This window comes from Halorussus litoreus (genome assembly GCF_003382685.1).
Taxonomy (GTDB): Archaea; Halobacteriota; Halobacteria; order Halobacteriales; family Haladaptataceae; genus Halorussus; species Halorussus litoreus.
In genome coordinates this window covers 1-53,426 of record NZ_QLVG01000033.1, presented here as the reverse complement: position 1 = coordinate 53,426, position 53,426 = coordinate 1, and the positions used below count along the sequence as shown (strand labels likewise).

Below are 53,426 nucleotides of genomic sequence, written 5' to 3'. Positions count from 1 at the left end.
ACCTCCTCGTGGAAGACGGTGACCTGAACGACGTCGCGCTCATCCCGGGCGACCCCGGCCGGGTCGACCGCATCGCGAACCTCTGTGACAGCTCCGAGGTCGTCGCGCAGAACCGCGAGTACAAGGTCGTCAACGCCACCTACGAGGGCACGGACCTCACCATCTGCTCGACCGGCATCGGCTGTCCCTCCGCCGCAATCGCAATAGAGGAACTCCACAACGTCGGCGTCGAGACCGTCATCCGGGTCGGGACCACCGGCGCGCTCCAGTCGGACATCGAGATCGGCGACATGATCGTCGCGACCGGCGCGGCAAAGAACGAGGGGACGAGCAAGCGCTACGAATCGGTCGAGTACCCCGCCGTGCCGGACTACGGCGTGCTCTCGGCCTTGGTCGATTCGGCGGAAGCGAATGACGAAGATGTGCACGTCGGCCCCATCGCCAGCGACGACGCGTTCTACGCCGAGACCGACGAGTACGTCGCCGCGTGGGAGGAAGCGAACATCCTCTCGGTCGAGATGGAGGCCGCGGCGGTCTTCTCGCTGACCCGCCGCCGGGACATGCGCGCGGGAGCCATCTGCACGGTGGACGGCAACCTCGTGGAGGGCACCCAGAAGGGCGAAACTGAAGACGACGAACTCCCGGAGAAGGCCAAGAACAACGTCGAGCGCGCCATCCGCATCACGCTCGACGCCGTGGTCGAACTGGCGGAGTAAGGGCGTCAGGACGGCGTGGTGGCGTCCTCCACGCTGACCGTGCGCTCGGTGGAGACGTGGCCCCGGACCGACAGCGTCACCGATTCGTCCTCGTACGTCGTGTAGCGGGTGTCGATGTCCAGCGACGCCGTCACGTCGTCGCCGGCCGCGACCGTCCGGTCGACGACGTGCGATTCGTCGTCGTCGGCTATCTGCTTGGTCGGCCAGTAGACGGCCGCGAGGAACCGGCCGTCGGTCTCGGAGCCGTTCGTGACTGTCAGCGACACCGACAGCGTCTCCCCTTGCGCGATCTCGTCCAGTACCTCCAGCGAATCGAGTTCGAATCGCGGTGCCGGCGCTTCGAGGCGCTCGCGCTGACTGGCGTCGAGCGGCCACTCGGTCGCGTCCGACCCCGCGAGTCGAATCCGCGGGTTCGACGCCGACAGCGGGGAGGGTACTGTGAACGCCAGATACGAGCGACCGTCTCCGCCGCCGAGGCGTCGACCGATAGGACCGCCGTCGCGGCCCGCGACCGAGCGGTTGATGGCCCCCGCTGTTTCGGGGAGTCCGGGCGTCCACGAGTCCGAATCGGTGACAAACGAGAAATCGGACTCCGAGAGTTCGCGGTCGGCACGGACCGACGCGACGACGTACTGTTGGCCGTCCCCGGCGAGGACGCCGCCAGAGCCCATCGTCGATTTGTAGGTGATCGCTTTCCGGACGACGATATTCTCGACGGTGACGCCGTCTTTCGTGGCGGACTCGTCGCGCTCTCGGGTGGTCGTCTCGCCGGTTTCGTCATTCGATGGGTCGCCTGTCGAGGCGTTCGTCCGAGTTTCGGTCGGTTCCTCCGTCGGCTCGTCGGTCTCGTTGGTCGGCTGCCCGGGCAACCGGGAGAGACAGCCCGCGCTACCGGAGAGACAGAGTCCACAGAGTGCGAGCACACGGCGGCGGTTCATACACTCCAGTTCACTATCCGGGGTAAAGTGCTTTCAGTAGGCTCAAAGAAGCGTTTGAACTATCGCCTCGATCCATGTCGTCTGACTCGCTACGGCGGGTTCTTGCGACGCGTCGAAATCACTGTATCGGCAGTGGCCGAGTGGATAGACATTTGACGCTCGGGCGGTGACGTGATACCAATGCTGGACGACCTCCGGGCGCGCTATCACGCCGTCCTCCGGCGGCTGCGTCGTATCGAGCGCCGCGAGGTCCGAGAGTTCCGGCGGTGGGTCGAGCACACCGCGAACCTCATCCACCTCTCGATACTCCTGTTCGTCCCGCTGCTCATCGCTGCGGTGACCGCGATCTCGAACTCGGTGGAACTGCTCCCGTTCGTGTTGTTCCCGCCGCTCGCGTCGGGCACGTTCACCCTGTTCGCCGACCCGGAGGGGCCGTACGCGTCGCCGACCACGTTCGTCGGCGGTCTGACCGCCGGTGCGGTCTGCGGGACGGCGGCCGTCTGGCTCGGGCTCCTGACGGGACTCCGGAACCCGCTCGGGTCGGCCGTCTTCGTCGTCTCGCCGACCGAAGCCGCGCTGGCCGTCTTCCTCACGGGCACGGTCACGTGGCTGCTCGACTTCGAGGAACCGGCGGCGTTCTCGACCGCGCTGCTCGCGCTCATCGCACCTGCCTTCAGCGACACCACCACGGTTCGGACGTTCTTCGTCCAGTACGTCGGCTCCGTGTTCGTCGCCAGCAGCCTCGTCGCCGCGGCGTTCCACCTCTGGCGACGAGAGTTCTACGAGCGCAGGTCGCAGTTCCTCTACGAGTCCACGAACGGCGACGACCACGTGCTGGTGCCGATGCGGGGCGACTGCGCGAGCGCGACGGCCACCTTCGGCGCGCGGCTCGCGGCGGCCCACGACGCGGGCAAGGTCGTCCTGCTCGACGTGGTCGAGGCGGCGTCGGCCGAGACCGAAGACGGCGAAGCGACCGACGAGTCGGTCGACCGACTCGAATCCGAGGCCGACCGCATCGAGACCGACGTCGGCGTCCCGTGCGAGGTGGTCGTCGCGGGCGACGGGACGGACCTCTCGGGAACGGTACTCCGAACGGCGCGCGAGACCAACTGCGACCTGATCGTCGCACCCTACGAGCAGACGGACGGGGCCCTCTCGTCGTTCGTCCACGGCCTGTTCCGGGGCGACGTGGACACCATCGCGTTCCGGTCCAGCCCGGAGAAGGAGGTCCGCGAGCGCTGGAAGCGAGTGCTCGTCCCCGTGCGCAGACCCGGCGACACCGCCCACCAGATGATCGACTTCGCGCGGCGGCTCACCGGCGAGTCAGGGAGCGTCAGCGTCTGCACCTGCATCGACCGCGAGGCCGAGCGCCGGTCGGCCGAGACGACGCTGGCCAACCTCGTGGAGACCTTCGAGGGAGCGTTCGAGACGAGGGTGTCGCGGTCGTCCATCGAGTCGTTCCTCGACGCCAACGACGCCCACTACGACCTCACCGTCGTGGGCGCGAGCACGGACCGGTCGGCGGCCTCCCGGTTCGTCTCGCCGCCGACGTTCGAGCGCTTGCACGAACTGGAGTGCGACGTGGCCATCGTCCACCGGGGATAGCTCCCTCTCGGCCCTCACGGACCGGGGGTACTCCCCCTCGGCCCTCACGGCTCCAGCACGACCTTGATGCAATCGTCGTCCTTCTCGCGGAACGTCCGGTACATCTCCGGCCCCTTCTCCAGCGGTTCTTGGTGCGTGATGACGAACGAGGGGTCGATATCGCCGTCCTCGATGCGCTCTAACAGCGGGTCGAGATAGCGCTGCATGTGAGTCTGGCCCGTCTTCACCGTCAGAGCCTTGTTCATCATCGGGCCGGCAGGGAAGGTGTCCACGTGCCCGAGGTAGACGCCCGGCACCGAGAGCGTCCCGCCCTTCCGACAGCACCGGATGGCCTGCCGGAGGACGTGCGGTCGGTCGGCTTCGAGCTTCGCCTCCTGTTTGAGCTTGTCCGCGTAGCCCATCAGTCCCGTACCGTGGGCCTCCGACCCGACCGCGTCGATGCAACTGTCGGGGCCGCGCCCGCCGGTCATCGCCATCAGGTGGTCGTACACATCCTCCGCCTCGAAGTCGATGGTCTCGGCGTCGCCGTGTTCGCGGGCCATCCCCAGCCGCTCGGGCACGCGGTCGATGGCGACCACCCGACCAGCGCCGAGCAGCCACGCGCTCTGGATGGCGAACTGGCCGACCGGTCCACACCCCCAGACCGCGACGGTGTCGCCGTCGTCGATGTCGGCGTTCTCGGCGGCCATGTAGCCGGTCGGGAACACGTCCGAGAGGAACAGCACCTGCTCGTCCGGCAGGTCCGAATCGACCTTGACCGGCCCCACGTCGGCGTACGGCACTCGCAGATACTCGGCCTGTCCGCCGGCGTAGCCGCCCAGCATGTGCGAGTAGCCGAACAGCCCGGCCGGCGACTGGCCCATCATCTTGCGGGCTATCTCCGCGTTCGGGTTCGAGTTGTCACAGAGCGAGTAGAGGTCCTCCTCGCAGAACCAGCACGAGCCACAGCTGATGGTAAACGGGACGACCACGCGGTCGCCCGCTTCGAGGGTCTCGACCGCGCTCCCGGTCTCGACCACCTCGCCCATCGGTTCGTGGCCCAGCACGTCGCCCTCGCGCATCGTGGGCACGTAGCCGTCGTAGAGGTGGAGGTCCGACCCGCAGATCGCAGTGGCGGTGATCTCGACGATGGCGTCGTGGGGGTTGACGATCTCCGGGTCCGGGACCTCCTCGACGCGCACGTCCTCCTTGCCGTGCCACGTGAGCGCTCTCATCGATTCCCCCTCCCCGTTTCCGGCTTCCGCCGCATTTCCGAGTCGTCCTTCCCCGTTTCCGTGTCATCTCTCCCCACGTTCGGGCTACCACTCGCCGTGTGCAGGAGCACTGTGTTCTCCATGGTGTGAACCGTCCCCGATGACCACAGATGCTTCATTAAAATTGGTGGCTGAATCGGTAGTCGCGGCTTGCGATGCTCGCACAGACGCCAGAGGACGACCCCCGACCTCCGCGGCCGCGCTCGCGTTTGCGCTCGCCCGGCGAGCGCAAACGCGAGCGCGGTCGCCGTGCAGGCTGAACGCGAGCGCCACCGCCGTGCAGCACAAACCCGTCGCGTCCGCGGCGGACGGACAGCCAGAGAAACAGGTAGTTGGTCAGTCGAGCGCGGCGATAGCGGCCCCGCCGAGCGCGCCGAAGACGACGGGATAGACGAGTCCGGCCAGCAGGACGGCGGTCACCGGGTCGAGCGCAATGGTCGGCCCGGACCCCCCGATGGCGTGCTCGGTCAGGAACCCGGTCGCAACCGAGAGCGGGAGGTAGCCGAGCGCGACCGCTGCGCCCGCCGTCACCGCCGAGCGAAGCCCGGAGTCGCGACCGCCCGCAGCACCGCTACGCGGAGCGGAGCCACTGCGTCGCGCCCACGCCGCCAGCGCGCCCGCCGCGAGGAGGACGACCGGCGGGAGCGCGAGCAGGAGGCCCGACCCCTCGCCGGTCACCGCGTTGAACGTCTCGGTTCCGAGCATCGGCGCGGACAGTCGAGCGTCGACGAAGTGCGCGTTCGCGAACAGCCACGCGACGCCCTTCCACGCGGGGATGGCGTCGCCGCCGAGTACCTCCGAGACGAAGCCGACGCCGCGGAGCGCCTCCGAGACGGCGTCGGCCCGCGCGACGTAGACGACGAGATAGCCCGCCAGCCACGCGCAGATTCCCGCGAGAGCGCCCCGGCCGAGGACGCTCCGCGCACCGGCTCGTTCGTTCTCGGGAACGGAGTTGTCGATGGTAGACACGTGCGGGAACTTCCACCGACGGAGGGAGTATCTTGTGGCTGGGGACTCGTCACGTCGAGCGGTCGACCAACGCGGGGTCGCCGTCCGAGAGATTCAAACCATCGGAACGAAAAGTTTCCACAGATGATTATTCGGGACGCTCGCGTGATAGACGGGACGGGTGCGGTCCACGAGGACGCCGCGGTCCGGGTCGACCCCGACTCGGGCCGCGTCGAGGCAGTCGGCGACGCGGAGCCTCGCGGCGACGAACCGGCGTACGACCTCGACGGGAAGACGGTGATGCCGGGGCTGGTCGACGCTCACGTCCACTACTCGCTGTCGGGCGAGGCCAGCGTCGTGTCCGTGGCGGCGATGAGCGACGCCGAACTCGCGCTAACGGAGGCCGAGAACGCCCGGACGACCCTCGAATCCGGCGTCACGGGCGTCCGCGCGATGGGCGCGCGGGACCTCGACGTGGTGCTGGCCGACCGCATCGCGCGGGGCAACCTGCCCGGCCCGCGGACGGTCGCCAACTGCCGGTCGATCACCATCACCGGCGGCCACGGCCACCACCTCGGCCGCGAAGTCGACGGGCCGACCGAGTGCCGGAAGGCGGTCCGCGAGCAGATCAAGCAGGGCGCGCAGTTCGTCAAGTTCATGGCGACCGGCGGGGTGACCACGCCCGGCACGGACCCGAACTCGCCCGCCTTCACCGACGCGGAGATGGACGCCCTCGTCGACGAGGCGCACCGCCGGGGCGTCCACGCGGCCGCGCACGCCCACGGCGCGGCTGGCGCGCGAGCGGCCGTCCGAGCGGGCGTGGACACGCTCGAACACGGTACGTTCCTCGACGAGGAGACCGTCGACCTGCTGGTCGCCGAGGACGTGACGCTCGTGCCCACGCTCTCCGCGCCCCACCACATCGTCCGCAACGCCGACAGCGCGACCGACGAGAGCCTCCGGAAGACCAACGACGTGTACGAGCGCCACGTCGAATCGTTCCGACTGGCGGTCGAGGCGGGCGTCGACGTGGCTAGCGGCACGGACGCCGGAACCCCGTTCAACTACCACGGAACGAACGCCGCGGAGATCTCCTTCATGGTCGAGTACGCGATGGAGCCGATGGACGCCATCGTCGCGATGACCGGCCGGTCCGCCGAGGTGATCGGCCTCGACGACGCCGGCACGCTCGAATCCGGAAGCCACGCCGACTTCCTCGTGCTCGACGACGACCCGCTGGACGACGTGGCCGCCATCGGCGATCCGCGGACGGTGGTCAAGGGCGGCGAGGTCGTCGCCGGCGACGGGTTCGGTTCGGGCGGCGTGGGCGAACGCGTCGAGTGAGAACGCTTGGAGGCTGACGCTGTTGGGCGATTCCGCGACGGGGCGATCAACTGGCAGTTTCGGCCGGTGAGACAGCCGCCAGTAGCGCCCGGTGTCACAGCCGCCAGTAGCGCCCGGTGAGACAGCCACCAGTGGCGCTCCGTGCTACATCTGCGGTCCTGGCGGATGAAAGGGCGAGGCGCGCTCGCGCATCGCTTGGTCGTCTCCACGGGATATCCGTCGGTCGGGTCGGTGCGGAGACCGACGGATATCCCGTGGAGACGACCGCGAGCGCGCCGAGGGCTTTCGGCCTAACCCTAGTCCGAACTATTTCTCCGACCACTCCAGACGAACAACCTAGTGCGTGAACACCAGAATCCGCCCTTCTTCCCGAACAACGCAGAACCGGCCGCCGGGCGGATTGAAGCTGTTTTCCCTGCGCTCGGAGATCAGCAGTTCGTCGAACTGTTCCTCGCAGGCCGGACAGTCGAGGTTCTCGCGGTTCTCCCAGAGTTCGGTGTCGCCCGCGTCCTTCCGAAGTTTCAGGGCGTGGCGGTGGTCGTGAACGTCGAATCGGTCGTCGGTCATGGTCGAGTTCGGTCGTCGGTCGTGGCCGCGTTCGGTCGTCGTAGCTCGGGCTTGGACTCACTCGTCCTTCGTCGCTTCGGTGTCCGTCGTCTCCACGCGCTCGCGGAGCCAGTCGATGGCGGCCCCGACTTCGACGGGATCGGTTCCGGTGACCTTCAGCCGCCCCGGCGTCGATCCAGCGCCGGGGTAGCTCCCGACCGTGGCGTCGAATCGCTCGCGCACGGCGTCGAGCCGACTCACGAGCGCACCCTCCGGTTCGGGTGTGTAGACCACTTCCGAGACCACGTCGCCGCCGAACTCGTCGGCGACCGTCTCGAACATCGCCTCCATCTCGTCGGGGACGCCGGGCAGCACGTAGACGTTCCCGACCGCACAGCCCGGTGCCCATCCGACCTCGGTGGTCAACGGACGGCCGCCCTCGGGGAGCGACGTCGCGGCGTCGAGGTCCATGTCGATGTCGTACTGCTCGGCCATCTCCGGATGCTCCTCGCGGAACTGGCGGGCCTTCTCCGCGAGGCGGGCGCGCTGGTGGGGGTCCACCACGAGGCCGCGGTCGAGGCCGTCGGCGACCGCCTCCATCGTCACGTCGTCGGGCGTTCCGCCGATGCCGCCCGTGACGAGCACCGCGTCGAACGCCTCGGTCCACTCACGGACCGTCTCGGCAATCATCTCGCGGTCGTCGGGCACCGTGAGGATGCGCCGGACGCGACCGCCCCGGTCGTCGATGCGGTCGGCCAGCCACGCGGCGTTGGTGTTCACGGTGTCGCCCGCGAGGAGTTCGTCGCCGACCGACAGCACTGCCACGTTCATGGTGGGCGTCTGGGGAGTGGCGGACTTAGCCGTGTCGGCAGAGGTATCGACCGCATCGAGGTTCTCCGCAACCACTAAACGCCGTTCGCACCTACCCGTTCCCAATGACCGACTGGACCGAGAAATATCGGCCCACCACTCTCTCCGAGCTGCGCGGGAACAACAAGGCCCGCGACCAGTTGCAGGAGTGGGCCGAGACGTGGGACGACCACCGGGAGGCTGCCATCCTGCACGGCAGCCCCGGCGTCGGCAAGACCTCCGCGGCCCACGCGCTCGCCAACGACATGGGGTGGCCGACCATCGAGTTGAACGCCAGCGACACCCGGACCGCCGACGTGGTCGACCAGATCGCGGGCGAGGCCGCCAAGAGCGGGACGCTGACCCAGCAGGCGCAGGGCGAGATCGGCCGCCGACTCGTCGTCATGGACGAGGCCGACAACCTCCACGGCAACGTCGACCGGGGCGGCTCGCGAGCCATCACCGGCGTCGTCAAGGACGCCGGGCAGCCGATGGTGCTCATCGCCAACGAGTTCTACGACATGTCGAACACGCTCCGGAACGCCTGCCAGGAGATCGAGTTCCGGGACGTGTCGGCCCGCTCCATCGTGCCCGCGCTCCGGCACATCTGCAAGCAGGAGGGCATCGAATACGAGAAGGATGCCCTCCAGGCCATCGCGGAGAAGAACGACGGCGACCTCCGGTCGGCGGTCAACGACCTGCAGGCCATCGCCGAGACCAGCGAGCGACTCACTGCCGCGGACGTGGAGGTCACCGGCGAGCGCGACCGGACCAGCGGCGTGTTCGACTTCCTCGACGCGGTGTTCAAGGAGGAAGACGCTCAAGGCGCGCTTCAGGAGTCCTACGACGTGGACGAGACGCCCGACGACCTGCTCAACTGGGTCGAGGACAACGTGCCGAAGGACTACGAAGGGAGGGAACTGGCGACCGCCTACGAGTTCCTCTCGAACGCCGACAAGTGGCTCGGCCGGGTGCGGGCAACCCAGGACTACTCGTACTGGCGCTACGCGGGCGACAACGTCGCCGCCGGGGTCGCGGCGGCCCGCGACGGCCAGAAGGGCGGCTGGACCCGGTACGGCCCGCCGAGCTACTGGCGGAAGCTCGGGAGTTCGCGCGCGAGCCGGAACAAGCGCGACTACGTGGCTCGGAAGATCGCCGAGTCCGACGGCGTGAGCATGTCGACCGCGCGCCGGGAGATCGTCCCGTTCCTCGCGTCGATGACCCACCACTGCAAGAACCGGGAACTGACGGTCGCCATGACCGCGGTGTACGATCTCGACGCCGAGCACGTCTCGTTCGTCACGGGGTCGGGCGAGGACACGAACAAGGTCCAGCGTATCGTCGAGGACGCAGAACAGCTCCGCGAGGAGGCGGCCGTCGAGCACTCCGGCGGCGCGTTCGAGGGAGCGGTCCGCGACGCGTCGGGTGCGTCGGACGCCGACGCGTCGGCGTCCGACGCACCCGACGAGGACGACGACTCGGGCGGTGGCGACGGAGGTGACGGGTCGGCTGGAAGCGACGACTCGGACGACGAGGCCCAATCCGGGCTGACCGACTTCGCTTGAGCGTCGGTCTTCGGAACCTGCCGAGCCCATCGCGGCCGCTGGCGAGCGACCCGTGGGTCACTCGCCAGCGGCCGCGCGGGCTGTCACTTACGAGCAGGGCCACACCGGAATCACGAGCAGGGCCACACCAGTATCTCGCCGTCTCCTCGGACGGTCACGTCGTGGCCCTCGTACTGGAACGTGATCGAGGTCTCGGTCTCGCGGTCGCGCATGGAGGCGACGAACACGTGGAGCGCGTCGGGGTCCATGTACTCGTACAGGGGCGCGAGTTCGGTCACCGGGTCCCCGGTCGCTCTGGAGATGGCGCAGGTGATGGCCGAGTCGAGCGTCTCGCTGCCCGACCAGTCGGCCTGCACGCGCAGGGGTGTCTCGGATTCGTACTCCACCGCGTCAGCCGTCTGCGGTTCGGTCTTCGACATGGGATTTCGCCACCGTAGCCAATGGCGGACACCCGCTTCAAGCCCCCAAACCCTGAAACCCGATTGGGGGGCCTGAGAGCGGTTTGAGTCCGAGTTAAGCCGGATTCAGACTCCCAATGCGGAGATAACGGAAGTAATCGCAACCTACTCCCGAGAAACGAGTCGTTCCACGGCCCCGACCGCCGCATCCCCGGGTGAAACGGCGCAACCCCTTTTTCGCTGCGGGTCGCACGTGTCCGACGAATGGGGGCGCGAGAGTTCGCCGTCCTGCTCGCCGCGACGCTGTGCGTCACGGTCGCGGTCGGCGGCGCAGCGGTCGGTGGGGCGGCTGAGAGTGGGACAGCCACTCGTCCCGCGGCCCAGTCCCAGCCGCCGGGCGTGACCCCCGACACGGTTCTGATGGACGTGACGGTCCACGAGAACGGCACCGCCTCGTGGGAGATCGTCTACCGAACGCGGCTCGACGACCCGGAGACGACCGAGGCGTTCCGGAGCTATCGGGCCGACGTGAAGAACGACTCGGAGGCGTACAGCCAGCAGTTCGTCGACCGGATGACCGCCACCGTCGACAGCGCCGAGCGCTCGACCGGCCGGGAGATGGACGCCCGGCAGTTCGGCGTCGAGGCCAGCGTCCGGGAGTTCCCCCAGCGCTACGGCGTCGTGGTGTACTCGTTCCAGTGGGTCGGGTTCGCCGGGACCGACGGCGACGCGCTCCGGGTCGGCGACGCGCTCTCGGGGCTGTTCCTCGACGAGAAGACGCGCCTGCTGGTGTCGTGGCCCGAGGGCTACGAGCCCGAGACGATCCGGCCCGAGCCCGACGAGCGCCGCACCCGGACCGCGGTGTGGGCCGGCCCGACCGACTTCGCGGCCGATCAGCCCCGGCTCGTGATCGCGCCGCCAGCCGCCGGACCGCTTGACCTGCCGATCTCACCGCTCGCTGTCGGACTCGTCGTCGCGGTCCTCGGAGCTGGGGTCGCGGGCGGCTGGTGGTTCCTCTACCGAGACGGGGGCGGGATCTACCGAAACGGGAGCGCGGGCGACCCCGACGAATCGCGAGACGAGCCGCCCGAGGACCTGCTGAGCAACGAGGAGCGCGTGCTTCGACTGCTCGAACGCCGAGGCGGTCGCATCAAGCAGAAGGCCGTGGTCGACGAGCTGGGCTGGACAGAGGCCAAGACGAGTCAGGTCGTCGGGAGCCTCCGCGAGCAGGGCGAGATCGAGAGCTTCCGGCTGGGTAGGGAGAACGTACTCGCGTTGGCTCGGGAACGACAGGAGCCCTGAACCGAGCTAAATCCGGGTTAATCCGGGTTCAGTAACGGCGGGTTGTTGTCGGTGGGAGGCGTGGTAACGGCCGATGAAAGCCACCTTCCTCGTCCTGTTCGCGGGGCTCGCGCTGGTCGGCGCGGCGGGAGTCGCGGCGGCCGACGATCCGGGAGTTCCGGCGGACAGTTCGGTAGCTGTTGACATAGCCAGCGGGTCTGCGGTCCCGCTCGCGGATCAGACCGTCCCGCCGGCGTGGCCCGGCGACGACAGCACCGAGAACAACACCACCGTCGTCCAGCCGGGCCAGCAGCTCGCGGGCGCGGTGGGCGCGCAGGGTGCCTCTGTCGGGACCGAGCTCTGGAACCGGACGCTCTCGGACCGGCTCGACAACGCCACGTCGCCGGGCGAGCGCGCCGAGGTACTCGCCGAGGAAGCCGACACCATCGAGCAGTACGTCGACCTGCTCGCCGCGGTGCGGGCGAACGTCACCGGCGCGTGGGCGAACGGCACCATCTCGGCGGGCGAGTACCGCACGTCGCTGTCGGCGTTCGTCGTCCGGGCCCACGCGGTCGAACTCCGCGCCAACCGGACCGTCCGGGCGGCCGAGTCGCTGCCCTTCGTGGTGCGCGAGCGCCACGGCCTCAACGTCACTCGCGCCCGGAACCTCTCCGAGCGCGCTCGCGGCCTCTACCAGTTCGAGGACGAGATCGGCCAAGAGGTCGTCAACGAGACGCTGACGAACGAGAGCGCGCTGTCCGAGGTCCCGGTCGGGGTCGAGGTCGACGACTCGAACCGGTCGACGACGCGTCCGTAATAGCGGGCTGACGGGCCGTCGATTCCGTTCCAGTCAGTGAACCCGTTCGAGGAACTGTCTGGCGCGGTCCGTCTTCGGGTTGTCGAAGAAGTCGACCGGTGGGCCCGTCTCGACTATCTCGCCCTCTGACATCAGCACGATGCGGTCGCCCACCTCCCGGGCGAACCCCATTTCGTGAGTCACCACGAGCATCGTCATCCCCTCCTCGGCGAGCCCGCGCATGACCGCCAGCACCTCGCCGACGAGTTCGGGGTCGAGGGCCGAGGTCACCTCGTCGAACAGCATCACGTCGGGCTCCATCGCCAGCGCGCGGGCGATGGCGACCCGCTGTTTCTGGCCGCCCGACAGCTCCGCCGGGAACGAATCGGCCTGCTCGCCGAGGCCGACCTCCTCCAGCAGGTCGAGGCCCCGCTCGCGGGCCTCGCTCTTCGAGAGCCCTCGGACCTGCACCGGCGCGAGCGTGACGTTCTCCAGCGCGGTCTTGTGCGGGAAGAGGTTGAAGTGCTGGAACACCATCCCCACGCGCTGGCGGAGCCGATTCACGTCCACGTCGGGGGCCGAGATGGCTTCGCCCCCGATGCGGACCTCGCCGCTCTGGATCTCCTCCAACCGATTCACGCATCGGAGCAGCGTCGACTTCCCGCTCCCGCTCGGGCCGACGATCACGACCACCTCTCGGTCCTGAACCGCGAGGTCGACGTCTCTCAGGACGTGGTTCTCGCCGAAGTACTTGTTCACCTTCTCGAACTCGACCTCCGGAAGGTCGAATCCATCCGCGCTCACCTGCCGATCCTCCTGATCGTTCGCCGTCATCCGCAACACCTCCAGTCGTTCGCAGCTATCCGCGGACGCCACGCGCTCACCATCATCCGCCGGTCCCCCACTCGGCCCGGTTTTCGAGGTACTGCACCAGCCGCATCAGCGGGAGCGTGATGGCGAGATACGTCACCGCGACGAGCACGATCGGCGTCCACGCGTCGAACTGGTTCGAGTTGATCTCACGGAACACGGTGATGATCTCCGGGAAGGCGATGACGGTCAGCAGCGAGGTGTCCTTCACGAGGATGACCTGATCGTTGCCGATGGCCGCCAGCGCGTTGCGCCACGCCTGCGGGAGGATGATCTCGCGCATCGAATCGACGTACGACATCCCGAGCGACCGCGCGGCCTCCATCTGGCCGCTCGGCACCGCGTTGATGCCGCCCTTGACCGCCTCGCCGACGTACGCCGCGTGGTTCAGCGTGAGCGCGACGACCGCGGTGATGAACGTCCAGTCGACCACGAGCACCGGCGGTGCGAGTTCCCAGCCCCTCGAGATGGGGAACCCGCCGGGCGGCCACAGCGACGGGATGCCGAGGTAGATGATGAACAGCTGAAACAGCAGCGGCGTTCCCCGGAAGAACTGGACGTACGCGGTGGCGATGGAGTGGGTGACGCCGGTTCGGGACACGCGCCCGAGACCCACCAAGACGCCGAGCGTGACCGCGAATACGCTGGAGACGAGCACGACCGCGAGCACGCGAGCGAACGCAACCACGAACCGCGGTGCCACCGAAATCAGCAGGTCGTAGTTCACGTACTCCAGCAGCACGAGCGCGATGAAGCCGACGATGACCGCGGTGAACGCGAGCGACACCGCGAGGCCGACCAACTTGACGCGCTCGTCGGTCAGCAGCCCCTCGTCGCTGACGGCTTCGCCACTCCGCTCCTCGGCGTACGTCTCTCCCATCGCGGATTACCCGCCGTTCGTCGTCGTCTCGTCGCTGGCGGTTTGATTCGTTTCTCCGGTCCCGGTCGTCTCCTCGCCAGCGGTCGTGGTCCCCTCTACCCGGCTCAGGATGCTCTGAGGTGGGTCGCCCGGGAAGTACTCGCTGTATATCTCGGCGTACCGCCCGCTCTCGATGACCGCGGCCAGCGCCTCGTTGACCTGCTGGCGAAACTCGTCGTCGTCCTGCCGGAACGCGATGCCGTAGCGCTCGACCGTGAGCGTGAGGTAGGGCGGCGCGCTCTCGAACTCCTCGGCCGCCTGCCCCTCGCCCTCCAGCATGACGATGTTGTCGCTGTCCTCGGTGTACTGGAGGTTGACCGCGTTGTCGTTGACGACCGCGACCGCCTGATTGTTGAGCAGCGCGTTGAACGCGCCCGGAATCTGGTCGTAGCTGTCGATGTTCAGATCGCCGTCGAACTGCTCCTGTAGCTCTTGGGCTGCGGCCTCGCCGGTCGTGCCCTTCTGGACCGCGACGGTCTGACCCTGTAGGTCGTCGACACTCTGGATGTCGCTGCCCTCCAGTATCGCGACCGTCTGGAACGCCACGAAGTACGGCTCCGAGAAGTCGACCTGCTCGGCGCGCTGGTCGTTGATCGTCATCGCGGACATGATGATGCGGAAGTTGCCGTTGTTCAGGCTCGGGATGATGGTGTCGAACCCGGTCTGGACGAACTCGTACTCCCTGTCCATCTGCCCGGCGAAGACGGCCTCCGCGATGTCCACGTCGAAGCCGACCAGCGTCCCGTCCTCCGTCCGGTACTCGAACGGGTTGTACGGGATGTCCGAGCCGATGCGGATGACTCCCTGATCGCCCTGTCCGTCGTCCTGCGCTCCGGCGAGCCCCCCGAGCGCGACCGCGCCCGCGAGTCCCGCACTCCCCCTGACGAACGACCGCCTGTCGATGTCCATCTTGTTTCCCCCACCGACGTATCTACGCGACACCACATAATCGTTGGTCCGAAAGCTCGGGTTTCGGGCGTGAAAGGCCGTATTTCCGGCGATTTCGCGTCTAAAACCGGGGGCGCTCGGCGCTCGGCTGGTCGGGCCACGCAGCCGTCGCCCGAATGACCGCTCAGTCGTCGCTCGGAACGCCGCTGGCCGCGTCGGCGGGGCTGGCGTCGGGTGCCCGCGCGGTCTCGTACGACCACAGCGTCGTCGCGAGCAGCGATCCGAAGATGATCATCGCGGCCGCGTGGTGGGCGACCTGCACGACCGGCGTGTAGACGAACACCGTCGCGCCGCCGAGCACCATCTGGAGCGGCGTGACCGCCAGCGCGAGGGTCGCCGCGCCTCGGATGCGCTTCTGGGCGGTGTACTTCCACGCGCCGACCGTCGTTCCGATGATGAAGAAGCCGGTTATCATCGCGATCAGGCGGTGGAACCACTCGACGAAGCTCGGGAACGTCTGTGGCAGCAGGCCGCCGTCGCAGAAGGGCCACTGGGCCGAACACGACAGCCCCGCGCCCATCGCGGCGGTGTACACGCCCAGCAGGATGAGCGAGAACGTGAGGCCGGTCGTGACGGCCGCGAGGTGGCGGAACCGGACCATCAGGGCTCACCTCCCGATGGCGTGACTCCCGACCGAACGACTCCCGGCACCGGGACTTCCGTCGACGCGAGTCGGTGGATGCGTAGTTGCACGGTTTGAACTCCCTTGCTGGAGGTTTCGGCCGGTCGTACTTAGGTCTGTTCGACCGTTTCCGGAAACTGGGAACGGACGAAGAATCACCGAAGTCGCCTTCTTGAAGGCTCTCCGCTGCCACGGATAGGACATGACCAAGCGCGAGCGCCTCGACGCCCTCCTCGACGACCGCGACCTCGCCGCGGTGTGGTTCGCCCGCCCGAACTCCGTCGCGTGGCTGACCGGCGCGAACAACGTCGTGGACCGCGAGAGCGACGTCGGCGTGGCCGCGGTGGGCTACGACGGCGAGGAGTTGGAAGTCGTGACGAGCAACGTCGAGGCCGAGCGCCTCCGCGAGGAAGAAGTGAGCGGCGAGATTCCCGTCATCGCGTTCGACTGGTACGAGCGGTCGCTGGCCGAGGCCGTGGCGGATCGGAGCCCCGACCCCGCCGCGGCGGACTTCGACGTGCCGGGGTTCGAGTCGGTCGACGCCTCGCCGCTCCGCCACCCCTTGACCGACGAGGACGTGGCGCGCTATCGAGAACTCGGCCGGCAGACCGCCGCGGCAGTCGAGGCCGTCTGCCGGGAGCTCCAGCCCGGCGACACCGAGTCCGAGGTCGCCTCGGCGCTCCGGGTCGCGCTGTTCGCACGGAATATCGAGTCGCCCGTCGCGCTCGTCGGCGGAGCCGAGCGCGCCCGGAAACACCGCCACTACACCCCGACCGACGCCGAACTCGGCGCGTACGCGCTGGTGTCGGTGACGGCCCAGCGCGGCGGCCTCCACGCCAGCGCGACCCGGACGGTGGCGTTCGAGTCGGCGATAGACGACGCCGAACTCGCCGAACTCCGCGAGCGCCACGACGCGGCGAGCGCGGAGGAGTGGGTGGAAGGGACGAGCCTACCGGCGATGCCGGGCCGGGCGGAACCGCCGGCGGCGTCTTCGCGGCGATACAGGACGCCTACGAGGCCGTCGGTTATCCAGACGAGTGGCAGCGCCACCATCAGGGCGGCGCGGCCGGGTTCGCGGGTCGGGAGTGGTTCGCCGCGCCGGACGCCGAGGACACCGTCACCGCGCCGATGGCCTACGCGTGGAACCCGACCGTGCAGGGCGCGAAGAGCGAGGACACAGTGCTGGTCGGTGGCGAGGGCGGTAGGGGCGGCGGCGAGGGCGGCGACGATGAGGACGAGTTCGAGGTGCTGACCGCCACCGGTCGGTGGCCGACGACCGCGGTCGAGGGTCAAGGGTTCGACGTGACCGTGGAACGGCCCGACGTGCTGGTGCTGGGCGCAGACGGATAAGGGGGGACAGTAACTTCCGGCGTTCTGCGTGATGGGTTCGTCGTCTGTCGAACTGAATTTCGACGGGTTCGGATAGTTTTTTAGTGGCGGGTGCGATTCTTCAGGCCATGGGACTCGACGAAGACGCACTCGAATATCACCGCCAGGAGCCGCCCGGCAAGATCGAAATCTCGACCACGAAGCCGACCAACACCCAGCGAGACCTGAGCCTCGCGTACTCGCCGGGCGTGGCCGCGGCCTGCCTCGAGATCGACGAGAACCCCGACGACGCCTACCAGTACACCGCGAAAGGCAACCTCGTCGGGGTCGTCTCGAACGGGTCGGCGGTGCTCGGCCTCGGGAACATCGGCGCGCAGGCCTCCAAACCCGTGATGGAGGGCAAAGGCGTGCTGTTCAAGCGGTTCGCCGACATCGACGTGTTCGACATCGAGCTCGATCAGGCCGACCCGCAGGACATCATCCGGACCGTGAAGGCGATGGAGCCCACCTTCGGCGGCATCAATCTCGAGGACATCAAAGCGCCCGAGTGCTTCGAGGTCGAGACGACGCTCCGCGAGGAGATGGACGTGCCGGTGTTCCACGACGACCAGCACGGCACCGCCATCATCTCCGGGGCGGCACTGCTCAACGCGACCGAGATCAACGGCAAGGACATCGAGGACCTGAACATCGTCTTCTCGGGCGCGGGGGCGTCGGCCATCGCCACCGCGAGATTCTACGTCTCGCTAGGCGCGCGCAAGGAGAACATCCTGATGTGTGACTCGTCGGGCATCATCACCCAGAGCCGGGCCGACCAGGGCGAGGTCAACGAGTTCAAGGCCGAGTTCGCCCGCGACGTGCCGGAGGGCGACCTCGCTGACGCGATGGCGGGCGCGGACGTGTTCGTCGGCCTGTCGGTCGCCGACATCGTCTCGCCGGAGATGGTGCAGTCGATGGCCGACGACCCGGTCATCTTCGCGATGGCGAACCCCGACCCCGAAATCGGCTACGAGGCTGCGAAGGAAGCGCGCGACGACACGGTCATCATGGCGACCGGGCGCTCGGACTACCCCAACATGGTGAACAACGTGCTCGGGTTCCCCTTCATCTTCCGGGGCGCGCTCGACGTGCGCGCGACCGAGATCAACGAGGAGATGAAGATCGCGGCGGCCGAGGCGCTGGCGGATCTGGCCAAGCAGGACGTACCCGACGCGGTCGTGAAGGCGTACGGCGACCAGCCGCTCCAGTTCGGGTCCGAGTACATCATCCCCAAGCCGCTCGACCCGCGCGTCCTCTTCCAGGTCGCGCCCGCGGTCGCGGACGCCGCGATGGAGTCGGGAGTCGCCCGGAGCGAACTCGACACCGACGAGTACGTCGAGACGCTCGAAGCGCGACTCGGCAAGTCCCGCGAGATGATGCGCGTGGTGCTCAACAAGGCCAAGTCCGACCCCAAGCGCGTCGCCTTGGCGGAGGGCGACGACGAGAAGATGATCCGGGCGGCCTACCAGATGCAGGAGGAGGGCATCGCCAACCCCGTCCTCGTGGGCGACCGCGACGAGATCGAGACGGTCACCGCGTCGCTCGGGCTCGGCTTCGACCCCGAGATCGTCGACCCCGCCGACGGCGACCACGGGGCGTACGCCGACCGGCTGTACGAACTCCGACAGCGCAAGGGCATCACCGAGAGCGAGGCCACGGAGCTCGTCGAGAAAGACACCAACTACTTCGCCAGCGTGATGGTCGAGCAGGGCGACGCCGACGCGATGCTGACCGGGCTGACCCACCACTACCCCTCGGCGCTCCGCCCGCCGCTCCAGGTCGTCGGCACGGCCGACGACGCCGAGTACGCCGCCGGAGTGTACATGCTCACGTTCAAGAACCGCGTGGTGTTCATCGCCGACGCGACGGTCAACCAGGACCCCGACGAGGACGTGCTGGCCGAGATCACCCGCCACACCGCCGACCTCGCCCGCCGGTTCAACGTCGACCCGCGCGCGGCGATGCTGTCGTACTCGAACTTCGGGAGCGTGGACAACGAGGGCACGCGCAAGCCCCGCCACGCGGCCCGACAGCTGCGCGAGGATCCGGACGTGGACTTCCCGGTCGACGGCGAGATGCAGGCCGACACCGCGGTCGTCGAGGACATCCTCAACGGCACCTACGAGTTCTCGGACCTGGAAGAGCCCGCGAACGTGCTCGTGTTCCCGAATCTGGAGGCCGGCAACATCGGCTACAAGCTCCTCCAGCGGCTCGGCGGCGCGGAAGCCATCGGTCCGATGCTGGTCGGCATGGGCAAGCCGGTCCACGTCATTCAGCGCGGCGACGAGGTCAAGGACATCGTGAACCTCGCGGGCGTGGCCGTGGTGGACGCCCAGCAGAACGAGTAGCGAACGCGGGCGATTTTCCGTTCGGAGTTATCCTTCGGCGTACCGGTAACTCGGAATACGAGCGCTCGGTGATCCTACTCAATCGTCGGCGCGCGCGAGCAACGCGCGCGAGGGAGGCGGCCGCGTCTGCGCGAGGGGACCGAGTGCAGACGCGGCCGCCGAGGCTGGGGAGGTACGAGGCCCGCGGTCGCGGTGCGGCGCTGTGCGGTGCTGTGCTGTGCGGTCTCTCGGATGCCTCGGCAGTAGCTAGCTTTACTCATCTTCTCACCAGAAAACAACACGTCGAATCTACGAACTCGCGAACCAGCACGGAAGAGCCAACCACTATTCCAAGTCGACGGTCGACGCCGCGCGCAGACACGCTCGCACGCCCGGCGACTCCGCGAGTTCCACCCGTCCCGCCTCGCGGTCGTACTCGACGATACCGGCGTCCGCCAACCGCGGCAGGTGCATCCGGACGAGTTCGGCCCGCGACTTCTCGACCGCCGCGTCGGTGAGCACCGCGCGGGAGGTTCCGCTCGTGGAGGCGGCCACCCGTTCCGCGAGGTCGGCCACCCCGAGCGGTTCCTCGCTCCGGACGAGGTAGTGACAGACGCAGCGTCGGCGGTAGTCGGCGAGCGCGCGGAAGACGGCGTCGAGCGACTCGCTGTCGTCGAGCGACAGGACTCCCTGCCGACCGACGTCGTCGAGTGACGGTACTTCCCGCTCGGAGACGCGTCGTGGGGAACTCGACTCCCCTCGGTCGTCCTGACTCATGTGTAGGTTTGGAACGTCCCGGTGGGGTTCGCGCCGGTCGTCGGCGCAACGCAAATCGTCTTCGCGGGTCGCCCGGCGGTGGCTCCTCGCCGGCGAGGAGCCACCGCCGGACGACCGCCCCGCACCACGGCACCGGGTGCAGTCCCGTAGTTCCGAAATGCCGGTGACGAACAAAAGGCTGATGCCCACCGTCGTGAGATGTCGCGGCAAAGCTATCGAGAACCGACCGCAGAGAGTCTTCTTCCAGAGAAACAGGATCAGAGGACGCTTCTCTGACGGTTCCCGAGAACGACCCTCAGTCGTCGGCGGTCCCCTCGGCCACCTGCTCGTCCTCGCCGAGCGGCGGACTGTCCCAGTAGTCGTGGTCCTCCACCCGGCGGAAGCAGGCCGCCTGATGGTCCGCGCGTCCCGCCACGTCGTAATCGCCGGGCGACTCCCGCTTGCACGCTTCGCGGGCGTACGGACACCGGGTGTGGAACCGACAGCCCGAGGGTGGACTCCGCGGCGAGGGAACGTCGCCCGCCAGCGGATCGACCTCCCGGCCCTGTTCGCTGGTGTCGGCGCGGGGGACGCTCTCGAGCAGCGCCTCGGTGTACGGATGGCCGGGGTTCTCGAAGATCTCGTCCGCGGGGCCGATCTCGACCACTTCGCCGAGATACATCACCGCGACGCGGTCGGAGATGTGCCGGACCACGCTCAGGTCGTGGGCGATGAACAGGTACGTCAGTCCGAACTCCTCCTGGAGGTCTTCGAGCAGGTTGAGGATCTGCGCTTGGACGGACACGTCGAGCGCCGACACCGGCTCGTCGCAGACGATGAAGTCCGGTTCGAGCGCGAGTGCCCGGGCGATGCCCACGCGCTGGCGCTGCCCGCCGGAGAACTCGTGGGGATAGCGGTCGACCTGCCCGGCCGACAGCCCCACGCGTTCGAGCAGTTCCTCGACGCGCTCGCGGCGCTCGGCCTTCGTGCCGATGCCGTGAACGTCGAGGGGTTCCCGGATGATCTGGCCGGCGGTCATCCGCGGGTCGAGGCTGGAGAACGGGTCCTGGAACACCACTTGCGCGCGCTTGCGGAACTCGTCCAGGTCGGCGCTCTCGAAGACGTTCTCGCCGTCGAAGTACACCGCGCCGTCGGTGGGCTCGCGCAGCCGCAACAGCGTCTCGCCGGTCGTGGACTTCCCGCAGCCCGACTCGCCGACGAGGCCGAGCGTCTCGCCCTCGCGCACGTCGAAGCTCACGCCGTCGACGGCCTGGACGCTCTCGGGCTCCTTGCCGAGCAGCCGGTCGACGAGGCTGTCCTGCTCGAAGTAGTACTTCTGGAGGTCCTCGACGCGAACGAGCGGGTCAGTCATCGGTGTTCACCTCCTCTGTCTCGGCGGCCTCGCGATCCGACCCGGAGGAGTCCTCCGATTCGACCGCGAAGTACTCCTCGGGCAGCGCATCCTCCGGGCGGAACTCGTGGTTCGCGAGGACGCAGCGCGCGCCGTGCTCACCGGGGTCGGTCTTGGGGTCGACGGGCTTCCCCGTCTCCGTGTCGAACTCCGGCGGATGACTCAGACACTCCTCCATCGCGTACGGACACCGGTCGGCGAAGTAACACCGGTCGCCCATCTCGTGGTCGTACAGGTCCGGCACGTTGCCCTCGATGGGCTGGAGCCGGGACGCAGGCTCGTCCAGGTCCGGGATCGAGCCGAGCAGCCCCTGAGTGTACGGATGCACCGGATCGTCGAACACGTCGGCCAACTGGCCGCGCTCGACGATCTCGCCCGCGTACATCACGCCCACCCGGTCGCACATCCGAGCGATGACGCCGAGGTTGTGGGTGATCATCACGATGCTCATGCCGGTCTCGTCCTGCAGGTCCCGGAGCAGGTCGAGGATCTGAGCCTGGATGGTCACGTCGAGCGCGGTGGTCGGCTCGTCGGCGATGAGCAGGTCCGGCTCGCCGGCCAGCGCCTGCGCGATCATCGCCCGCTGGAGCATGCCGCCCGAGAACTGGTGGGGGTACTCGTCGGCGCGGTCGGCGGGGTCGGGGATGCCGACCTGTTCGAGCAGTTCGATGGCGCGCTCGCGGCTCTCCTCGGACACGTAGCTGCGGGACGGCAGGACGGTACTGGCGAGCATGTCGGCCAGCCCGTACCCCTGCGTGCGTGAGCGGGTCGAGCGCGGGTTCGCGCGAGCCCGGCGCTGGACCTCGACCGCCTCGGCGATCTGCTCGCCCACCGTCAGCGACGGGTTGAGGCTGCTCATCGGGTCCTGGAAGATCATGCTGAACGACGGCCCGCGGAGCGACCGCCGGACGTTCTCGGGAACCTGTCGCACGTCCACGAAGTCACCGTCGACCGCTTCGGGGTCGTCGATCTCCTCGGCGAGGTCGGCGTTGCGGTACCACACCTCGCCGCTGGTGACCCGGCCGGGCGACTCCACGAGGTCGCCGATCGACAGCGCGGTCACGCTCTTGCCCGACCCGGACTCGCCGACGATGCCGAACACCTCGCCGTCGCGCACGTCGAAGTCGACCGACTCGACCGCGTTGACCTGCCCCTCCTCGGTGAAGAAGCGGGTCGAAAGGTCCCGAACCCGGAGCAGGTTGCGGGCGTCCTCGTCGGCATCGCTGATAGCTGGACTGGCGTCGCGGGCGTGGGAGGTCTCGTCTCCGGACATTACGGACCACCTCCCTCGCCTTCGATACCGGGGTCGAGGGCGTCCCTGAGCCAGTCACCCACGAGGTTGATGCCGATGACCGTCAGCACGATGGCGATGCCGGGGATGGTCGAGATCCACCACGACGTCGCGAGGTAGTCCCGGCCCTGCGCGATGTCGAAGCCCCACGAGAGGGTGGTCCCCGAGAAGCCGAGGAACGACAGCGAGGACTCCAGCAGGATGATGGCCGCGATCTGGATGGTCGCCAGCACGAGGATCGGGGTCACGCTGTTGGGCAGCACGTGTTTGCGGATGATGAACCCGTCGCTGGCCCCCACCGAGCGCGCGGCCTTCACGTACTCCTCGCTCTGGATGGACAGCGCCTCGCCCCGGGCGACACGGGCGAACCACACCCAGTTGACCAGCCCGACCACGAGGATGACCGTTCCCGGGAGGACGAACGAGTCGGGCATCCCCGACTCGACGCCGAGCGCCACGAGCGGGTCGGGCACGGGGATCGACACCTTGCCGAACAGCCCGACCAGCGCGACCGCCAGCACGAGCGACGGGAACGCGAGCATCACGTCGGCGCTGCGCATCAGCGCGTCGTCGACCCGGCCGCCGTAGTAGCCCGCGGCCAACCCGACGGTCACGCCCACGAGCGCGGCGATGGCGGTCCCGAGGAAGCCGACCATCAGCGAGGTTCGCGCGCCGTAGATGGCCCGCGAGAGCATGTCCCGGCCGAGCGAGTCGGTTCCCAGCGGGTGGTTCGGATCGGCCTCGACGTAGACGGTCTCGTTGACCACCTCGATGCTCCCGTTGACCATCTCCGAAGAGGTCTGGGTCGTCTCCTTGCTGAAGCCCAGCGGCGGGAGGCTCGACCCGTCGAGGTTCTGGGTCGTCGGGTCGTGGGGCGCGAGCACGGGCGCGAACGCCGCGACGAGGATGGCCGCGACGACCAGTACGACGCCGAGTTTGGCCAGCAGACTGTTCCGAAACTCCTTGCGGAGGTTGCGCGCTGTCCGTGGGGAGACGCCTCCCCGGACCGTCTCCCAGACCCCTCCGAACAGTTTGGAGAGCAGTTCCGAGATCATTCGCTTCTCACCTGCGGGTTGATGTACGCGTACATGGCGTCGACCGCGATGTTGACTATCACGAATCCGGCACCGATGACCACCAGCGACCCCTGTATCAGCACCCAGTCGCGGTCGTTGATGGCGTTGATGACCAGCGTGCCGAGCCCGGGCCAGTTGAACACGGCCTCGGTGATGACCGCGCCGCCGATAAGCGTCCCCAGTTGGAGGCCCAGCACCGTGATGACCGGGATGAGCGTGTTCCGGAGCACGTGCTTGTACCGGACCAGCGTCTCGGGCAGGCCCTTGGCGCGCGAGGCCCGAACGTACGTCTTGCCGAGTTCGTCGAGCATCCCGCTCCGGGTGAGCCGGGTGATGAGCGCGGTGAAGTACGTTCCGAGCGTGATGGCCGGGAGCGTGATGTGCCACAGCCACGTCACCAGACCGCCGGGATCTAGATCCGTGAGCAGCATCTCTATCGCGGGCAGGAAGCCGATGGCTCGCCGACTCGTCGGGAACAGCCCGAGCCCGACCGCGAGCACGAGCACCAGCATGATGCCGAGCCAGAAGTTCGGCGTCGAGATGCCCACCAGTGAGAACGTCGTCGCGGCGTAGTCGGCGGGTTCGTGTCGCCGGGTCGCGCTGATGACGCCCAGCGGGATCGAGATGACGACCGCAACGATGCTCGCCGCGACGGCGAGTTCGAGCGTCGCGGGCAGCCGGTTGAAGATTCGCTGTCTCGCCGGGGTGCTGTTGATGTACGAGTAGCCCATGTCGCCCTGTACGAGGTTGAACAGGTACTCGCCGTACTGGACGTACAGCGGCTTGTTGAGCCCGAGTTCACGGGCGATGTTCTGCCGAACCTCCGGCGGTGCGTCCAGCGGTGCGATGAACGTGATGGGGTCGCCCGGCGTGACGAACCGGAGCAGGAACACCACGGTCACGACGCCCCAGATCACGAACACACCCTGCAGGAGCCGCCTGAGTAGAAACCGCCCCATCGACATGCTTGTCACTCACTGTGAAACGCAGGTATAAAAAAGGCGTAGTGTCCGGACGTGTCTGCCGCCGTGGTGGTGTTACTGGTCGGCCGGGCTCATCGCGTAGGCGTCGATGCGCTCGTCGGTCCGGGCGTCCCACGCGACCCGCTCGTTGACGCCGTAGACGCTGTACTGGCGGTTGAGGAACACCCACGGTGCCTGATCGTGGACGACCTGGTTGAGTTCCTGGATGGTGGCTTCGCGCTCGTCACCGGACTGGCTCATCGATTGCTCGTGGAGTTCGTCGATCCGGTCGTTGGAGAACGAGGTGAGCGCGCCGTCGCTGGTCATCAGCGCGCCGATTGTGAGCACGCCCTCGAAGGTGGCCTCGCCCCAGCCCAGCAGGTAGAACGGCGGACTCGTGGTGATGTCGCCGTCCGTGACCTCGCCGGCCAGCGACGCGAACTCCCGCTGGTTGTACGAGCAGGAGACGTTCGACAGGCTGTCGATCTGGTCGGCGACCGCCTGGGCGATCTCGACGTCCCGGAGGTACCGGCCCGACGGGCCGTCGAGCGTGATCTCCACGCCCGCGTGACCGCTCTCCTCGACGAGCGACTCGGCTTGGTCCGGGTCGTGGGGGTACGGCTCGACGTCGGGGTTGTGACCGAAGAATCCCTCGAGCGTGGGCTGGCCCGTGGGGTCGCCGAACGTCTGGAGCACGTTCTCGATGATGCCCTCCAGGTCGACCGCGTAGTTCATCGCCTGCCGGAACTGCTGGTTACTGAACGGCTCGACGTCGTAGCGCATCGCGGAGAACAACACCCGCGTACTCGGGACTGCCGAGAGTCGAGTCGAGCCCTCGCTCTGTACCCGCCCGGCGTCCTGCGGCGGGACGTTGACGATGACGTCGGTCTCGCCGTTGAGTAGCGCGTTGACCCGCGTGCTGGACTCGGAGCCCGCGCGGAACGTGAGCTGGGACACGTCGGCGGGACCGTCCCAGTAGTCGTCGTAGCGCTCGAAGACGACCTGTTCGTCCTGCGAGTAGTTTGCGAGCTGGAACGGCCCGGTGCCGTTCATGTCCTGGTTGATCTCGTCTCTGCTCCGCTCTTCCATCCAGGACTGCTGGACCACGTCGCCGTAGGTCGCGAACGACGAGAAGACGGTCGGGTTGAACCCGTCCGAGGACACTTCCACGGTGTTACCGTCGCCGGCCTCCGCGCCGGTAACGCCCGCGAGCTGGTCGTTCTGCGGGCTCTCGAAGTCGACCTCGGGGTCGACGATGCGATTGATGCTGTACGCGACGTCCTCGGGCGTGAGGTCGTCGCCGCTGTGGAAGGTGACGTCCTCGCGGAGGGTGAACCGGACCAGTCCGTCCTCGACGCGCTCGTACTCGGTGGCCAGCGCGTTGACGACGCTGCCCTCGCGGTCGCGCGAGAGCACGCCTTCGTAGGCGTGGAGCATCACGTTGTCGGTGGGCGTCTCGCGGTGGTCGTGGGGATCGAGACCGGAGGGCATCTGGCCCTGCGTGATGGTGACCTCGAACTCGCCGGAGCCGTCGCCACCCTCCTCGGTGGTCTCTTCGGCCTCGGTCTCCGTGTCCATGCCACCGGCTTCGGTGGTCTCCTCGTCGGTCGTGGTCTCCTGGTCCTCGCCGCCGGTACAGCCGGCGAGCGAAGCCGCAGCCGCAGCGGTACCTGCAGCCTTGAGGAATCGTCGTCTGGACGTGTCTTCGTCGTGCGCCATACGGTGTACAACACTTACTACCCCATAAATATGCTGTGGTGATATGTGGTATCCACCGGTTTCGGCGTTCGTTCGCCCGTCAGGCGGTTCCGGGCCGTAGGTTTAAGTTGCCCGGAACCGAATCCGAAATCATGGCCGTTCACGGCCGTCCCTCCCAACTCCGGGCACTGTTCGACGAATCGCCCACGCCCCACATCGCCCACCCGCCGCGAACGCACCATCGGGACTTCTACGTCGCCACAGACGGCTCCTACAGCCTCGACAGCGACGACGGCGGACTGGGCGTCATCATCGAGACCCGCGACGGAACCCGAGTGGCGCGTCTCGCGCTCCCGGACCACTCGGTGACCGACAACAACGTCGCGGAGTACCGGGCGCTCCACCTCGGCCTCGACGTACTCGCGGCCCGCGCTCCGGACGGGGCGCGGGTGGGCGTCCTCGTCGACCACGACGACCTCGCGGCGAACGTCAACAGCGCCGCGCTGGCGACCCGCCGGGCGGATCGGTCGCCCCCGCGGAAGCTGACGGTGCCGACCGCGGGCAGGAACCACTGGCGGGGCATCCGTTCGCGGGTGTGCGGGTTCGACGAACTCCGGGCCGCGGTGCTCGACAGCGACCAGAACCCGGCTCACGCGCTCGCGAACGCCCCCGAGGAGTACGCCCACGTCAACCGCAAGGCCGACCGGTGTCTCCTGCCGGACGGCTCCGCGTCCAGCGACGCGCAGGTCCCGCCGCCGTCGCGGGCCGACAGGCGAGCCAGCAACCGGCGCGCGAGGGACCGCCGAGCAAGCGACCGCACTGCGAACGACAGTCGAACAAGCGACCGGCGCGCGAGCGACAGTCGAGCAAGCGACCGCCCTGCGAACGACAGCCGAGCAAGCGACCGGCGCGCGAGCGACTGACGAACGCTGGTGTTCGTCTGTCGCTCGCGCGCCGGTCGTGCCCCCGTCGCCCACCGCTCTCGACGGTACTTCGGAACGAGCAGCCCCAGCCCCAGCACGGAGAGTGCGGGATGAGACAGCGACGCGACGCCGAAGAAGTAGAGCGCGCTGTTCGCGGCGACGACCGCCAGCCCGACGGCGAACAGCGCCGTCGCGAGTCGAGACCGAGCGGGCTCGGCCCCGCTGCGTTCGGGCGTCGGGCGGGCGAACTCGGTTCGGCGTTCGGTCATTGAACCGTGGTGTCTGGCCGGGCGTCAAAGTCTTTCTGGAACGGCAGTCGCCGGTGAGCCATCGCCGGCTTCGGGCCTGGGGCGGCTCACCGGCGACTGCCCGCGGTCCGGAGGCGGGGGAGTTCGCGGGCCAGCGCCTCGTGTTTGACCAGACAGAAGCCCGCGAAGATTATCACGAAGCCTGCGACCGTCGGGAGAGTGATTCCCTCTTCGAGGAACCACCAGCCCGAGAGCGCGGCGAACACGGGCGCGACGTAGGAGACGAGGTTGATCTCGATTGGGCCGAGCCGGTCCAGCAGGTCGAAGTAGACGAGGAAACCCAGCGCGCTCGCTGCGATGGCGAGGTACGCGAGCGCCCAGATGGCCTCCGGCGTCCACTCCACGGCCGCCAGCGACTCGGTCGGCCGAGCGACGCTGGCCGCGTGCATCAGGACCGCGCCGAGGAGCATCGACCACGCCTCCATCGTCTCGATGGGGAGCTCGGCGTCGATGCGCCGGGTGAGCACGCTCCCGAGCGCAAACGAGGCCGCGGCGGCGAACACCAGCGCCTTGCCGACCACCTCGGTCGCGAGCAGGTTGTTCGGGTCGGGGTTGCTGAGTACGACCACGCCGACCAGTCCGAGGAACAGCCCCGCCAGTCCGGTGGTCGTCAGTCGCTCGCTCGGCAGCAGCGCTCTGGCGAACCCGGTCGTGAGGACGGGGCTGAGGCTGACCACGACCGCGGCGACCGCGCTCGTGGCGTACTGCTGGCCGACGAACAGGAACGCGTGGTAGCCCGCGATCATGAGCGCGCCGCCGACGAGGACCAGCGTCCACTCGCCCCGGCCGCGAGGCCGCCACCGGTCGACGGCGTAGGCGGCGTAGCCGAGCATCAGCACGCCCGCGATGTCGTACCGAATCGCGGCGAACAGCACGGGCGGGAAGTAATCGAGCCCCGCCTTGATGGCCATGAACGCGGACCCCCACACGGCGGCCAGCGCGACGAACAGCGCGGCGTTCCGGTATCTACTCACGATAGCACTCGACGCCACTCACGCCTCAACGTTTCGGAGCGGGCCGAAGCTTGCCGGTACTCCGGATAGCGACGACCCGGAGTGGGGAACTCAGATTCGAGCGGTGGGGTCAGGCTCCGGTCTGGGCTGCCCGCCGCTCGTCCCGAACGGCCCGAAGAACGTCCTGTCGGGCGACGATACCGAGGAGTCGGCCGTCGTCGTCGACGACCGGCAGCCGGTTGATGTCGCGCTCGTCGTCGGCCAGCACGTCGAGGATCCGGTCGAACTCCTCGTCCGGGCGGATCGTCACCACGTCCTCGGTCATGACCGTGCTGACCGGCTTGCCTGCGTGCTTGAGCAGGTCAAGTTCGGTGTCGAGGGCATCCCACGAGAGGTCGATGGCGTACTCCAGCGTCTCGAGGAACGGCGGAAAGCCGACCGGAATCCAGAGAGTGCGGTCGCTCGGCTGGAACAGGTTCACGAGGTCGCGCTGGGTGACGATGCCGACGACTCGGCCGCCGCGCCGGTCGTCCGACTCGTCGCCGGACTCCGCTTCGACCGGTTCGACGACCGGGAAGCCGTTGAAGTCCGTGCGTGCGAGTCGCGTCAGGACTTCGCTTACCTCGTCGTCGGGGTGGACCGTCTCGACGTCCGTCGTCATCAGATCGCTGGCTCTCATGGTCGAAGCCTCGGGGTCTCGACCCGTATCCTTTCCGGTACTCCGCTGAGAGAGAAACGGCTCGACGGCCGGTCAGCATGATTCGAGAGGATCGAAATCGGGGCGGACCGAGAGGGCGAAGAAATAGGGAGGACCGAGAGCGAGAAGGGCGGAGGGCGGGCCGAAGCGAAGGAGGAACGCGAGGGGACCTACTCGCGCTTGTGGTCGTGACCGGCCAGCAGGGCCGCGACGTTCAGCGCGAGCAGACCGACGAAGGTGAGCAGTTCCGCGTTCGAGGAGATGCCGGTGAACAGCAGGGGGACGTACAGGAACGGCAGCGCGATTGCCACCCAGAAGCCGACGACTTCGACCGGCGTCGTGAGCGTGTGGTCGCGGTACCGTTCGTACAGCGAGGCGAGTTTGGCTCGCCCGCCGGTGGTCTCACCGGCGTCGGCGGGGGAACCGATGGCGGACTTGTTTTCGTTTTGGAGGGTGGATTCGGGCATGGGTCGTCTCGACCTCGATGCATGCTATGACAGGAAGGGTCATATAACGGGCCGAGCGTTAGCGCGAGTTCATCACAGTTCATCGTGAACCGACGCGAACCGAAACGTTTCACGACGGCTTCTAATCCTATTATAAAATTTAAAGCGCCATCTGGGCGTTTTTCTACCGGGTAAATTACACGTATAAATGCCGCCGTACCGGTTCACGACGAGCGGTAATCAGGCGTTGCCTTCGTTCGAACAACGGGAGCCAACTCCGTGCTGTCGGACTCGGACGGGAGACGAAAGCGCTCGAACTGGGGCAGTCCGAGCGTTCGCGGCGATCTCGTTCGGCCGACCTCAGCCATCGTTGGAGACCAATCTCGCGGGGGAAAATCACGAGTACGAGCGCCGACTACGTCCGACCATGCGCGAGCGAGCGGACTGGATGCGTCCGGAGGACGACCACCTGCTCGCCCTGCTTCGGGCCGGGCGCAAGGACACGCTCAACGCCATCGCGGGCCAACTACCCATCCCGCGAGAGCAGGTCGCGCAGCGTTGCCGGACGCTGGCTGCCCACGGGCTCGTCGACCACCTCGGAAGCGACATCTACACCATCAGTTCGCTCGGGAGAGCGTACCTCGACGGCGACGTGGACGCCGACGACCTCGGCGAACCAGACACGTGACTTGGTTTCCCTTCGAGTTGCAACGACTGAAACGGTCGCAAGCGACCGAAACCACCGGGAGTGACGGGGGCGTTTACGTGGCCGGTGTGAGTGGACTGAAGTAGACGCGGGAGCGCCCCGCAACGAACACCACCTTTACCATGACCACCGAGACTACCTTCGACCTGTTGGGAAATCCGGTCCGGCGGAACCTCCTCGCCATTCTCCGCGAATCGAGTTCCATCGAACGAGACCGACTGACGGCGACGCTGGCGGCCGAAGCAGGTGACGCCACCGGCTTCGGAGCCAGTGAGGGTACCGAGGAGGCCCGTCACAGGATGCGCATCGCCCTGCACCACAACCACCTCCCGCGACTCGCCGACGCCGGACTCGTCACCTACGACGAGGAGACGGTGACCGCGACGAATCGGCTGAAAGCAGTCGCCAGCCTTCTCCACTCGCCCGACGACCGGCGGACGACCGGCGACGAAGCGACGCCCGCGTCGATCTGAGATGGTCGTTCACGCACTGGAGTGTACCGACTGCGGGAGAACGCGAGTCGGACGGGACACCGACGACGGCGTCTCGCCGGTCAGAGACGCGTGTCCGGACTGCGGAGAGACCGAGTTCGTTTCGGTCGCCGCGAAGCGCGGGAACTGAGCCGAGCGCTCGTCGTTCTTTCCGTACTGTGTCGGATAGCGAGAGAGCAGTTTCGCCCGACGAGCGTCCCGTTTTGCGAGCGACTGACCGAGTGTGACGAGACGTGACTGGGCATAACAAGCTTCGGTAGAATGCCCGGGGAGGGCTCCGAACCCTCGATCTCCGCATGTCCCAGGTTCGAGGCTCGGCGGGCCTCGCGGACATGAGGAGGCTTCCAAGGCCTGAGTTGTCGCCGAATCTCAGAACCCTATGAGTGCGGCGCTATGTCCAGCTAAGCCACCCGGGCGCGGTTCATCGTAGGTGGGTGGCGGTCTTTAAAGTTCTCATCTACCGGCGGCGCGCCACCGCGACGCATGGTGGTTTTCGGGCGAACACGAGCGGGGCAAGGAGCATCGCCGAGTGATCGCTCCGGCCTGCCGTCGCCGCGAGACTCCCGGAACCTCCAGTTCCGCCGTCGGGCAAGTTTTAATCCGCCGCGCGGGCGACTTCGACGTGATGGCAGAGGACGCCGACTCAGCGGACGCCGACCCGGCAGGTGTCGACGCGACAGATGTCGACCCTGCGGGCGACGACGCCGACCCCGTCGCGGTGGGCGTCGAACTCCTCTCGAAGCTCGAACAGCCCGAACTCAGCGTCGCGGAGGCGGTCGACCGCATCGAGACGATCACCACCCATCCCGCGACCACGCGAACCATCCTCGACGAAGCCGAAAAGCGCGGCGTCATCGAGCGCGAGCAGGGGATCGTCCGGCCGACCGGCGGCGGCTACGTCAGCTTCCAGAGCGAGGTCGTCACGAAGGAGGGCGACTTCTCCTGTCGGCGGTGCGGCGCGAGCATCTCGAAGGGCCACTTCATCAAGCTCGACGCGGCCGAACACGGTCCGTTCGGCCCCGAGTGCGTCCGGAAGGTCACCGGGCGAGATTGACGACGACACGTCCCACGAACACCATCGGCGGACTCCTCACCGACCGCGGCTGAGCTCGTCCACGAGCTGTTCCAGGGTGCGCTGCTGTTCGGCCAGCAGTTCGTTCTGGCGCTCGACCGCCGTCGTCAGCGCCTCCAGCTGGGCCTCGGTGTCGTCGCTCTCCAGTTCCGAACTCGCGGACTCGAAGCCGGAGTCCGCGAAGCCGTTCCCCGACTCCGATCCATCGCTCGCTCGGGGCTCGTCGCCCGCACGCGAGCCATCGTTCGTTCCGCCCGTGTTCGCACTACCGGTGCGAGCCGCGTCTGCACCGTCGGCGTCGACGATGGCAGCGTCCTCCGCGCCAGCGTTCTGGTCCGCGCTCGCGTTCACGCCTGCGTCCGCGTTCGCATCCGCATTTGCGGTCGTATCCGTACCCGCGTTCGCATCCGCATTCGCGGTCGTATCCGTACCCGCATTCGCGTCTGCGCTCGCGTCCGGGGCCGACCCCGCGCCCGCCTGCTCGCCGGTCGTCACGCTCGCGTCGTCCTCGACGATAGCGCCGTCGTCGTCGAGTTCCGGCGGGTTCGCGTCGATGGGGTCGACGCCACCGGCCAGCGGGTCGGCGGTCTCCTCGCCGCTTCCGGCGTCGCCGGTCGACCCGTCGCTGTCGGCCGAGTCCGCGTCGTCAGTCGATTCGGCGTCGGCGTGCTCCCGGGCGAACGCCTCGTAGGAGTCCGCGCCGTGGTACGCCACCAGCGCGCGCTCGATGCGTTCGCGAACCTCTCGGGTCTGGTCGCTCGGCGTCTTGATGCGCTGGGGGCGACCGCCGCTCTCGACGATGATCTGGGAGGAGACGCTGCCCTCCTCGACGCCGAGGCTGGTCACGTCGCCGAAGTGGTACTCCTCGTAGTCCTGGTCCCAGACCGCCGCGCCGACGTGCTTGACCACGCGCTCGCTGGTGATGACCAGCGTGAGCTCGCTGAACTGGTAGGTCTGCTTGACGGTCTCCTCGGCGGTGGTCACGCCCGCGGCGTTGAGCACGCCCGCGAGCACGGGGTGGAGCGCCTCGTACAGGCGGTTGCTCGGCACCTTGAACTTCTCGTCACCCTCGATGCCGTAGTCGAGTTCGATAGCGGACTTGCGCCGTCCCTCCGAGATGGAGATGCGCTCGGCGTCGTGGGGGTACTCCTCGACGGACTCGTCGCTGAGGAGTCCGTCCGCGCGGTAGATGAGGGTTCGGGTCGGAGTCACGAAGAGGCCGTCCTCGCTCCCGAGGGGGACCTGCGCCGCGACCTGTTCGCCGTCGAGCCGGGACTGGACGATACCGGGAACGCTCATGCTCAGGTATGATTAGGCCCCCGGCTTAAATCCGCCGGGTAAGCCTCGCGACATGTCCGCCCAAATTCCGGTTCGCATTCGATGCTGCGAACGCATCTCACCGGGCGGTGTTCGGATAGGAGCGACTAGTTCTCGGTTTCACTCGGTGAATCAGCCGACATCCCTGGCGGACTGAAAGGGCGAGGCGCGCTCGCGCACCGCTTGGTCGTCTCAGCGACCCCTATCCGAAGCGAGCGTCAGCGAGCGGAGGAGATGTCGCTGAGCGACCGCGGCGCGCCGAGGGCTTTCGAGAACGTCGTATCAACTCTACCTGATTTTCTGAACACTATCCTCACGCACCGAACCCAAAAGAAGTTACCCAGGGGCCGAAAACCCACCTCCGATGACCGGGTTCGCGCGCAGGCAAGCAGTCGGGCTGGCCCTCGTCGGCGTCGTCGCGGCCGCCAGCCTGCTCGCCGGCCCGGACCTACTCGTCCGGCCGGCGCGCGAGCTCGCGGGACGACCCGTGCTGTTCGGCGCGCTGCTGGTCGGCGTCTACCTCGTCCGCCCGCTGTTCGCGTGGCCGACCTCGCTGGTCGCAGTGCTGGCGGGCTACGGCTTCGGCCCCGTCGCAGGCGTCCCCGTCGCGCTGGCAGGCACGACCGCGAGCGCGTGCCTCCCGTATCTGGCGGCGCGCTACGTCGGCGAGGGGTCGGGGCTGGTCGCGCGCCTCGGCGACACGGGCGAGCGCTTCTTCGCGGCGACGGGCGACCTCCGCGGGATGGTCGCCTCGCGGCTCGCGCCCGCGCCCTCCGACCCCGTCTCTGCCGCGGCGGGGCTGTCGGGGGTCCGGCCCCGAGCGTTCGTCGTCGGCACCGCGGTCGGCGAAATCCCGTGGACCGTCGCGGCAGTGCTCGCCGGGAGTTCGCTCGACCGGCTCTCGACCGCGGGACTGTCGGCGGTGGGCTGGGAGCTGCTGGTCGCTGCGGGCGCAATCGCGGTCGCGCTGCTCGCGGGGCCGGCGTACCGCGCGGTGACCACTCGCCGATGACCTGTTTTTATCCGTCGCGGGTGTGCGTTCGGAACCGATGGACGCCGAACTGAAGCGGTACCTGAACGTCATCGTCGTACTGCTGTGCCTGATCGTCGGGCTTCTGGCGACGCTGCTCTGGGCCGTGACCGACGTGACGCCGTTCCTGCTGTTCGTCTTCGCGGTCGTCGGAGCGATGCTGGTCGGCTGGGTCGCGTGGCTGGTCGCCGATGCGTCCGCGTGACGGTTCTTCGATGCTGTTCGTCGGTGTGCTGGAACTTCCCCCGTTCGAAATTGGAATAGAGTTGGAAGAGACTCGCCACCGACCCGGAACGAAGTGGGCGAGAGTTCGAAAAACTCCTTTTAGGGCGGCTATCGCCCGTGGAGGTATGCGGCTCGCAACTCCGATTACGATGGTGCTGGTCGCGCTCGCCGTCCTCGTCGCGCCTGCTCCCGCGCAGGAGACGACGACCGAGTGCGAGACGACGATGGGCGACGGGATGAACGAGACGACCGAGGGAGTGATGGGTGAGACGACCGAACGTATGGGTAACGACTCGATGGGGGACGATTCGATGAGTGATTCGACGAACGAGACCACGGGGATGGACGGCGAGAGCATGGCCGAGACAACCACCTGCGCGGACGGCGAGATGAGCGACGACTCGATGGGCGATGACGGAATGACCGAGACCACCGACGAACTGGACGGCGACTCGATGGACGACACCACCGACGCGATGGGTGACGACGGGATGGACGGTGACTCGATGGACGAAACGACCGACGCGATGAGCGACGACGGGATGGACGACACCACCGCGATGAACGAAATGAGCGACCAAACGACCGACGAGGAGTCGAGCGCGTTCGTGCCCGGATTCGGCGTGGCCGCGGCGCTCGTCGCGCTCCTCGCCGCGCTGTACGTGGCACGGGAGTGATACTGTGCGCAATCCACTCGAAGCCATCACGGTCGCGGTCGCGGCGGGCGTCGCTGCGCTCGCGGGATCGTACGCGGCCGCAGGACTGACGCCGGCGTTCGTCGCCGCGCCGATCAGCGACGTCGTGGTCGCCGCGACCCCCGACGCCGTGGTCACGTGGTCTATCCAGACCCTCGGCGACCTCGGCGCGCAGCTCGGATTCCTGCTGGCGCTCGCGCTCACCGCGGGGCTGTTCGCGGTGGCGAGCGCGGCCGGCGCCGCGCTCGCCGACCGGTTCGACGTGAACCCCTCGCCGGTGGTCGCCCTCCTCTCGGTGGCGGTGGGACTCGCGCTCACGGGCGCACTCCTCTCGACGCTGGCGGCGGGTGCGGCCGCAGGCCTCGCCGTCGCCGTCGCGAACTGGCGCGCCGGAGCCACCGGCGGTTCCGCCGGTGGCTCCGGCGCGCCAGCCGGGGATGGCCGTGGGCGCAACACGCGGCGGCGCGTCCTGCAGGCGCTCGCGGGAGCAGTCGGGATCGCCGGCGCTGGCGCGGTGTTGGGCTCCCGGCGGAACGACGACAGCAACGCCGCCCCCGAGACCGACGGCGAGGTCGACGAGGAGGTCCGCACGCTGCTCGACGAAGCCGACGGCAAGAGCCTCGGCGTCGAGGGCATCGAACCGCTCGTGAGCGAACAGTTCTATCAGGTCGACATCAACAACGTCGACCCGAACGTCGCGCGCGAGGACTGGACGCTCAGCTTGACCGGCGCGGTCGACCGGCCGATCGAGTTCGACTACGACGACCTCACCGGGATGACCGACTCGATAGAGCGGCGGTTCGTCACCTTGCGGTGCGTGGGCGAGGGGCTCAACGGGAAGAAGATGGACACCGCGCTCTGGACCGGCGTGCCCGTGATGGACCTGCTCGACGAGGCGAACCTGAACGCAGACGAGAACTGCTGTGTCATGTTCCGGGCCGAGGACGACTTCTTCGAGGAGTTCCCGCTGTCGGCCCTCCGGGACGGCTTCCTCGCATTCGAGATGAACGGCGAACCGCTCCCACGGGGTCACGGTCACCCCGTTCGGGCGCTCATCCCCGGTCACTGGGGCGAGATCAACGTCAAGTGGCTCACCGAGATCGAGATTCTGGAGGAGGAGGCCGACGGCTACTGGGAGCAGCGCGGCTGGCACGGCACCGGGCCGGTCGAGACGGTCGCGAAGCTCCACACCGTAAACCACCTCGACGGCGGCGAGATACAGGTCGGCGGGCACGCCTACGCGGGCACCCGAGGAATCGAGCGAGTCGAAGTTTCGACCGACGGCGGCGACTCGTGGACCGAGACGACGCTTTCGGAGCCGCTTCCCGGGACCGACGTGTGGCGGCAATGGGAGTACACCTACGAGGCAGACTCGTCCCACGAGGTGGTCGTCCGCGCGACCGACGGTGAGGGCGAACTCCAGCCCGAGGAGGAGCGCAACGCCTTCCCGAGCGGGCCGACCGGCTGGGTGTCGAGGCGTGTCGAGCCGTAGTTATAAGTCGCGACGCTGTCAACAGCGAATCCAGCCGATGGACAAGGCGCTCTGGTATCTACTCACGGCCACGCGCGGCGGAGAGAACCGCGCGCGCATCATCCGTGAGCTGTCCGAGCGCCCGCGAAACGCCAACCAGCTCGCCGAGGCGCTCGACGTGCGATACAAGACGGTCCGCCATCACCTCGACATGCTGGACGACCACGGCGTGGTCGAGCCCGGCGACAACGAGTACGGCAAGCTGTACTTCCTGACCGACCAGTTCGAGCAGCACCGCGAGGCGTACGAGGAGATTATGGAGCACATCGAATGACATCGAGTAGACTGAACGCCAGGGACGAACGAACGAGAGGGGCACGATAGCATGAGCACGATACAGTTCGCCAGCGGAATCGCGGTCGTGAACATCCTCCTGCTCGGCCTGCTGACGGCCGTGTGGGTACGCAACTACCGCAAGTTCCGCACGCAACTGCTGCTCGGACTCGTCGCGTTCGGAGCCGTGCTGCTCGTCGAGAACGTGGCGGCCATCTACTTCTTCTTCAGCATGAAGATGCTGTACTCGGGCGACCCGACCGTCCAGCAGGCCGTGCTGGTGCTCCGCGGGCTACAGTTCGTCGCGGTCGCGTTCCTGACGTGGGTGACGATGAAGTAGTCGGTGTCAGGGATTCCGCCACTTCTCCGACTCGCCCTATCCTATTTCCGTGCGGCTGGCGAACGGGGCGTATGCGCTCCTCGACGATCCTCGTCGCGGTCGGCCTCCTCCTGATCGTGATCCCCATTCCGGTGCTTCCGCCACTGGTCGGCACGATAATCGGCACGATTCTGCTACTTCTGGGCCTCTTTCTCCGGTTTCTCGGCGTCTGAGACGCGAGAGCAGCTCACTCTGCGAAACAAATGCAGCCCGAACCCGCGGAGTTACCCTCGAACGGTCGGGAGCACCACCGACAGCGCTCAGTAGAACGTGTCCGAACAGTCGTACACCACGCCGTGTTGCGGGCAGACGTACTTGCAGTGCCGGGAGTACATCGGCTCCTCGCAGATAGGACACGGGCGACCGCCCTGCTCGACCTCGGACTCGTCGGCGCGTCCGCCGGACTCCTCGCTGCGGCCATCGGACCCTTCAGCGCGTCCGCCGCTCCGGTCGCCCACCTCGCTCATGGAAGCCAGTCCCACCGCGAGCGGTATCAACCCTTCCCTCGCCGCCCCGCATAGACCAGCAGATAGCCCCCGCGAATCCACAGCGCAGCAGCCACGCCCACTGCCAGCAGGTGGATCTCCGACACCCAGTACGGGAGCGCGACGACGTGTCGCGCTCCCGCCAGCAGGGTCGAGAGGACCGGCACTCGGCGGTCGGGAACCCCGGCGTCGGCTTCGCCCGAGACGCCGTGGGGTGACACTGCCGCGCTCTCGCCGTGGGGCAGACGGTCGGCCTCGTAGGGGAGCGACGGCACCGCGTAGCTCGCGACCGTGGTTCCGTTCTCGTCGACCTCGGCCACGCGGTTGTTCCGGCTGTCGGTGATCAGCGTGTGGCCGTTCGGCAGTCGGTCGGCGTCCCGCGGCCAGTCGAGTCGGATATCGCCCACCGTCGCTACCGACCACACGGGTTCCCACTCGCCGGTACTGTCGTTCCGGTGGAGTTCGACCACGCGGTGGTTCTCGGAGTCGGCCACGAGCACCGCGCCGTCGCCGAGCCAGTGGGGGTTGTGTTGCTGGTTCAGCACGTCCTCGTCGCCGTCCTCGTTGACCACCTCGACCACGCCCTCGCCGCGCTCGACCACCAGCAACTGGTTCTCGTTGCGGATGGAGACGAGAAAGCGGTCGTCGCCGAGGGAGTCGGCGTCGTTGAGGTGGAGCCAGTCGACCCGGGTCGGGTCCGCGGGCGGGTCGTAGAACTCGCTGGCGTTCCACGTCCACTCGCGGTCGCCCGTCTTCGGGTCGAGGACGAAGATGCTCTCCCATTCCATGTCGGCCACGAGCACGTTCCCCGACGGTAGCATCTCCGCGTCGTGGACCTCGCTGTCCTTGCGAGTGCGGACCGGGTAGCTCCACTGCCAGACGACCTCCGGGTCCGGGTCGGAATGGGCGGTTGCTGAGTCCGGACTCGACTCCGAGCGCGCGGGCGGCGAGTTCGAGCCGGGGTCGATGATCCGAACCCCGGTTCGCTTGCACGGCGGCTCGTACGGCCCGCAGTCCTCGTAGCCACCGGCGGCGAACGTCGCCAGCACCGAGCCGTTGTCGAGCTTCTGGACGTTCTGGTAGCTGATGATGTCGCCGATGCTCCAGCGGACCTCGCCGTCGGCGTCGAGGGCGGTCACGTTCCCGTTCGGTCCCGGCCCCTGAACGCCGACCAGTATCTCGGTCCCGTTCGCGTCGCCCGAGGCGGTGTTCACGTCGGGTGCGAACGCCCAGCCCACCCCGAACGACGCGACGAGGACGAGCGACCCGAAGACGACGAACGCGATCCCGCGTCGGGACGCGTCGTTCACCGGTCGCCCTCCCAGCCCCTCCGAATCGAAGACCACGAACGTTCGGTCGGTCGCGTGGACCGACGGTCGCGACGGGTCGGAGTGGCTCGCATGGACGGCATGACGGGCCGAATACGCCGTCGTCGTATCTACCAGTTCCGGCCGACGCGCCGCTCGCACGAATCCGCAAGTGTGAGAGCGGAACAAAAGAACAGTCGGTGTTATCCGACAGTCAGCACTCGGACCAACCGCAGTTGTTACAGGTCTTACATCCTTCCGAGTACTCTAGGGACATGCTGTTACAGCTCGGACACTCCGGATTTTCGCCGGACGCGATGAGTTCCTGCTGGTCGGCGTCCTGCTGACTGGCCGCCTGCTGGTCGGTCTTCTCGTTCGCGACGGCTCCACCGTCGGTCTGGGTCCCGGCCTCGGTCCCTTCGACCTCGGTGAGGTTCTTCTGCTGAGGGTAAGCCTTGTTCACCTCGCCGTCGAGGTAGCGGCGCAGCGCGGTGCCGATGGCGTCCGGGATAGAGTTGATCTGCTCGCCCTTGTCCCACGCGACCTTCGGGCTCCGGATGCCCTGGAGTTCGTCGGCGATCTCCTCGGGATCGACGCCCGACCGAAGCGCGGTCGAGATGGTCTTGGCGAGCGACTCGGTGAACGACGCGGTGAAGCCGCCGGAGTTGCCGATGTTGGCGAACAACTCGAACGGCCGGCCCTGGTCGTCCTCGTTGATGTTGACGTAGAGCTTGCCGTAGCCGGTGTCGATGCGCTGGGTGATGCCGTGGAGTACGTCCGGCCGCGGGCGCTTCTCGGGGTACTGGCCCTGGCCGTCCTCGCCGTCAGCGACTTCGAGGATGGACTCGACCTCGCGGTCCAGAGCGGCCTGGACCTCCTCGTTGTCGAGGAAGCCCTCGATGCCGTCGAAGACCTCCCGAATCTGGGAGACGAGCGCCTCGGCGGCCTCGCTCTCGTCGGCGAACTCCTTGTTGTCCGCGCGAGTCGTCAGGACCTGCTTCGAGCGGGTGCCGTCGCGGTAGACGGTCACGCCCTTGCCGCCGTTCTCGTATATGTACTCGAACACGTCCCGCATGTCTTCCTCCGAGGCGGAGTGGGGGAAGTTGCAGGTCTTCGAGATGGCCGAGTCGACGCCCTCCTGGCAGGCACACTGGACCGCGGCGTGGTCCTTGCCCGAGAGGTCCGAGGTGACGACGAACAGTTCGCCGATGGCGTCCGGGACGGTGTCGAGCCCCTCGACGCCGTCGAACTCGTTGTTCGCCATCTGTTCCTGCGCTTCCTTCTTGACCGACGTTACGTCGACGTCGTTGTCCTCCAGCGTGCGGAGGAAGTAGTCGTCGAACTCCACGAGCATCTCGTCGCCCTGCACGTCGTCGGAGACGTTCTTGTAGTAGGCGACGTTGTAGATGGGTTCGCAGCCGCCCGTGGTGTTACCCACCATCGAGGTGGTCCCCGTGGGGGCGATAGTGGTCGTGTTGTGGTTCCGGATCGGGAAGCCGTCTTCCCAGTCGTCGGCGCTCAGGCCGGTCTGCTTCTCGAACCACTCGCGGTACTCGGTAGGGTCGGCGTACTTCGACTTCTCCCACTCGTCGAACGTGCCGCGCTGCTCGGCGAGTTCGTGGGAGGTCCACTTGCTCTCGTTGTTGATGTACCGCATCAGCTGGCGCGCGATCTCGTTGCCCTCGTCGCTGCCGTACTTCACGCCGAGCTGGATGTACAGCTGGGCCAACCCCATGACGCCGAGGCCGATCTTGCGCATCTCCCGGACCTTCTGTTCGATCTTCTCGACCGGGAAGTCCGACATCGTGACGACGTTCTCCAAAAAGCGTGTGCCGAATGCGATGCGGTGGTCGAACTCGTCCCACGCCATCGCCTCCGAGAGGAAGGCGTCGACCGCCTGCTCGAAGTCGTCGTACTCGTCGCCGTGCTCGTCGTACCAGACCCGCCAGTCGGGCGCGTCTGTGTCGGCCAGCGTCGAGAGGTTGATGTGGCCGAGGTTGCAGGCCTCGTACTCTTCGAGGGGCTGCTCGCCACAGGGGTTCGTCGCCAGAATTCGGTGGTCGGGATGCTCCTCGACGTCGAACGAGTGCTCCTTGTTGACCCGCTCGAGGTAGATGACGCCGGGCTCGCCGTTCTCGTGGGCACCGTCGACGATGCGGTCCCAGACGAGTTCGGCGGGCACCGAGAGTTCCTCGCCGACCTCGACGTGCTCGCCGAGGTCGAACATCTCGTAGAGTTCCTTGGTGTGCTCGGTCGCGACGTGGGCCTCTCCGGTCCGGGGGTTTGTGAAGGTGAACTCCTCACCGTTCTGGACCGCCTCCATGAAGTCGTCGGTGACGCCGACCGAGATGTTGAAGTTCGAGAGGTGGCCCTCGGCGGCGTTCCGGAGGTGCTTGGGCACCCGTCCCTCGTCGTCGATGAGTTCGCGGGCCTCGCCGAGCGCGTCCTTGAACGAGTTGTGGGTGTAGTCGTCGGGGTCGTTGAGCCGGAGGGTGTTCGCGAGGCTCACGTCCTTGTTCTTGGCGTGGATGAACTGGATGACGTCCGGATGCGAGACGCGCATGACGCCCATCTGGGCACCGCGGCGCGCGCCGCCCTGCGCGATGGTCTCGCACATCTGGTCGTACGTGCGCATGAAGGTGATGGGGCCGGAGGCGATGCCGCCCGTGCTCCCCACCGCGTCGCCGTACGGCCGGAGTTGCCAGAAGGCGTACCCCATGCCGCCGCCCGACTGGAACACCTGCGCGGCCTCCTTGGCGGTCTGGTGGATGTCGTCGATGTCGTCGGCCGGCGAGTCGACGAAGCAGGCAGACAGCTGCTGGAGCTCGTCGCCTGCGTTCATCAGGGTCGGCGAGTTCGGCATAAAGGAGAGGTCCTCCATCAGCTCCTCGAACTCGCCGCGCACGTCCTCGACGTGGTCGCGGACCTCGTCGGGGAGTTCCGGGACCACGGTGTCGTACGAGAACTTGTTGACGTTGTACACCGAGAGGGTCGTCTCGGCGTCGTCGTCGACGGTGGTCCCTTTACCGAACACCTCGCCGGCGAGTTCGTCGCGGCGGGGATGGTCGGGCTTGAGCTGGTCGGGCGTGACCGTGATCTCCTCGTCGCGCTCGTCGGCCTCGTAGACGGCTTCGGCCAGCGCGATGTTCTTGGCGACGCGGGGGAACAGGTCCTCCTGCTCCTCGATGTGGTCGCCGTCGGCGTTCTTCCGGAGGTATCGGGCCGGGAGAATGTTGTGGTACGCGTTGTCGGTCAGCCGGTCCGCCAGCGTCTCCCCCTCGGTCCGCTTGATGGGCAGCGTGAGTTCGTCGGCCGTGAGTTCGCCCGCACCGCTCATACCTCGGTCACCCCGCGCGTCTGTCCGTCGATTTCGGCTCCCGTGAGTAGCGTCTTGGGAATCATTCGTGACGAAGATTGCATTCTGAAGCCACCGGTATAACCTTTGCTGTGTTGATTGCACTACTTCAAATTGAGTTGTATTGTGATGCCTCTGCTCGGAATTGACCTCGCCGTAGCCCGAACTCCCACGCCGGAACCACGGCTGTTCGTTGTCGGTCACTAGTAGGGTCTGGCCCCTAATAAGAGTATCCAGACCGCGGTGAAAGTGGTAAGGCAACCGCACCGGAACGCCGAAAGTCTCGAATCACCCCGTCGCCTGACGCCGATTTTCGGATTCGGTAGCCTGTCCCTCGGCCAATAGGTTTACGGTGGCCGAATCGAGTGGATGCGCCATGAACGTCGTACTGCTGGGACTGCCCGCCACGCCGCTCGGGCAACTGCTGGTGGGACTCGTCGCGCTCGCGCTCGTCGTCCTCGTCGGTCGGATCGTCCTGAGCGTGGCGTGGAAGCTCGTGTGGGTCGCCATCACCGTCGTCGGCGCGGTGTACGCCGCGGGCGTCCTGATGTAGGTCGGTCGAGAGCGCCTCGCCGACAACCGAGAACGCCCCGGCAATTTTGGTTCGGTCGCGCGAGCGGTGCGCGGCGCGGAGCGCCGCGGTAGGTGAGCGGCGGAGCAGCGAGCCAGCGAGTGTGACCGCGGAAGACGTGGGTTGGCTTCCGGCGGTCGCGGGCAGGTCGCTGGCGAGTCAGTCAGCGTAGGCGACTCCGGGTACACCGTCTCGGGCAGACGGCAATTCCGACGCACCTCGTGACCGCCAGTCCGACTACCGGGAGGGCTGAGCCAAACATCGACTGTCGAGAAACGCGTCTACGCCACGCCGTCGAGGAAGTTCCGGATCACGTCGTGGCCCACCGCGGTGAGCACGCTTTCGGGATGGAACTGCACGCACTCGATGGGATGGTCGCGGTGGCGCACCCCCATCACGAGTTCCTCGGACTCGCGTTCCTCGGACTCGCCTCCCTCGCCCGACGAGTCCTCGCTCGCGTCGCCCACGGGGACCGCGTGCTCGGTCGTTGCCGTCACCTCGAAGCAGTCGGGCACCTCGGTCGCGACCAGCGAGTGGTAGCGCCCGGCGCGGAACCCCTGGTCGAGTCCCGCGTACACTCCGCGGCCGTCGTGGGACACCGGGAACGCCTTGCCGTGGATGGGCTCGGGCGCGCGCCCGACCGACCCGCCGTAGGCGTACACCGCGGCTTCGAGACCGAGGCAAACCCCGAGCGTCGGCACCTCGGGGCTCACCTCGCGGAACACGTCGTTGGTCACGCCCACGTCCCGGTCGTTCGCGGGGTGGCCCGGCCCCGGTGAGACGACGATGGCGTCCGGGTCGGCTGCGCGCACGTCCGCCAACGAGGCGGTGTTCCGGACGATCTCGGTGTCGGCGTACTCGCTGGTGTACTCCACGAGGTTGTACGTGAACGAGTCGAAGTTGTCCACGAACAGGACGTTCAGATCAGTCCGCGAGACTGACTCGGCGTTCGCACTCGCCGTCATCGACCCACCTCCGCGGCGTCCGGTTCGTCGGCCGGGTCGTCGGATTCGGACTCGGAGCCAGAATCGGACGCTGCCTCGTCCTCGATCCGGTCGAGCGCCGTGAGTACCCCGTCCATCTTCTGCTCGGTCTCCTCGTACTCGGCGGCTGGGTCGCTGTCGGCAACGATGCCCGCGCCGGCCTGCACCGTAATGCGATCTCGCGCGGAGTTATCCACGTCAGCCTCGCGTTCGACCGTCGCGGTCCGGATCACGATGGCGAAGTCGGCGTCGCCCGACCACGAGTAGTAGCCCACGCCGCCGCCGTAGAGGCCGCGGGGGTCGCGTTCGAGGTCGTCGATGATCTCCATCGCGCGGATCTTCGGCGCGCCCGAGAGGGTGCCGGCCGGGAACGCGGCACGGGTGGCGTCGAACGCGTCCAAGTCGGGCGCGAGCCGTCCCGTCACCGTACTCTCGATGTGCTGAACGTGGCTGTACTTGAGCACGTTCATGAACTCGTCGACCGAGACGCTGCCGGCCTCGCTCACCCGGCGCACGTCGTTGCGCGCGAGGTCCACGAGCATGGTGTGCTCGGCGCGCTCCTTGCCGTCGGCCAGCATCTCGCCCGCGAGCCGGCGGTCCTCGACTGGACTCGATCCCCGGCGGCAGGTGCCCGCGATGGGGTTGGCCATCACCTCGCGACCCCGGACCGACACCAGCGTCTCGGGGCTCGCGCCGACCACGGTCAGGTCGTCGTAACCGAGCAGGTACATGTACGGCGAGGGGTTCACGTCCCGGAGCGCCGCGTAGAACCCCAGCGGGTCGACCTCGCCCCGCAGTTCGCGCTTCCGGGAGATGACGCCCTGATAGATGTCGCCGTCGAGGACGTGCTCCTTGGCGGTCCGGACCGCGTCCTCGTACTCGTCTCGCGGGCCAGCGCGCTCGCCCTCGCAGGCGAACCCGCCCGTCTCCGGCGAGTCGGCGTCCCGGAGCAGATCGGCCACTCGTTCGGCTTCGGCTCGAATCTCGTCGTACACCGCGTCCGGGTCGTCGTCGACCCCGACCAGCGGCGTGAACACCAGCGAGACGGTCCCCGAGCGGTGGTCGAACGCTATGGTCTTCGTGTTCAGGACGAACTGCGCGTCCGGGAACCGCGACTCGGGCCGCTCGCGACCCACCTCGTCGAGCCACATGTCGTACACCGCGTCGTAGGCCAGAAAGCCGACCAGTCCGCCGTCGAACTGCTGGCGGTCGCCCCCGGGGAAGCCGCGCTGCTCGGCGTCTGGCATCGCGGCCCGGACCGCGTCGAGCGCGCCGCCAGCAGGAGCGCCGGCCGGGCCGCCGTCACCTCCGTCAGCAGTCACGTACTCGGCGGCCCGCCCGCCGAGCGACGCGACGGAAACCTCGTCGGGGTCCACGGTGACGACCGCGTCCGGGTCGTAGCCGACGTACGAGTACCGGGCGTGGCGGTCGCCCGACGTCTCGGGAGAGAACGCACCGTCGGGGTCGCTGGAGGCGGTCTTCTCCGCGCTTTCGAGCAGGAAGGCGTACTCGGAGGACTCGGCGTCGGTCGAGCGTCCGGTCAGCGCGGCGTACGCCGACAGCGGGGTCGCCTCGGCGTCGAGTTCGGCCTCGACTCGGATGACGGCCGGGTCGTCGCGGCCGGCGAGGTCCGCGAACTGCTCGCGCTCCAGCGTCAGGCTGGCGGGGCCGCTCGTCGTCTCGTCGGAGGCCGTCCTCGCGGAGTCAGTGTCCGTCGTCACGTCGTCGGCGTCCCCCGTCATGGCGTCGGGGGCCGACGCGCTCGTCTGGCGTTCTCCACGAACTCGGCGACCGCTTCGGGGTCCTTCCGGCTTGGCGAGGCCGACTCGGCGTCGGCATCGGACTCACCACCGTCGCAATCCACGCCCTCGCGCTCGACGCCGCTCGCCACGTCGACCGCGAACGGTGCGACCGTCCCCACGGCCTCGCCGACGTTCTCGGGCGTCAGCCCGCCGGCGAGCACGACCGGCGAGTCGAGGTCCGCGGCGACCGCGGCGGTGCGCTCCCAGTCGTGGGTTCGACCGGTGCCGCCAGCGCCGTCGTCGTCGACCGAGTCGACCAGCAGCGCGTCCGCGACCTCGTCGTACTGGCGGGCGCGCTCCGGGTCGCTGGCGGCCACGGTCTTGAGGAGTTGGGCGTCCACGCTCGCGGTCAGGTACGCGAGGTCGCCGGCCGAGAGCTCGCCGTGGACCTGCACGGCGTCCGGGTCGATGACGTTTGCGAGTTCGACCACTTCCTCGGGCGTCTCGGCCATCGTGACCAGTACTGTCGTCACGAACGGCGGGACGCTCTCGGCGAGCGCCGCGGCGGTCTCGGCGTCGATCTCTCTGGGAGAGTCGACCGGCACGTCCACCAGCAGGCCGATTGCGTCCGCGCCCGCCTCGACGGCCACCCGGAGGTCGGCCGGGCAGGTGATCCCGCAGACCTTCACCCGCGTCGCGCTGTCACGGGCCTGCGTCATGCTGTCACGGTCCGCTGGAGTCGTTCGAGCTGGTCGGCGGCCCCGCCGTCGTCGATGGCCTTCGCGGCGAGCTCCGCGCCGTCCTCCAGCGAGTCGGCCTCGCCCGCGACGTAGAGCGCGGCCCCGGCGTTCGCAAGGATGATGTCGCGCTTCGCGCCGGTGACCTCACCGTCGACGATGCCCTGCAGGTCCGCGGCGTTCTCCTCGGGGGTCCCGCCAGCGACGGCCGATACGTCGTGGCGGTCGAGCCCGAGATCGGCGGGCGCGATAGCGTACTCCTCGATGTCGCCGCCCCGGACCTCCGCGGCGGTGGTCTCGCCGTGGACCGCAATCTCGTCCATGCCCGAGCCGTGGACCACCAGCGCGCGCTCGACGTCCATCTGAGCGAGCGAGCGCGCGAGCACGGGCACGAGGTCGGGGTCGTACACGCCGACGACCTGGGCATCTGCGCCCGCGGGGTTCGTGAGCGGGCCCAGCACGTTGAACACGGTGCGCATCCCGAGCTCCTTCCGGGGGCCGATGACCGCCTTCATCGCGGGGTGGAACACCGGCGCGAGCATGAACCCGATGCCGTCGTCCTCGATGGCCGACTCGACCGCGGGCGGTTCGGCCTCGACCTCGACGCCGACCTCTTCGAGCACGTCGGCGCTTCCGGACGACGAGGAGACCGAGTAGTTGCCATGCTTGGCGACCGGGACGCCCGCGCCGCTGGCGACGATGGCACTCGTGGTCGAGACGTTGATGGTGTCGTAGTCGTCGCCGCCGGTCCCGCAGGTGTCGACCAGCGGGGAGCGGTCGGGGTCGATGGTGCGCGCGGCGTCGGCCATTCCCTGGGCGAACCCGGCGATCTCGGTCTCGGTCTCGCCCTTCGCGCGGAGAGCCGCCAGCAGCGCGCCGATCTGGGTCTCGGTCGCACCCTCGAAGACGGCGGTGGCCGCCTCGCGGGCTTCGTCGAGCGAGAGGTCCGCACCGTCCGTGACGCGTTCGATATAATCCTGCATTGTGTGTCACCAATGTACGTCTTCGTCTTGTGATGAACACAATCGTACATCGACTTAAAGGTGTCGGGGCTGTGCAGTTGACCAGTTCAGAGAAGCGCGGCCAATCGTCTGTTTCGAGCAGTGGGTCGATCCACACCCCTGGCAGACTGAACGGGCCAGGGCTTTCGAAACCACAGAATCAGCGCAACGGGCCTGTCTGAATACTACTCGCGTAGTTCGCTCTCATCGCCAGTGGCGAAGCAAGCAGAAATCAGTCGGCACGGATACGGTGCGGTTAGCGTCTGCGTCTCAAACCAACACGCGCTCTAGCTCCACCACCACGCCCTCCTCGGCGTCGGCGTCACCGACCATCGTGCCGAGACAGACCGCGGCCCCGTCCGGCGTGAGGCAGGCCACCAGCTGCCCCTCGTCCGCGTCCTCGACCTCGATGACGCCCGGCGCGTACACCTGCGCGCCCTGCGCGACCTGCTCGGCCGCGCTCGGCGCGACGGTCACCGCGGGGAGGTGGTCCAGCGCGCGCTCGGCCGGACTGACGACCTCTCGGAGCCAGTCGTCTTCGTCGTCTTCGCGCCAGCGGGCCAATCCATCGGCGAAGTCCTCCATCGTCACGAGGTCGGTGTCGTCGAAGGGGTCGGTCGCGGTCCGGCGGAGGTCGCCCATGTGCGCGCCCGTGCCGAGCGCGAGGCCGAGGTCGTGACAGAGCTTCCGAATGTAGGTCCCGCTCTCACAGCGGATGCGGACGAGTGCGCGCCGGTCTTCGACCTCCAGCACGTCGAGGTCGTAGATCTCCCGGACGCGCAACTGGCGGGCGACCGCGCTCTTTCGCGGCGGCTTCTGGTACAGCGGTCCCTCGAACTCCGCGGCGATGGCCTCGACGTCGGCCGGGGCGCGGTCGTGGAGCTCCAGCACCGCGACGTACTCTTTCGCGCCTTCGAGGAACACCTGCGAGAGCCGGGTCGCGGTGCCGGTCAGCATCGGGAGACAGCCCGTCACCTTCGGGTCGAGCGTCCCGGCGTGGGCGGCCTGCTCGACGGGTTCCGCGTGGCCGTCGGCCCGCTCCACGGAGGCCATGGCCTCCCTCGCGAAATCCCGCACCCACCCCGCGACCTGGTGGGCCGAGGGGCCCGGCGGCTTGTCGAGGTTCACGACGCCGAAGGCGAGCAGTTCGGCCGGCGACCGTTCCTCGGGAGGTCCGCGGAGCATGGCTCAGAAGTCGTAGTCCACGTCGACGGGGTACTTGCCCTCGTCGACTTCGGGGTCGTAGTCCTCGACGGCGGTCACGAGCATGTCGAGCACCGCGTCGGCGTCCCACCGCGCGGTGTTGACCGAGAGGTCGTAGATGGTGAGGTCGGTCACGTCGATACCGTAGTAGTCGAGATACCGGTCGGCCTCGCTGCTCTGGCGGGCCGCGCTCTCCTCGCGGGCTTCCGAGACGGGCTTGCCCTCGCGGTCGGCCACGCGCTCGGCGCGCACGTCCAGCGGCGCGTCGAGCCACACCCGGAAGTCGGCCTGATCGCCCGCCAGCCAGCCCGCCAGTCGGGATTCGAGCACCACGTCGTCGCGGTCGATGGCGACGTCCTGCAGGCGACGGTCGAGGTCGCGGTCGATCTGGTCGTTCTCCTCGGCGAGTTTGTTGAACTCCAGCGGCGTGTACCCCCGTTCGTCGGCGAGTTCGCGGAAGATGTCCCCGCCGCTGACGTGGTCGAGCCCGAGCGCGTCGGCGAGATTGGAAGCGGTCGTGCTCTTGCCGCTTCCGGGTGGTCCGGAGACTGTAATCAGCATATCTTCCCTCGTCGGCGAGCTATGAAAGGGGTTTTGAACTTCCCCGGGTGCGACGGCGGCGGGTTGGGTACTCTCTGCTCCGGATTTTCGGACCGCGTGGGCTGGTGGGACTTCCGGATAAGTTGGACGAAATTGTCTCTCCACTGGCTGCGCTGGCTCATCTTTCCACCCGGCGTGTGCGGACGCGACCTCCGTGTCGCGCCAAACCGCGCGAGGGACGAGCATCGCAGGCCGAAGGCCGAGAAGCGCAGGAGGTTGGGGAGGTCTGAGGCCCGTGCTGTGCGGTCGCAGTGCTGTGCGGTTGCGGTCTCTCATATGCCTCGGCAGTAGCTAGCTTCGCAGTCTCGATAAAAAACGAATCGACCGTGAAGCTAGCTACTGCTTGAGCCTCGGCGTGACCGCACAGCACCGCCCCGCGACCGCACCGGAGCCTCGACCCTCCCCAGCCTCCTGCGTTGCTCGTTTCGCTGTGCTGACTCGTCCCTCGCGCGCGTTGCTCGCGCGCCGGGATTTCTGGATAACGGAGCGAGAGTCGGAGAGAGAACCAATATCGGACAGAGGACTGAAAGAAAAAGCCACCGAGAGAACCGACGAATCCGAATCTACGTCGGCGTCGTCTGGATGTTCAGCGACTTCCGGATGATCTGGGAGAACCCCATCGAGCAGAGGAAGTACCAGACGATCCAGAGTTCCATCGGCCCGACGACGCCGGTGCGCCACGTCGCCTCACCGATCAACGGTGCGACGATCTGCCACTCGGCGTCGGGGATGTGGCCGCCGAACACCTTCCAGTAGATCCAGAGGAAGACGGGGATGGTGAAGAACATCGTCCACACCATCGGGCGGAACTGCTCTTTGAACATGCCGAGCTGGTCGCCCATCGCGTCCATCTGCTCCTCGCGGATGCGCTCTATGGCCTCGTCGTCGCCGCGTTCCTTGGCCTCCTTGCGCTTTTCCTGGATCTCCTTCATCCGATTCTGATACATGCTCATCTTCTCCATGTCCATCAGATTCGCCTGAAGGAGCGTGGTGAACAGCCCTGTCACCAGCGCCAGTACCAGCACGATAACGTAGAACGGTAACACCTGATCGAGCGGGCCGACGAAGAGGTTCACGAAGCCGCCGACCGCGTTCCGGATGGGCGTCTGGGAGTAGCCGAGGAACAGCCCGATAGAGCCCAGCCCGGCCAACTTGTCCCACGTGGTCCACGACGAACCGTCGTCGTCGATGTCCTCGACGTCCAACTCGATGTCGGTATCGGTTTCGCCGGTCGAGATGGTCGTGTTCGGCTCGTCTTCGAGCGCGGCCACGACCGCGTCGGGGTCGGCGAGTCGGAACTCGTCGCCGTCGCTTCGGAGGACGTCCTTCTCGATGAGCCGGCCCCACTGCCCGCTCGAAAGCTCGTCGTTCACGTCACCCCACGCGATCTCGTCGGAGCCGCCGCCGGTGCGGTCGTAGACGACCGCCAGCGCGTCGCTCATCTCCTCGTCCTCGGCGATGAGCGATTCGATCTTGTCCGCGGTCCGTGCCATTGTGCTGCGTTGGGACTTCCCGGTTAATCAACTTTCGCTATCGAACCGTAGTGGCCACCCACGCGCCGGGCAGAACCCCCCTGAATTATCTGTCACCGAATCTAACCCATCTCTCATGAACGATGCGCTCGACGGGGGCGAGTCCGAGTCGACACCCAAGATCGTGATAGCGGGCGTGGTCACGACAGTCGTGGTTTCGATACTCGCCGCCGAAGCGCCGGCGGTGCTATTCGTGCTCGCCATCCCGCTGGCCGTCCTCGCGGTCGTCGTCCCGCTGCTGTGGTTCTTCACGCAGACCGGGACGTTCGACGGCCTCGTGGGGTCCGACTCCGAACTCGACGACGACGAGGCGGCGCTCGAACGGTTGCGGCGGCGCTACGCGGACGGCGACCTGACGGAGGATGAGTTCGAGCGTCGTCTCGACCGACTGCTCGAGACCGAGACGCTCGAAGACGCGAAGCAGTACCGAACGGACGCCGGACGCAGAACGGACGCGGGAGGCCGAACTGGCCGGAAGCGCGATCAGGAACTAGAACGTTAGGCGTTCGACTCGATGGCCTCGCGCACGTCGGCCCACACCTCGTCGGGCGTTCCCTCGCCGTCGACGCGCGCGAGGTCGCCCTCGTCGTCGTAGAACTCCACGACCGGCGCGGTGTTCTCCTCGTAGACGCGGATGCGCTCGCGGGCGGTCTCCTCGGAGTCGTCCTCGCGCTGGTAGAGGTCGCCGCCGCACTCGTCGCAGACGCCCTCCTCCTCGGGCGGGCTGAACTCCACGTGGTAGGTCGCGCCACACTCTTCGCAGACGCGGCGGCCGGTCAGGCGCGCGACCAGCACGTCCTCGTCGACGTCGAGGTACAGCACCACGTCGAGGTCGGTGATCTCCGAGAGGTACTCGGCCTGATCGAGGTTGCGCGGGTAGCCATCGAGCACGTAGCCGTCGGCCTCCTCCAGCGCGGTCTTGACGATCTCGTTGACCACGGGGTCCGGGACGAGTTCGCCCTTGTCCATGTACTCGCCCGGCGTGTCGTATTCGAGGCCGAGATGGCTGATGTCCATGCCCTTGTTCGACCGGAGCGCGTCCCCGGTCGTGACGTGCTCGACGCCGAACTCCGAGACGATGTTGTCGCTCTGGGTTCCCTTCCCTGCGCCCGGCGCACCGAGTATCAGAATGTGCGGGTTCATGATTCGACGTGCGGTGCCCACGTTTAAAGCTTTGAAGAAAGCGGACAGGAAGCGCGAGCTAAACTCGCGCCAGCACGCGCCGAGGTGGAAAGACATACCGACCAACCGAACAACACCTGCAGCAGCGAATCACGACTCTCCGATTCCATCACTCGCGTCCGGCATCCTTTTTCAAGCCCGGTCGAGTACCACCTGTATGACCAGATTCGACGCCGACAGCCCCGAGGACCGCCAGAAGCTGTTCGCGGAGGGCATCGCGGCCCACCGCGAGCGGGCGAGCGCGTTCGTCACGTTCGAGGCCCACCGGGACGCGGCCGCTGGCGAGGAGTTCGCCGATGCAGCCGAGGTCGAGGAAGCAGGCGAAGGCGACGATGAAGACGACACCGAGCGAGCCCCGCCGTGGATCCAGTTCGGCGACGGCGTCTGCAACCTCGACTGCACCGACGAAGAGCTAGAGGATCTGAAGCGCCTGCTGTCGGAGTTCCCGGCGTTCAAGGTCGACGAACTCAACCGTCCCGAGGAGACCGAGGGGGTCAACGTCCGGGTGTCGGCGCTGGCCGACGCCAACCGAGTCGCGCAGTTCGTCGAGCGGGCGTTCCGCGAGGTGTACGACCAACCCGAGACGTTCCGGGCGTGGGTCACCGCGGTCTGAGTACCCCGTCGAAAGGGTAGTCCGAACGCGCGTCACAGGATTTATTCCGAGCGACCGCCACCGTGCTGAGACATGACTATCGCCGAGGACATGTGCTCGATCACCAGCGAACACGCCGGGAGGAAACTCCGGTACTTCGTCCGGGCAGATCCGGAGAACGGGAATGGCAACGAAGGCGATTCTATCTCGGAGCGCGATCTCGACTCGACTGACGCTCCGGGCTCGGAAGTCGCCGCCGACCAGCAGATCGAGGTACTCCACCTCCGCGAGGACCTCGACTGGACCCGGCGTCGCCAACGCGAGGTCGAGTCCGAGCTCCTCGAACTCGTCGCCAGCGAGAGCTACGAGGCGCTGATGAACGCCGAGAACGTCAACCAGATCATCAAGGTCGCCGACGACAAGATACTATTCACCGGCTTCGTGGACGACGAGGTCGTCGTGGCGTCGTTCGAGCGGGGGATCCTCCCAGTACTCCCGACCGTGGTCGACGAGTTCCGGAGCTACATGCGCGAGCGTGACGTGTCGTTCATCTCGCTCGACATGTAGCTCGCGGTCGGGGGGGGGGGGGGGGGGGGGGGGGGG

General features: G+C 67.7%; 54 protein-coding genes, 1 tRNA gene and 2 pseudogenes (1 of these 57 running past the window's edge). 25 read left to right on the top strand and 32 right to left on the bottom strand.

Going from position 1 to position 53,426, the window contains the following annotated elements; translation table 11 throughout:
* A protein-coding gene (locus DPQ64_RS12155; RefSeq protein ID WP_115864589.1) for a nucleoside phosphorylase crosses the window boundary here: on the top strand, positions 1-716 show its 3' portion. 16 nt of this gene lie to the left of the window's left edge; the window shows 716 of its 732 coding nt (coding positions 17-732); its start codon lies off the left edge, out of view; its stop codon occupies positions 714-716.
* 5 nt (positions 717-721) lie between these two features.
* Here the strand turns inward: DPQ64_RS12155 and DPQ64_RS12150 are convergent, their stop codons facing one another.
* Positions 722-1,654, bottom strand: a complete 933-nt coding sequence (locus tag DPQ64_RS12150) for a hypothetical protein (protein ID WP_115864588.1) — start codon at positions 1,652-1,654, stop codon at positions 722-724.
* Positions 1,655-1,834: 180 nt separating this feature from the next.
* On the opposite strand from DPQ64_RS12150, the gene DPQ64_RS12145 reads away from it, so the two are divergent.
* Positions 1,835-3,259 (top strand): universal stress protein, encoded by a 1,425-nt coding sequence (locus DPQ64_RS12145; RefSeq protein ID WP_115864587.1) that lies wholly within the window; start codon positions 1,835-1,837, stop codon positions 3,257-3,259.
* 44 nt (positions 3,260-3,303) lie between these two features.
* On the opposite strand, the gene DPQ64_RS12140 is transcribed toward DPQ64_RS12145, so the two are convergent.
* Positions 3,304-4,473, bottom strand: a complete 1,170-nt coding sequence (locus DPQ64_RS12140; protein WP_115864586.1) for a zinc-dependent alcohol dehydrogenase — start codon at positions 4,471-4,473, stop codon at positions 3,304-3,306.
* Positions 4,474-4,848: 375 nt separating this feature from the next.
* Positions 4,849-5,481: a hypothetical protein gene (locus DPQ64_RS12135; protein ID WP_198662118.1), complete on the bottom strand. Its 633-nt coding sequence runs from the start codon at positions 5,479-5,481 to the stop codon at positions 4,849-4,851.
* Positions 5,482-5,604: 123 nt separating this feature from the next.
* On the opposite strand from DPQ64_RS12135, the gene DPQ64_RS12130 reads away from it, so the two are divergent.
* Positions 5,605-6,804, top strand: a complete 1,200-nt coding sequence (locus DPQ64_RS12130) for a metal-dependent hydrolase family protein (RefSeq protein WP_115864585.1) — start codon at positions 5,605-5,607, stop codon at positions 6,802-6,804.
* Between the two features lie 336 nt (positions 6,805-7,140).
* Here DPQ64_RS12130 and DPQ64_RS12125 read toward each other — a convergent pair whose 3' ends face one another.
* Together DPQ64_RS12125 and DPQ64_RS12120 are read right to left on the bottom strand one after the other, a co-directional pair.
* The gene (locus DPQ64_RS12125) at positions 7,141-7,371 is read right to left on the bottom strand and encodes a DUF7385 family protein (RefSeq protein ID WP_115864584.1); all 231 of its coding nucleotides are present in this window, start codon (positions 7,369-7,371) and stop codon (positions 7,141-7,143) included.
* Between the two features lie 57 nt (positions 7,372-7,428).
* Positions 7,429-8,181, bottom strand: a complete 753-nt coding sequence (locus DPQ64_RS12120) for a competence/damage-inducible protein A (RefSeq protein ID WP_115864619.1) — start codon at positions 8,179-8,181, stop codon at positions 7,429-7,431.
* Between the two features lie 104 nt (positions 8,182-8,285).
* On the opposite strand from DPQ64_RS12120, the gene DPQ64_RS12115 reads away from it, so the two are divergent.
* The gene (locus DPQ64_RS12115) at positions 8,286-9,764 is read left to right on the top strand and encodes a replication factor C large subunit (RefSeq protein WP_115864583.1); all 1,479 of its coding nucleotides are present in this window, start codon (positions 8,286-8,288) and stop codon (positions 9,762-9,764) included.
* A gap of 110 nt (positions 9,765-9,874) precedes the next feature.
* Here DPQ64_RS12115 and DPQ64_RS12110 read toward each other — a convergent pair whose 3' ends face one another.
* Entirely contained in the window at positions 9,875-10,183 is a 309-nt protein-coding gene (locus DPQ64_RS12110) for a HalOD1 output domain-containing protein (protein WP_157971686.1), read from the bottom strand.
* A gap of 243 nt (positions 10,184-10,426) precedes the next feature.
* On the opposite strand from DPQ64_RS12110, the gene DPQ64_RS12105 reads away from it, so the two are divergent.
* Both DPQ64_RS12105 and DPQ64_RS12100 read left to right on the top strand, forming a co-directional pair.
* Positions 10,427-11,464 carry a helix-turn-helix transcriptional regulator gene (locus tag DPQ64_RS12105; protein ID WP_115864582.1) on the top strand — a complete coding sequence of 346 codons (1,038 nt, stop codon included), beginning with the start codon at positions 10,427-10,429 and terminating at the stop codon, positions 11,462-11,464.
* A 73-nt stretch (positions 11,465-11,537) separates the two neighbouring features.
* A complete protein-coding gene (locus DPQ64_RS12100) occupies positions 11,538-12,260 on the top strand; it encodes a DUF7096 domain-containing protein (RefSeq protein WP_115864581.1) in 723 nt (240 codons plus the stop codon).
* A gap of 33 nt (positions 12,261-12,293) precedes the next feature.
* Here the strand turns inward: DPQ64_RS12100 and DPQ64_RS12095 are convergent, their stop codons facing one another.
* The 4 genes from DPQ64_RS12095 to DPQ64_RS12080 all read right to left on the bottom strand — a co-directional run bounded on the left by DPQ64_RS12095 (position 12,294) and on the right by DPQ64_RS12080 (position 15,577).
* Positions 12,294-13,073: an amino acid ABC transporter ATP-binding protein gene (locus DPQ64_RS12095; RefSeq protein ID WP_115864580.1), complete on the bottom strand. Its 780-nt coding sequence runs from the start codon at positions 13,071-13,073 to the stop codon at positions 12,294-12,296.
* Positions 13,074-13,125: 52 nt separating this feature from the next.
* Positions 13,126-13,989, bottom strand: coding sequence for an amino acid ABC transporter permease (locus tag DPQ64_RS12090; protein ID WP_115864579.1), 864 nt, complete (start codon positions 13,987-13,989; stop codon positions 13,126-13,128).
* A 6-nt stretch (positions 13,990-13,995) separates the two neighbouring features.
* Entirely contained in the window at positions 13,996-14,931 is a 936-nt protein-coding gene (locus tag DPQ64_RS12085; protein WP_368276093.1) for a transporter substrate-binding domain-containing protein, read from the bottom strand.
* Positions 14,932-15,100: 169 nt separating this feature from the next.
* Complete coding sequence (locus DPQ64_RS12080) at positions 15,101-15,577, bottom strand: COX15/CtaA family protein (RefSeq protein WP_115864577.1); 477 nt, start codon at positions 15,575-15,577, stop codon at positions 15,101-15,103.
* 223 nt (positions 15,578-15,800) lie between these two features.
* On the opposite strand from DPQ64_RS12080, the pseudogene DPQ64_RS12075 reads away from it, so the two are divergent.
* A pseudogene (locus DPQ64_RS12075) lies at positions 15,801-16,948 on the top strand (M24 family metallopeptidase).
* Positions 16,949-17,055: 107 nt separating this feature from the next.
* Positions 17,056-19,314, top strand: a complete 2,259-nt coding sequence (locus DPQ64_RS12070; protein ID WP_115864576.1) for an NADP-dependent malic enzyme — start codon at positions 17,056-17,058, stop codon at positions 19,312-19,314.
* A 324-nt stretch (positions 19,315-19,638) separates the two neighbouring features.
* On the opposite strand, the gene DPQ64_RS12065 is transcribed toward DPQ64_RS12070, so the two are convergent.
* From DPQ64_RS12065 to DPQ64_RS12040, 6 genes are all read right to left on the bottom strand, one after another.
* Entirely contained in the window at positions 19,639-20,070 is a 432-nt protein-coding gene (locus DPQ64_RS12065) for a DUF7344 domain-containing protein (protein WP_115864575.1), read from the bottom strand.
* Between the two features lie 295 nt (positions 20,071-20,365).
* Positions 20,366-21,421, bottom strand: a complete 1,056-nt coding sequence (locus tag DPQ64_RS12060; protein ID WP_115864574.1) for an ABC transporter ATP-binding protein — start codon at positions 21,419-21,421, stop codon at positions 20,366-20,368.
* Complete coding sequence (locus tag DPQ64_RS12055) at positions 21,414-22,733, bottom strand: ABC transporter ATP-binding protein (RefSeq protein WP_115864573.1); 1,320 nt, start codon at positions 22,731-22,733, stop codon at positions 21,414-21,416. The genes DPQ64_RS12060 and DPQ64_RS12055 overlap by 8 nt, the downstream gene beginning before the upstream one ends.
* Positions 22,733-23,806, bottom strand: a complete 1,074-nt coding sequence (locus DPQ64_RS12050; RefSeq protein WP_115864572.1) for an ABC transporter permease — start codon at positions 23,804-23,806, stop codon at positions 22,733-22,735. The genes DPQ64_RS12055 and DPQ64_RS12050 overlap by 1 nt, the downstream gene beginning before the upstream one ends.
* Positions 23,803-24,792, bottom strand: coding sequence for an ABC transporter permease (locus tag DPQ64_RS12045; RefSeq protein WP_115864571.1), 990 nt, complete (start codon positions 24,790-24,792; stop codon positions 23,803-23,805). Before DPQ64_RS12045 ends, DPQ64_RS12050 begins: the two co-directional genes overlap by 4 nt.
* 72 nt (positions 24,793-24,864) lie before the next feature.
* Positions 24,865-26,508, bottom strand: a complete 1,644-nt coding sequence (locus DPQ64_RS12040) for an ABC transporter substrate-binding protein (protein WP_115864570.1) — start codon at positions 26,506-26,508, stop codon at positions 24,865-24,867.
* 131 nt (positions 26,509-26,639) lie between these two features.
* Between DPQ64_RS12040 and DPQ64_RS12035 the strand changes: the two are divergent.
* Together DPQ64_RS12035 and DPQ64_RS18825 are read left to right on the top strand one after the other, a co-directional pair.
* Positions 26,640-27,275, top strand: a pseudogene (locus DPQ64_RS12035) (reverse transcriptase-like protein); the annotation flags it as partial.
* A 245-nt stretch (positions 27,276-27,520) separates the two neighbouring features.
* A complete protein-coding gene (locus tag DPQ64_RS18825) occupies positions 27,521-27,682 on the top strand; it encodes a hypothetical protein (RefSeq protein WP_157971685.1) in 162 nt (53 codons plus the stop codon).
* An 83-nt stretch (positions 27,683-27,765) separates the two neighbouring features.
* On the opposite strand, the gene DPQ64_RS12030 is transcribed toward DPQ64_RS18825, so the two are convergent.
* The 3 genes from DPQ64_RS12030 to DPQ64_RS12020 all read right to left on the bottom strand — a co-directional run bounded on the left by DPQ64_RS12030 (position 27,766) and on the right by DPQ64_RS12020 (position 29,835).
* Positions 27,766-28,692, bottom strand: coding sequence for a DMT family transporter (locus DPQ64_RS12030; RefSeq protein ID WP_115864568.1), 927 nt, complete (start codon positions 28,690-28,692; stop codon positions 27,766-27,768).
* Between the two features lie 109 nt (positions 28,693-28,801).
* Positions 28,802-29,350 carry a CBS domain-containing protein gene (locus tag DPQ64_RS12025; protein WP_115864567.1) on the bottom strand — a complete coding sequence of 183 codons (549 nt, stop codon included), beginning with the start codon at positions 29,348-29,350 and terminating at the stop codon, positions 28,802-28,804.
* 188 nt (positions 29,351-29,538) lie between these two features.
* On the bottom strand, positions 29,539-29,835 hold the full coding sequence (locus DPQ64_RS12020; RefSeq protein WP_115864566.1) for a hypothetical protein: 297 nt from the start codon (positions 29,833-29,835) through the stop codon (positions 29,539-29,541).
* Positions 29,836-30,241: 406 nt separating this feature from the next.
* On the opposite strand from DPQ64_RS12020, the gene DPQ64_RS12015 reads away from it, so the two are divergent.
* From DPQ64_RS12015 to DPQ64_RS18820, 3 genes are all read left to right on the top strand, one after another.
* Positions 30,242-30,502 carry a hypothetical protein gene (locus tag DPQ64_RS12015; RefSeq protein ID WP_157971684.1) on the top strand — a complete coding sequence of 87 codons (261 nt, stop codon included), beginning with the start codon at positions 30,242-30,244 and terminating at the stop codon, positions 30,500-30,502.
* Positions 30,503-30,642: 140 nt separating this feature from the next.
* Complete coding sequence (locus tag DPQ64_RS12010) at positions 30,643-30,993, top strand: DUF7344 domain-containing protein (RefSeq protein WP_115864564.1); 351 nt, start codon at positions 30,643-30,645, stop codon at positions 30,991-30,993.
* Position 30,994: 1 nt separating this feature from the next.
* On the top strand, positions 30,995-31,141 hold the full coding sequence (locus DPQ64_RS18820) for a hypothetical protein (RefSeq protein ID WP_157971683.1): 147 nt from the start codon (positions 30,995-30,997) through the stop codon (positions 31,139-31,141).
* Positions 31,142-31,273: 132 nt separating this feature from the next.
* Here DPQ64_RS18820 and DPQ64_RS12005 read toward each other — a convergent pair.
* Positions 31,274-31,427, bottom strand: a tRNA-Met gene (locus DPQ64_RS12005).
* Positions 31,428-31,636: 209 nt separating this feature from the next.
* On the opposite strand from DPQ64_RS12005, the gene DPQ64_RS12000 reads away from it, so the two are divergent.
* A complete protein-coding gene (locus tag DPQ64_RS12000; RefSeq protein WP_232820568.1) occupies positions 31,637-32,065 on the top strand; it encodes a DUF5830 family protein in 429 nt (142 codons plus the stop codon).
* Positions 32,066-32,101: 36 nt separating this feature from the next.
* Here the strand turns inward: DPQ64_RS12000 and DPQ64_RS11995 are convergent, their stop codons facing one another.
* Positions 32,102-33,382 (bottom strand): DUF7115 domain-containing protein, encoded by a 1,281-nt coding sequence (locus tag DPQ64_RS11995; protein ID WP_115864563.1) that lies wholly within the window; start codon positions 33,380-33,382, stop codon positions 32,102-32,104.
* 382 nt (positions 33,383-33,764) lie between these two features.
* Here DPQ64_RS11995 and DPQ64_RS11990 point away from each other — a divergent pair, with 382 nt between their 5' ends.
* From DPQ64_RS11990 to DPQ64_RS19275, 7 genes are all read left to right on the top strand, one after another.
* Positions 33,765-34,412, top strand: coding sequence for a TVP38/TMEM64 family protein (locus DPQ64_RS11990; protein WP_115864562.1), 648 nt, complete (start codon positions 33,765-33,767; stop codon positions 34,410-34,412).
* Between the two features lie 37 nt (positions 34,413-34,449).
* Complete coding sequence (locus DPQ64_RS11985; RefSeq protein WP_115864561.1) at positions 34,450-34,635, top strand: hypothetical protein; 186 nt, start codon at positions 34,450-34,452, stop codon at positions 34,633-34,635.
* A 145-nt stretch (positions 34,636-34,780) separates the two neighbouring features.
* Positions 34,781-35,332 carry a PGF-CTERM sorting domain-containing protein gene (locus tag DPQ64_RS11980; protein WP_157971682.1) on the top strand — a complete coding sequence of 184 codons (552 nt, stop codon included), beginning with the start codon at positions 34,781-34,783 and terminating at the stop codon, positions 35,330-35,332.
* Positions 35,333-35,336: 4 nt separating this feature from the next.
* Complete coding sequence (locus tag DPQ64_RS11975; protein WP_115864559.1) at positions 35,337-36,842, top strand: molybdopterin-dependent oxidoreductase; 1,506 nt, start codon at positions 35,337-35,339, stop codon at positions 36,840-36,842.
* Between the two features lie 37 nt (positions 36,843-36,879).
* Positions 36,880-37,155 carry an ArsR/SmtB family transcription factor gene (locus DPQ64_RS11970; RefSeq protein ID WP_115864558.1) on the top strand — a complete coding sequence of 92 codons (276 nt, stop codon included), beginning with the start codon at positions 36,880-36,882 and terminating at the stop codon, positions 37,153-37,155.
* Between the two features lie 51 nt (positions 37,156-37,206).
* Positions 37,207-37,494 carry a hypothetical protein gene (locus tag DPQ64_RS11965; protein WP_115864557.1) on the top strand — a complete coding sequence of 96 codons (288 nt, stop codon included), beginning with the start codon at positions 37,207-37,209 and terminating at the stop codon, positions 37,492-37,494.
* Between the two features lie 71 nt (positions 37,495-37,565).
* Positions 37,566-37,706: a hypothetical protein gene (locus tag DPQ64_RS19275; RefSeq protein ID WP_198662117.1), complete on the top strand. Its 141-nt coding sequence runs from the start codon at positions 37,566-37,568 to the stop codon at positions 37,704-37,706.
* An 87-nt stretch (positions 37,707-37,793) separates the two neighbouring features.
* Here the strand turns inward: DPQ64_RS19275 and DPQ64_RS19850 are convergent, their stop codons facing one another.
* The 3 genes from DPQ64_RS19850 to DPQ64_RS11950 form a co-directional block, all read right to left on the bottom strand.
* Positions 37,794-37,883 (bottom strand): HVO_2523 family zinc finger protein, encoded by a 90-nt coding sequence (locus DPQ64_RS19850; RefSeq protein ID WP_303645983.1) that lies wholly within the window; start codon positions 37,881-37,883, stop codon positions 37,794-37,796.
* A 143-nt stretch (positions 37,884-38,026) separates the two neighbouring features.
* On the bottom strand, positions 38,027-39,328 hold the full coding sequence (locus DPQ64_RS11955; protein WP_115864616.1) for a hypothetical protein: 1,302 nt from the start codon (positions 39,326-39,328) through the stop codon (positions 38,027-38,029).
* 211 nt (positions 39,329-39,539) lie between these two features.
* Positions 39,540-42,662, bottom strand: a complete 3,123-nt coding sequence (locus DPQ64_RS11950) for an adenosylcobalamin-dependent ribonucleoside-diphosphate reductase (protein ID WP_115864555.1) — start codon at positions 42,660-42,662, stop codon at positions 39,540-39,542.
* 394 nt (positions 42,663-43,056) lie between these two features.
* Here DPQ64_RS11950 and DPQ64_RS19270 point away from each other — a divergent pair, with 394 nt between their 5' ends.
* The gene (locus tag DPQ64_RS19270) at positions 43,057-43,233 is read left to right on the top strand and encodes a hypothetical protein (protein ID WP_198662116.1); all 177 of its coding nucleotides are present in this window, start codon (positions 43,057-43,059) and stop codon (positions 43,231-43,233) included.
* 299 nt (positions 43,234-43,532) lie between these two features.
* On the opposite strand, the gene DPQ64_RS11945 is transcribed toward DPQ64_RS19270, so the two are convergent.
* The 7 genes from DPQ64_RS11945 to DPQ64_RS11915 all read right to left on the bottom strand — a co-directional run bounded on the left by DPQ64_RS11945 (position 43,533) and on the right by DPQ64_RS11915 (position 51,010).
* Complete coding sequence (locus DPQ64_RS11945) at positions 43,533-44,216, bottom strand: aminodeoxychorismate/anthranilate synthase component II (protein WP_115864554.1); 684 nt, start codon at positions 44,214-44,216, stop codon at positions 43,533-43,535.
* Complete coding sequence (gene trpE, locus DPQ64_RS11940) at positions 44,213-45,976, bottom strand: anthranilate synthase component I (protein WP_115864553.1); 1,764 nt, start codon at positions 45,974-45,976, stop codon at positions 44,213-44,215. Before trpE ends, DPQ64_RS11945 begins: the two co-directional genes overlap by 4 nt.
* Positions 45,973-46,695, bottom strand: a complete 723-nt coding sequence (locus tag DPQ64_RS11935) for a phosphoribosylanthranilate isomerase (protein WP_115864552.1) — start codon at positions 46,693-46,695, stop codon at positions 45,973-45,975. Before DPQ64_RS11935 ends, trpE begins: the two co-directional genes overlap by 4 nt.
* Positions 46,692-47,696: an anthranilate phosphoribosyltransferase gene (trpD, locus tag DPQ64_RS11930; RefSeq protein ID WP_115864551.1), complete on the bottom strand. Its 1,005-nt coding sequence runs from the start codon at positions 47,694-47,696 to the stop codon at positions 46,692-46,694. The genes DPQ64_RS11935 and trpD overlap by 4 nt, the downstream gene beginning before the upstream one ends.
* A 288-nt stretch (positions 47,697-47,984) precedes the next feature.
* Positions 47,985-48,899, bottom strand: a complete 915-nt coding sequence (locus tag DPQ64_RS11925) for an RNA-guided pseudouridylation complex pseudouridine synthase subunit Cbf5 (protein ID WP_115864550.1) — start codon at positions 48,897-48,899, stop codon at positions 47,985-47,987.
* 3 nt (positions 48,900-48,902) lie between these two features.
* Positions 48,903-49,478, bottom strand: a complete 576-nt coding sequence (gene cmk / locus DPQ64_RS11920) for a (d)CMP kinase (protein ID WP_115864549.1) — start codon at positions 49,476-49,478, stop codon at positions 48,903-48,905.
* A 602-nt stretch (positions 49,479-50,080) separates the two neighbouring features.
* Complete coding sequence (locus tag DPQ64_RS11915) at positions 50,081-51,010, bottom strand: DUF106 domain-containing protein (RefSeq protein WP_115864548.1); 930 nt, start codon at positions 51,008-51,010, stop codon at positions 50,081-50,083.
* A 115-nt stretch (positions 51,011-51,125) separates the two neighbouring features.
* Here DPQ64_RS11915 and DPQ64_RS11910 point away from each other — a divergent pair, with 115 nt between their 5' ends.
* Entirely contained in the window at positions 51,126-51,551 is a 426-nt protein-coding gene (locus tag DPQ64_RS11910; RefSeq protein WP_115864547.1) for an SHOCT domain-containing protein, read from the top strand.
* Here the strand turns inward: DPQ64_RS11910 and DPQ64_RS11905 are convergent.
* Entirely contained in the window at positions 51,548-52,192 is a 645-nt protein-coding gene (locus DPQ64_RS11905; protein WP_115864546.1) for an adenylate kinase, read from the bottom strand. The two genes, DPQ64_RS11910 and DPQ64_RS11905, sit on opposite strands and share 4 nt — an antisense overlap.
* A gap of 196 nt (positions 52,193-52,388) precedes the next feature.
* Here DPQ64_RS11905 and DPQ64_RS11900 point away from each other — a divergent pair, with 196 nt between their 5' ends.
* Entirely contained in the window at positions 52,389-52,844 is a 456-nt protein-coding gene (locus DPQ64_RS11900) for a hypothetical protein (RefSeq protein WP_115864545.1), read from the top strand.
* 72 nt (positions 52,845-52,916) lie between these two features.
* Positions 52,917-53,390 carry a hypothetical protein gene (locus DPQ64_RS11895; RefSeq protein WP_115864544.1) on the top strand — a complete coding sequence of 158 codons (474 nt, stop codon included), beginning with the start codon at positions 52,917-52,919 and terminating at the stop codon, positions 53,388-53,390.
* The last annotated feature ends 36 nt before the right edge of the window (positions 53,391-53,426 follow it).

What these genes read in the sequence shown, in the direction of transcription:
- DPQ64_RS12150 (WP_115864588.1), bottom strand. Translation starts at nt 1,654, where the DNA reads ATGAACCGCCGCCGTGTGCTCGCACTCTGTGGACTCTGTCTCTCCGGT.
- DPQ64_RS12145 (WP_115864587.1), top strand. Translation starts at nt 1,835, where the DNA reads ATGCTGGACGACCTCCGGGCGCGCTATCACGCCGTCCTCCGGCGGCTG.
- DPQ64_RS12140 (WP_115864586.1), bottom strand. Translation starts at nt 4,473, where the DNA reads ATGAGAGCGCTCACGTGGCACGGCAAGGAGGACGTGCGCGTCGAGGAG.
- DPQ64_RS12130 (WP_115864585.1), top strand. Translation starts at nt 5,605, where the DNA reads ATGATTATTCGGGACGCTCGCGTGATAGACGGGACGGGTGCGGTCCAC.
- DPQ64_RS12125 (WP_115864584.1), bottom strand. Translation starts at nt 7,371, where the DNA reads ATGACCGACGACCGATTCGACGTTCACGACCACCGCCACGCCCTGAAA.
- DPQ64_RS12120 (WP_115864619.1), bottom strand. Translation starts at nt 8,181, where the DNA reads ATGAACGTGGCAGTGCTGTCGGTCGGCGACGAACTCCTCGCGGGCGAC.
- DPQ64_RS12115 (WP_115864583.1), top strand. Translation starts at nt 8,286, where the DNA reads ATGACCGACTGGACCGAGAAATATCGGCCCACCACTCTCTCCGAGCTG.
- DPQ64_RS12110 (WP_157971686.1), bottom strand. Translation starts at nt 10,183, where the DNA reads ATGTCGAAGACCGAACCGCAGACGGCTGACGCGGTGGAGTACGAATCC.
- DPQ64_RS12105 (WP_115864582.1), top strand. Translation starts at nt 10,427, where the DNA reads ATGGGGGCGCGAGAGTTCGCCGTCCTGCTCGCCGCGACGCTGTGCGTC.
- DPQ64_RS12100 (WP_115864581.1), top strand. Translation starts at nt 11,538, where the DNA reads ATGAAAGCCACCTTCCTCGTCCTGTTCGCGGGGCTCGCGCTGGTCGGC.
- DPQ64_RS12095 (WP_115864580.1), bottom strand. Translation starts at nt 13,073, where the DNA reads ATGACGGCGAACGATCAGGAGGATCGGCAGGTGAGCGCGGATGGATTC.
- DPQ64_RS12090 (WP_115864579.1), bottom strand. Translation starts at nt 13,989, where the DNA reads ATGGGAGAGACGTACGCCGAGGAGCGGAGTGGCGAAGCCGTCAGCGAC.
- DPQ64_RS12080 (WP_115864577.1), bottom strand. Translation starts at nt 15,577, where the DNA reads ATGGTCCGGTTCCGCCACCTCGCGGCCGTCACGACCGGCCTCACGTTC.
- DPQ64_RS12070 (WP_115864576.1), top strand. Translation starts at nt 17,056, where the DNA reads ATGGGACTCGACGAAGACGCACTCGAATATCACCGCCAGGAGCCGCCC.
- DPQ64_RS12065 (WP_115864575.1), bottom strand. Translation starts at nt 20,070, where the DNA reads ATGAGTCAGGACGACCGAGGGGAGTCGAGTTCCCCACGACGCGTCTCC.
- DPQ64_RS12060 (WP_115864574.1), bottom strand. Translation starts at nt 21,421, where the DNA reads ATGACTGACCCGCTCGTTCGCGTCGAGGACCTCCAGAAGTACTACTTC.
- DPQ64_RS12055 (WP_115864573.1), bottom strand. Translation starts at nt 22,733, where the DNA reads ATGTCCGGAGACGAGACCTCCCACGCCCGCGACGCCAGTCCAGCTATC.
- DPQ64_RS12050 (WP_115864572.1), bottom strand. Translation starts at nt 23,806, where the DNA reads ATGATCTCGGAACTGCTCTCCAAACTGTTCGGAGGGGTCTGGGAGACG.
- DPQ64_RS12045 (WP_115864571.1), bottom strand. Translation starts at nt 24,792, where the DNA reads ATGTCGATGGGGCGGTTTCTACTCAGGCGGCTCCTGCAGGGTGTGTTC.
- DPQ64_RS12040 (WP_115864570.1), bottom strand. Translation starts at nt 26,508, where the DNA reads ATGGCGCACGACGAAGACACGTCCAGACGACGATTCCTCAAGGCTGCA.
- DPQ64_RS18825 (WP_157971685.1), top strand. Translation starts at nt 27,521, where the DNA reads ATGAGACAGCGACGCGACGCCGAAGAAGTAGAGCGCGCTGTTCGCGGC.
- DPQ64_RS12025 (WP_115864567.1), bottom strand. Translation starts at nt 29,350, where the DNA reads ATGAGAGCCAGCGATCTGATGACGACGGACGTCGAGACGGTCCACCCC.
- DPQ64_RS12020 (WP_115864566.1), bottom strand. Translation starts at nt 29,835, where the DNA reads ATGCCCGAATCCACCCTCCAAAACGAAAACAAGTCCGCCATCGGTTCC.
- DPQ64_RS12015 (WP_157971684.1), top strand. Translation starts at nt 30,242, where the DNA reads ATGCGCGAGCGAGCGGACTGGATGCGTCCGGAGGACGACCACCTGCTC.
- DPQ64_RS12010 (WP_115864564.1), top strand. Translation starts at nt 30,643, where the DNA reads ATGACCACCGAGACTACCTTCGACCTGTTGGGAAATCCGGTCCGGCGG.
- DPQ64_RS18820 (WP_157971683.1), top strand. Translation starts at nt 30,995, where the DNA reads ATGGTCGTTCACGCACTGGAGTGTACCGACTGCGGGAGAACGCGAGTC.
- DPQ64_RS12000 (WP_232820568.1), top strand. Translation starts at nt 31,637, where the DNA reads ATGGCAGAGGACGCCGACTCAGCGGACGCCGACCCGGCAGGTGTCGAC.
- DPQ64_RS11995 (WP_115864563.1), bottom strand. Translation starts at nt 33,382, where the DNA reads ATGAGCGTTCCCGGTATCGTCCAGTCCCGGCTCGACGGCGAACAGGTC.
- DPQ64_RS11990 (WP_115864562.1), top strand. Translation starts at nt 33,765, where the DNA reads ATGACCGGGTTCGCGCGCAGGCAAGCAGTCGGGCTGGCCCTCGTCGGC.
- DPQ64_RS11985 (WP_115864561.1), top strand. Translation starts at nt 34,450, where the DNA reads ATGGACGCCGAACTGAAGCGGTACCTGAACGTCATCGTCGTACTGCTG.
- DPQ64_RS11980 (WP_157971682.1), top strand. Translation starts at nt 34,781, where the DNA reads ATGCGGCTCGCAACTCCGATTACGATGGTGCTGGTCGCGCTCGCCGTC.
- DPQ64_RS11970 (WP_115864558.1), top strand. Translation starts at nt 36,880, where the DNA reads ATGGACAAGGCGCTCTGGTATCTACTCACGGCCACGCGCGGCGGAGAG.
- DPQ64_RS11965 (WP_115864557.1), top strand. Translation starts at nt 37,207, where the DNA reads ATGAGCACGATACAGTTCGCCAGCGGAATCGCGGTCGTGAACATCCTC.
- DPQ64_RS19275 (WP_198662117.1), top strand. Translation starts at nt 37,566, where the DNA reads ATGCGCTCCTCGACGATCCTCGTCGCGGTCGGCCTCCTCCTGATCGTG.
- DPQ64_RS11950 (WP_115864555.1), bottom strand. Translation starts at nt 42,662, where the DNA reads ATGAGCGGTGCGGGCGAACTCACGGCCGACGAACTCACGCTGCCCATC.
- DPQ64_RS19270 (WP_198662116.1), top strand. Translation starts at nt 43,057, where the DNA reads ATGAACGTCGTACTGCTGGGACTGCCCGCCACGCCGCTCGGGCAACTG.
- DPQ64_RS11945 (WP_115864554.1), bottom strand. Translation starts at nt 44,216, where the DNA reads ATGACGGCGAGTGCGAACGCCGAGTCAGTCTCGCGGACTGATCTGAAC.
- trpE (WP_115864553.1), bottom strand. Translation starts at nt 45,976, where the DNA reads ATGACGGGGGACGCCGACGACGTGACGACGGACACTGACTCCGCGAGG.
- DPQ64_RS11935 (WP_115864552.1), bottom strand. Translation starts at nt 46,695, where the DNA reads ATGACGCAGGCCCGTGACAGCGCGACGCGGGTGAAGGTCTGCGGGATC.
- trpD (WP_115864551.1), bottom strand. Translation starts at nt 47,696, where the DNA reads ATGCAGGATTATATCGAACGCGTCACGGACGGTGCGGACCTCTCGCTC.
- DPQ64_RS11925 (WP_115864550.1), bottom strand. Translation starts at nt 48,899, where the DNA reads ATGCTCCGCGGACCTCCCGAGGAACGGTCGCCGGCCGAACTGCTCGCC.
- cmk (WP_115864549.1), bottom strand. Translation starts at nt 49,478, where the DNA reads ATGCTGATTACAGTCTCCGGACCACCCGGAAGCGGCAAGAGCACGACC.
- DPQ64_RS11915 (WP_115864548.1), bottom strand. Translation starts at nt 51,010, where the DNA reads ATGGCACGGACCGCGGACAAGATCGAATCGCTCATCGCCGAGGACGAG.
- DPQ64_RS11910 (WP_115864547.1), top strand. Translation starts at nt 51,126, where the DNA reads ATGAACGATGCGCTCGACGGGGGCGAGTCCGAGTCGACACCCAAGATC.
- DPQ64_RS11905 (WP_115864546.1), bottom strand. Translation starts at nt 52,192, where the DNA reads ATGAACCCGCACATTCTGATACTCGGTGCGCCGGGCGCAGGGAAGGGA.
- DPQ64_RS11900 (WP_115864545.1), top strand. Translation starts at nt 52,389, where the DNA reads ATGACCAGATTCGACGCCGACAGCCCCGAGGACCGCCAGAAGCTGTTC.
- DPQ64_RS11895 (WP_115864544.1), top strand. Translation starts at nt 52,917, where the DNA reads ATGACTATCGCCGAGGACATGTGCTCGATCACCAGCGAACACGCCGGG.